This is a genomic window from Enterococcus sp. AZ104 (genome assembly GCF_050546705.1).
Classification (GTDB): Bacteria; Bacillota; Bacilli; order Lactobacillales; family Enterococcaceae; genus Enterococcus; species Enterococcus faecalis.
On record NZ_CP172952.1, the window covers coordinates 905,172 to 962,842 of the forward strand.

The 57,671-nt window shown below is 38.1% G+C and carries 54 protein-coding genes, 1 other RNA gene and 1 other annotated feature (1 of these 56 only partly in view); of the genes, 41 read left to right on the top strand and 14 right to left on the bottom strand.

Annotation, left to right across the window (positions count from 1 at the left end):
- The 5 genes from IGJ37_RS04445 to pheT all read left to right on the top strand — a co-directional run.
- Positions 1–2,733: the 3' portion of a PD-(D/E)XK nuclease family protein gene (locus tag IGJ37_RS04445; RefSeq protein ID WP_174120958.1), read on the top strand. It extends 858 nt beyond the left edge of the window; 2,733 of the gene's 3,591 nt are visible here — the last part of the coding sequence; its start codon lies off the left edge, out of view; its stop codon occupies positions 2,731–2,733.
- Entirely contained in the window at positions 2,726–6,520 is a 3,795-nt protein-coding gene (gene addA, locus IGJ37_RS04450) for a helicase-exonuclease AddAB subunit AddA (protein WP_325814719.1), read from the top strand. Before IGJ37_RS04445 ends, addA begins: the two co-directional genes overlap by 8 nt.
- Positions 6,521–6,589: 69 nt before the next feature.
- Positions 6,590–6,934: a winged helix-turn-helix transcriptional regulator gene (locus IGJ37_RS04455; RefSeq protein WP_002358035.1), complete on the top strand. Its 345-nt coding sequence runs from the start codon at positions 6,590–6,592 to the stop codon at positions 6,932–6,934.
- Between the two features lie 43 nt (positions 6,935–6,977).
- Positions 6,978–7,196 (top strand) — a binding site (T-box leader).
- A 56-nt stretch (positions 7,197–7,252) separates the two neighbouring features.
- Positions 7,253–8,299 carry a phenylalanine--tRNA ligase subunit alpha gene (gene pheS / locus IGJ37_RS04460; RefSeq protein ID WP_002360588.1) on the top strand — a complete coding sequence of 349 codons (1,047 nt, stop codon included), beginning with the start codon at positions 7,253–7,255 and terminating at the stop codon, positions 8,297–8,299.
- A gap of 7 nt (positions 8,300–8,306) precedes the next feature.
- Complete coding sequence (gene pheT / locus IGJ37_RS04465; RefSeq protein WP_325814720.1) at positions 8,307–10,730, top strand: phenylalanine--tRNA ligase subunit beta; 2,424 nt, start codon at positions 8,307–8,309, stop codon at positions 10,728–10,730.
- Positions 10,731–10,927: 197 nt separating this feature from the next.
- On the opposite strand, the gene IGJ37_RS04470 is transcribed toward pheT, so the two are convergent.
- Genes IGJ37_RS04470 through IGJ37_RS04485 form a run of 4 tightly spaced genes read right to left on the bottom strand, consistent with a single transcriptional unit; the run spans position 10,928 to position 13,957 of the window.
- A complete protein-coding gene (locus IGJ37_RS04470) occupies positions 10,928–11,593 on the bottom strand; it encodes an amino acid ABC transporter permease (RefSeq protein ID WP_002384721.1) in 666 nt (221 codons plus the stop codon).
- Positions 11,594–11,604: 11 nt separating this feature from the next.
- Positions 11,605–12,318, bottom strand: a complete 714-nt coding sequence (locus IGJ37_RS04475; RefSeq protein WP_002363695.1) for an amino acid ABC transporter permease — start codon at positions 12,316–12,318, stop codon at positions 11,605–11,607.
- 45 nt (positions 12,319–12,363) lie between these two features.
- Positions 12,364–13,191, bottom strand: a complete 828-nt coding sequence (locus tag IGJ37_RS04480; RefSeq protein WP_002360586.1) for a transporter substrate-binding domain-containing protein — start codon at positions 13,189–13,191, stop codon at positions 12,364–12,366.
- A 34-nt stretch (positions 13,192–13,225) separates the two neighbouring features.
- Positions 13,226–13,957, bottom strand: coding sequence for an amino acid ABC transporter ATP-binding protein (locus tag IGJ37_RS04485; RefSeq protein ID WP_002361604.1), 732 nt, complete (start codon positions 13,955–13,957; stop codon positions 13,226–13,228).
- Positions 13,958–14,221: 264 nt separating this feature from the next.
- Between IGJ37_RS04485 and racE the strand changes: the two genes are divergently transcribed.
- From racE to IGJ37_RS04500, 3 genes are read left to right on the top strand one after another with little or no spacing between them, the layout of a single operon-like run.
- A complete protein-coding gene (gene racE, locus IGJ37_RS04490) occupies positions 14,222–15,049 on the top strand; it encodes a glutamate racemase (RefSeq protein ID WP_002358027.1) in 828 nt (275 codons plus the stop codon).
- The gene (gene rph, locus IGJ37_RS04495) at positions 15,042–16,397 is read left to right on the top strand and encodes a ribonuclease PH (protein WP_002369622.1); all 1,356 of its coding nucleotides are present in this window, start codon (positions 15,042–15,044) and stop codon (positions 16,395–16,397) included. The genes racE and rph overlap by 8 nt, the downstream gene beginning before the upstream one ends.
- A 12-nt stretch (positions 16,398–16,409) precedes the next feature.
- Positions 16,410–16,922 (top strand): metallophosphoesterase, encoded by a 513-nt coding sequence (locus IGJ37_RS04500; protein WP_002381991.1) that lies wholly within the window; start codon positions 16,410–16,412, stop codon positions 16,920–16,922.
- 93 nt (positions 16,923–17,015) lie between these two features.
- On the opposite strand, the gene IGJ37_RS04505 is transcribed toward IGJ37_RS04500, so the two are convergent.
- Positions 17,016–17,780 (bottom strand): DeoR/GlpR family DNA-binding transcription regulator, encoded by a 765-nt coding sequence (locus tag IGJ37_RS04505; RefSeq protein WP_002382117.1) that lies wholly within the window; start codon positions 17,778–17,780, stop codon positions 17,016–17,018.
- A 193-nt stretch (positions 17,781–17,973) separates the two neighbouring features.
- Between IGJ37_RS04505 and ulaG the strand changes: the two genes are divergently transcribed.
- The 10 genes from ulaG (at position 17,974) to IGJ37_RS04555 (ending at position 26,280) form a co-directional block, all read left to right on the top strand.
- Positions 17,974–19,041: an L-ascorbate 6-phosphate lactonase gene (gene ulaG, locus IGJ37_RS04510; protein WP_325814721.1), complete on the top strand. Its 1,068-nt coding sequence runs from the start codon at positions 17,974–17,976 to the stop codon at positions 19,039–19,041.
- Between the two features lie 17 nt (positions 19,042–19,058).
- Entirely contained in the window at positions 19,059–19,517 is a 459-nt protein-coding gene (locus IGJ37_RS04515; RefSeq protein ID WP_002409871.1) for a PTS sugar transporter subunit IIA, read from the top strand.
- 12 nt (positions 19,518–19,529) lie between these two features.
- Entirely contained in the window at positions 19,530–21,017 is a 1,488-nt protein-coding gene (locus tag IGJ37_RS04520; RefSeq protein ID WP_325814723.1) for a PTS ascorbate transporter subunit IIC, read from the top strand.
- A gap of 14 nt (positions 21,018–21,031) precedes the next feature.
- Entirely contained in the window at positions 21,032–21,331 is a 300-nt protein-coding gene (locus IGJ37_RS04525; protein WP_002358018.1) for a PTS sugar transporter subunit IIB, read from the top strand.
- Between the two features lie 13 nt (positions 21,332–21,344).
- A complete protein-coding gene (locus tag IGJ37_RS04530) occupies positions 21,345–21,983 on the top strand; it encodes a 3-keto-L-gulonate-6-phosphate decarboxylase UlaD (RefSeq protein WP_002381985.1) in 639 nt (212 codons plus the stop codon).
- A 4-nt stretch (positions 21,984–21,987) separates the two neighbouring features.
- Positions 21,988–22,848: an L-ribulose-5-phosphate 3-epimerase gene (locus IGJ37_RS04535; RefSeq protein WP_325814724.1), complete on the top strand. Its 861-nt coding sequence runs from the start codon at positions 21,988–21,990 to the stop codon at positions 22,846–22,848.
- On the top strand, positions 22,838–23,548 hold the full coding sequence (locus IGJ37_RS04540; RefSeq protein ID WP_325814725.1) for an L-ribulose-5-phosphate 4-epimerase: 711 nt from the start codon (positions 22,838–22,840) through the stop codon (positions 23,546–23,548). Before IGJ37_RS04535 ends, IGJ37_RS04540 begins: the two co-directional genes overlap by 11 nt.
- 255 nt (positions 23,549–23,803) lie before the next feature.
- Positions 23,804–24,292 (top strand): cyclic-di-AMP-binding protein CbpB, encoded by a 489-nt coding sequence (gene cbpB, locus IGJ37_RS04545; protein ID WP_002358013.1) that lies wholly within the window; start codon positions 23,804–23,806, stop codon positions 24,290–24,292.
- A gap of 80 nt (positions 24,293–24,372) precedes the next feature.
- Positions 24,373–25,074 (top strand): 2,3,4,5-tetrahydropyridine-2,6-dicarboxylate N-acetyltransferase, encoded by a 702-nt coding sequence (dapD, locus tag IGJ37_RS04550; RefSeq protein ID WP_002358012.1) that lies wholly within the window; start codon positions 24,373–24,375, stop codon positions 25,072–25,074.
- A gap of 36 nt (positions 25,075–25,110) precedes the next feature.
- Positions 25,111–26,280: an N-acetyldiaminopimelate deacetylase gene (locus IGJ37_RS04555; RefSeq protein WP_002386002.1), complete on the top strand. Its 1,170-nt coding sequence runs from the start codon at positions 25,111–25,113 to the stop codon at positions 26,278–26,280.
- 44 nt (positions 26,281–26,324) lie between these two features.
- Here the strand turns inward: IGJ37_RS04555 and IGJ37_RS04560 are convergent, their stop codons facing one another.
- On the bottom strand, positions 26,325–27,245 hold the full coding sequence (locus tag IGJ37_RS04560; protein ID WP_325814726.1) for a mechanosensitive ion channel family protein: 921 nt from the start codon (positions 27,243–27,245) through the stop codon (positions 26,325–26,327).
- A gap of 169 nt (positions 27,246–27,414) precedes the next feature.
- Here IGJ37_RS04560 and IGJ37_RS04565 point away from each other — a divergent pair, with 169 nt between their 5' ends.
- Both IGJ37_RS04565 and IGJ37_RS04570 read left to right on the top strand, forming a co-directional pair.
- Entirely contained in the window at positions 27,415–27,777 is a 363-nt protein-coding gene (locus IGJ37_RS04565; RefSeq protein WP_002358008.1) for a hypothetical protein, read from the top strand.
- Positions 27,778–27,805: 28 nt separating this feature from the next.
- The gene (locus tag IGJ37_RS04570; protein WP_002382129.1) at positions 27,806–28,678 is read left to right on the top strand and encodes an aldo/keto reductase; all 873 of its coding nucleotides are present in this window, start codon (positions 27,806–27,808) and stop codon (positions 28,676–28,678) included.
- 50 nt (positions 28,679–28,728) lie between these two features.
- Here the strand turns inward: IGJ37_RS04570 and IGJ37_RS04575 are convergent, their stop codons facing one another.
- Positions 28,729–29,451 carry a gamma-glutamyl-gamma-aminobutyrate hydrolase family protein gene (locus IGJ37_RS04575; protein WP_325814727.1) on the bottom strand — a complete coding sequence of 241 codons (723 nt, stop codon included), beginning with the start codon at positions 29,449–29,451 and terminating at the stop codon, positions 28,729–28,731.
- A 142-nt stretch (positions 29,452–29,593) separates the two neighbouring features.
- The gene (gene gloA / locus IGJ37_RS04580; RefSeq protein ID WP_002358003.1) at positions 29,594–29,968 is read right to left on the bottom strand and encodes a lactoylglutathione lyase; all 375 of its coding nucleotides are present in this window, start codon (positions 29,966–29,968) and stop codon (positions 29,594–29,596) included.
- A 148-nt stretch (positions 29,969–30,116) separates the two neighbouring features.
- Here gloA and IGJ37_RS04585 point away from each other — a divergent pair, with 148 nt between their 5' ends.
- A complete protein-coding gene (locus IGJ37_RS04585) occupies positions 30,117–30,563 on the top strand; it encodes an NUDIX hydrolase (RefSeq protein WP_002363716.1) in 447 nt (148 codons plus the stop codon).
- A gap of 66 nt (positions 30,564–30,629) precedes the next feature.
- On the opposite strand, the gene yidA is transcribed toward IGJ37_RS04585, so the two are convergent.
- Genes yidA through IGJ37_RS04600 form a run of 3 tightly spaced genes read right to left on the bottom strand, consistent with a single transcriptional unit; the run spans position 30,630 to position 33,643 of the window.
- Positions 30,630–31,442: a sugar-phosphatase gene (yidA, locus tag IGJ37_RS04590; protein ID WP_002361624.1), complete on the bottom strand. Its 813-nt coding sequence runs from the start codon at positions 31,440–31,442 to the stop codon at positions 30,630–30,632.
- Between the two features lie 18 nt (positions 31,443–31,460).
- A complete protein-coding gene (locus IGJ37_RS04595) occupies positions 31,461–32,831 on the bottom strand; it encodes a dNTPase (protein ID WP_002357999.1) in 1,371 nt (456 codons plus the stop codon).
- Entirely contained in the window at positions 32,828–33,643 is an 816-nt protein-coding gene (locus IGJ37_RS04600) for a lipoate--protein ligase family protein (protein WP_016618669.1), read from the bottom strand. The genes IGJ37_RS04595 and IGJ37_RS04600 overlap by 4 nt, the downstream gene beginning before the upstream one ends.
- Positions 33,644–33,974: 331 nt before the next feature.
- Between IGJ37_RS04600 and IGJ37_RS04605 the strand changes: the two genes are divergently transcribed.
- The 3 genes from IGJ37_RS04605 (at position 33,975) to IGJ37_RS04615 (ending at position 37,024) form a co-directional block, all read left to right on the top strand.
- On the top strand, positions 33,975–34,412 hold the full coding sequence (locus IGJ37_RS04605; protein ID WP_002382132.1) for a DUF1934 domain-containing protein: 438 nt from the start codon (positions 33,975–33,977) through the stop codon (positions 34,410–34,412).
- Positions 34,413–34,488: 76 nt separating this feature from the next.
- Positions 34,489–35,106 (top strand): DNA-directed RNA polymerase subunit delta, encoded by a 618-nt coding sequence (gene rpoE / locus IGJ37_RS04610; RefSeq protein WP_002357996.1) that lies wholly within the window; start codon positions 34,489–34,491, stop codon positions 35,104–35,106.
- A gap of 307 nt (positions 35,107–35,413) precedes the next feature.
- Entirely contained in the window at positions 35,414–37,024 is a 1,611-nt protein-coding gene (locus IGJ37_RS04615; protein ID WP_002357995.1) for a CTP synthase, read from the top strand.
- Between the two features lie 83 nt (positions 37,025–37,107).
- On the opposite strand, the gene IGJ37_RS04620 is transcribed toward IGJ37_RS04615, so the two are convergent.
- Complete coding sequence (locus IGJ37_RS04620) at positions 37,108–39,444, bottom strand: PBP1A family penicillin-binding protein (protein WP_325814728.1); 2,337 nt, start codon at positions 39,442–39,444, stop codon at positions 37,108–37,110.
- 41 nt (positions 39,445–39,485) lie between these two features.
- Positions 39,486–40,103 carry a Holliday junction resolvase RecU gene (recU, locus tag IGJ37_RS04625; protein WP_002388848.1) on the bottom strand — a complete coding sequence of 206 codons (618 nt, stop codon included), beginning with the start codon at positions 40,101–40,103 and terminating at the stop codon, positions 39,486–39,488.
- A 62-nt stretch (positions 40,104–40,165) separates the two neighbouring features.
- On the opposite strand from recU, the gene IGJ37_RS04630 reads away from it, so the two are divergent.
- From IGJ37_RS04630 to IGJ37_RS04705, 16 genes are all read left to right on the top strand, one after another.
- Positions 40,166–40,708: a DUF1273 domain-containing protein gene (locus IGJ37_RS04630; protein WP_002360568.1), complete on the top strand. Its 543-nt coding sequence runs from the start codon at positions 40,166–40,168 to the stop codon at positions 40,706–40,708.
- A gap of 93 nt (positions 40,709–40,801) precedes the next feature.
- Positions 40,802–41,212: a cell division regulator GpsB gene (gene gpsB, locus IGJ37_RS04635; RefSeq protein WP_002357990.1), complete on the top strand. Its 411-nt coding sequence runs from the start codon at positions 40,802–40,804 to the stop codon at positions 41,210–41,212.
- Between the two features lie 107 nt (positions 41,213–41,319).
- Positions 41,320–41,688: RNase P RNA component class B (gene rnpB, locus IGJ37_RS04640), an RNA gene on the top strand.
- A gap of 237 nt (positions 41,689–41,925) precedes the next feature.
- Positions 41,926–43,089, top strand: coding sequence for a THUMP domain-containing class I SAM-dependent RNA methyltransferase (locus IGJ37_RS04645; protein WP_002357989.1), 1,164 nt, complete (start codon positions 41,926–41,928; stop codon positions 43,087–43,089).
- 18 nt (positions 43,090–43,107) lie between these two features.
- Entirely contained in the window at positions 43,108–44,604 is a 1,497-nt protein-coding gene (locus IGJ37_RS04650; RefSeq protein ID WP_002357988.1) for a carboxypeptidase M32, read from the top strand.
- 32 nt (positions 44,605–44,636) lie between these two features.
- Positions 44,637–45,353: a DnaD domain protein gene (locus IGJ37_RS04655; RefSeq protein WP_002357986.1), complete on the top strand. Its 717-nt coding sequence runs from the start codon at positions 44,637–44,639 to the stop codon at positions 45,351–45,353.
- 14 nt (positions 45,354–45,367) lie between these two features.
- On the top strand, positions 45,368–46,015 hold the full coding sequence (gene nth, locus IGJ37_RS04660) for an endonuclease III (protein ID WP_002357985.1): 648 nt from the start codon (positions 45,368–45,370) through the stop codon (positions 46,013–46,015).
- A gap of 173 nt (positions 46,016–46,188) precedes the next feature.
- A complete protein-coding gene (locus IGJ37_RS04665; RefSeq protein ID WP_002357984.1) occupies positions 46,189–46,953 on the top strand; it encodes a GntR family transcriptional regulator, LSA1692 subfamily in 765 nt (254 codons plus the stop codon).
- Complete coding sequence (locus tag IGJ37_RS04670) at positions 46,950–48,248, top strand: Sapep family Mn(2+)-dependent dipeptidase (protein ID WP_002386630.1); 1,299 nt, start codon at positions 46,950–46,952, stop codon at positions 48,246–48,248. Before IGJ37_RS04665 ends, IGJ37_RS04670 begins: the two co-directional genes overlap by 4 nt.
- 169 nt (positions 48,249–48,417) lie before the next feature.
- Positions 48,418–49,371, top strand: coding sequence for a N(4)-(beta-N-acetylglucosaminyl)-L-asparaginase (locus IGJ37_RS04675; RefSeq protein ID WP_002361636.1), 954 nt, complete (start codon positions 48,418–48,420; stop codon positions 49,369–49,371).
- Positions 49,372–49,390: 19 nt separating this feature from the next.
- The gene (locus IGJ37_RS04680; protein WP_002357981.1) at positions 49,391–49,720 is read left to right on the top strand and encodes a PTS sugar transporter subunit IIB; all 330 of its coding nucleotides are present in this window, start codon (positions 49,391–49,393) and stop codon (positions 49,718–49,720) included.
- A gap of 18 nt (positions 49,721–49,738) precedes the next feature.
- On the top strand, positions 49,739–51,094 hold the full coding sequence (gene celB / locus IGJ37_RS04685; RefSeq protein ID WP_002384702.1) for a PTS cellobiose transporter subunit IIC: 1,356 nt from the start codon (positions 49,739–49,741) through the stop codon (positions 51,092–51,094).
- A gap of 17 nt (positions 51,095–51,111) precedes the next feature.
- The gene (locus IGJ37_RS04690) at positions 51,112–51,630 is read left to right on the top strand and encodes a GrdB-related putative oxidoreductase (protein ID WP_002361637.1); all 519 of its coding nucleotides are present in this window, start codon (positions 51,112–51,114) and stop codon (positions 51,628–51,630) included.
- A gap of 36 nt (positions 51,631–51,666) precedes the next feature.
- On the top strand, positions 51,667–54,129 hold the full coding sequence (locus tag IGJ37_RS04695) for a helicase C-terminal domain-containing protein (protein ID WP_002386632.1): 2,463 nt from the start codon (positions 51,667–51,669) through the stop codon (positions 54,127–54,129).
- Complete coding sequence (locus tag IGJ37_RS04700) at positions 54,126–55,091, top strand: asparaginase (RefSeq protein WP_002357976.1); 966 nt, start codon at positions 54,126–54,128, stop codon at positions 55,089–55,091. The genes IGJ37_RS04695 and IGJ37_RS04700 overlap by 4 nt, the downstream gene beginning before the upstream one ends.
- A 21-nt stretch (positions 55,092–55,112) precedes the next feature.
- Positions 55,113–55,796 (top strand): HD domain-containing protein, encoded by a 684-nt coding sequence (locus IGJ37_RS04705; protein ID WP_010709340.1) that lies wholly within the window; start codon positions 55,113–55,115, stop codon positions 55,794–55,796.
- Between the two features lie 16 nt (positions 55,797–55,812).
- On the opposite strand, the gene IGJ37_RS04710 is transcribed toward IGJ37_RS04705, so the two are convergent.
- Positions 55,813–56,307: a YajQ family cyclic di-GMP-binding protein gene (locus IGJ37_RS04710; RefSeq protein ID WP_002357974.1), complete on the bottom strand. Its 495-nt coding sequence runs from the start codon at positions 56,305–56,307 to the stop codon at positions 55,813–55,815.
- Between the two features lie 234 nt (positions 56,308–56,541).
- Here IGJ37_RS04710 and IGJ37_RS04715 point away from each other — a divergent pair, with 234 nt between their 5' ends.
- Positions 56,542–57,498, top strand: coding sequence for a YitT family protein (locus IGJ37_RS04715; protein WP_002381974.1), 957 nt, complete (start codon positions 56,542–56,544; stop codon positions 57,496–57,498).
- Positions 57,499–57,671 lie beyond the last annotated feature (173 nt).

The window sequence follows — 57,671 nt, forward strand, 5'->3', positions numbered from 1 at the left end:
GTATTAATTACAAATCCAGACTTGCAAGGATTAAACGATTATTGGATTCAATCGCAAGAACACCTGCCTCCATTAAGCACATCTGACTGGAGTGGCGATGGCTTATTTCTGTGGCGTGCTGAAAACGTTAAAGAAGAATTAACACATGTTGCAACCGAAATTCGCCGTTTAGTAGTGGAAGAAGGGTATCGGTACAAAGAAATTCAGGTGTTGACTCGTGATTTAGATTGTTATGAAAATTTATTAGAACCGATTTTTGCGGAACACGAGATTCCTGTTTATGTCGACCGAGATATGGCTATGGATCGGCATCCTTTAGTCGAATGGATTGAATCTTTATTTGCTATTCATTCGTACAATTATCGTTATCGCGATGTGCTCCGTTTTTTGAGAACGGAATTATTTATGCCAATGAATCAACTCGCTACTTCTGAAGAAAGCTTGACTGATTGGTTAAACCAACGGAACGCTTGGCGCAGAAAAGTTGATATTACCGAAAATGTGGTCCTGGCATACGGCTATGAAGGTTATTATTGGTCGCAAGAAAAAGATTGGGAATTTATTCGGTATGATTTTGAAGCGGAAGAGCAAGAAGATGTCGCTACGATGGAAGAAGAGTCAAATGCGATTCGTCAATCGCTTCAACGGCTGTTACCTAGTTACTTTCAAGCAATGATAAGTGCCAAAACTGGTTTGGAAGCAGCGACCGTCTTCTATCACTTTTTACTGCAAAGTGGTGTGGCAACACAATTAAAAATGTGGCGCTTACAAGCTATCGAAGCAGGTCAACTAGAAACAGCTCGTAACCATGAACAGACTTGGGATGCATTGATGTCGTTACTAGATGAATACGTCACTGTTTACGGAGAAAGTTCGTTTGATTTTACAACGTTTCAAGAAATATTTGTTAGTGGCTTGGAAGGTTTGCACTATAGTAAAGTGCCGACAGCGATTGACCAAGTACAAGTTCGCGCAATGGATTTAACTCGACCTGGCGCTGCCAAGGTTACTTTTGCTATTGGGATGACGGAAGAAATTTTTCCACAAAAGATTGAAAATAAAACACTGTTGTCTGATGAAGAACGTCAGACAATCAATGATACGTTAACGGAAAACCAATATTTACGTGGGACAACCGGACGCAAAATTGCGCAAGAACCTTATGTTGCGTATCTCGTCTTTTCTTCTGCGCGAGAACGGTTATATTTAACCTATCCAAGTGTTAAAGACACCGCTCAAGAAGTCAAACCGTCTCCTTATTTTAAAAATATCCAAAAAGATTTAAACTTGCCCGTTTTTGAAAAAAATGAAACAACCATTTTCGATGATGAAACGACCAGTTTAGCCCATATTAGTACGTATCGGACGTTAATCGGTGAATTAACGCGTTTGAAAAGACAACGGAAAGAAACACAAGAAGCATTGTTGCCTTTCTGGTTAAATATGGAAAAAGCGCTAATGAACCAATCAATTGCGCCGCTAGCCAAGCAAGTTTTCGAAAGTTTAACGCATCAAAATATTCCTGAAAAGATTGATGAGGTCTTAGCAGAACCTTTATATGGTAAAGATATTTATACGTCCGTTTCTCGGATGGAGAGTTTTTATCGCTGTCAGTATCAATACTTTTCTCGCTATGGCTTACGTTTGAAAGAAAGAGATGTCTTTGGGCTTTCGCCAGCAGCTACAGGGGAATTTTTCCATGAAGCATTGGATCAGTTCTTTAAATTATTGATTATGAATCAACGGAACTTATCTGAATTAACCGATCAGGAAGTCAATTTATTGGCGGAGGAAGTGCTAAATAGTATTTTAGGGGATGCGCGTTTTTCTGTATTAACGACCTCTAGTCGCATGAACTATATTCGCTATCAATTGAGTCAAACAATTAAAAAAGTCAGTTGGGCGCTGAAACGTCAAAGCCAACGAAGTGGCATGACGACTGTTCAAACAGAAGTGTTATTTGGCCAAATTGCCGCTAAAAAAGGAATTTCTGGTTTGGAATTACCATTAAAAAATCAAGGGAAAATTCATGTTCGGGGGAAAATCGACCGGATTGATCAATTGGTTACACCCGAATCAACCTATTTAGGTGTGATTGATTATAAATCGAGTCACCGTAAATTTAATATGACAGAAGCGTATTACGGCTTAGCCATGCAAATGCTGACGTACTTGGATGTGGCTTTAATGGATGCTGTGCAATTAGTTGGTCAAGAAGCTAAACCTGCTGGCTCACTTTATCTGCATGTACACAATCCTACATTATCTTATGAAGGCAAAGACGACATTGAACAACAAATGCTTAAAAAATATCAGTTTGATGGTCTTTTGATGAAAGACCCAGATTTATTGGATCATTTAGATACGAGTCTGCAAGCTAAACAAAGTTCGTTGCTGTTTCCGATTGAAGAATCCGCCAAAGAACAAATTAAACCTGGTCGTCGCCAAGAAGATAAATTTGTGACAGAACCAGAATTAGGCGCGTTGCTTTCCCATAACCGAAATAAATTTATTGAAGCGGGGAATCAAATTATTGGCGGCGAAGTTCAACTTAATCCCGCTTATCAAGGCAAGGAACGGATTGCTTGTCGCTATTGTCCGTTTCGAAGTGTCTGTGATTTTGATGTGATGCTAAAAGAAAATAATTATCATCGTATTGAGAATTTATCCAAAGAGGAAATTATGGCGCGCTTGTTAAACAAAGATGAGGAAGGAGCAACCGAAGATGAGTAAAACAATTCCACTACGTCCAGCCAATGAGCAATTCACCGACAGTCAATGGCAAGCGGTGTTTGATGGCGATGAAAATATCTTAGTTTCTGCTTCGGCTGGCTCAGGAAAAACCACTGTTTTAGTCCGCCGTGTCATTGAAAAAGTCAAAAGCGGCGTCGATATCGATCGTCTCTTGATTGTGACGTACACTGAAGCCGCCGCCCGTGAGATGAAAGAACGTATCCAAGTGGCTTTACAAAAGGCAATGAATGAAGAACAAGATCCAGAAAGAAGACGGCATTTTTCTCGTCAAATTGCTCTTTTGCCAACAGCCAATATCAGCACGTTACATGCCTTTTGTTTAACTGTTATTCGTCGTTTTTATTATTTAATTGACATAGATCCAGTTTTTCGGATGTTAACAGATGAAACAGAAACATTGTTATTAAAAGAAGATGTTTGGGATGCATTACGTGAACAATTTTATGCGGAAAATCAAGAAGAATTTTACCAATTAACAGCGAATTTTTCCAATGATCGTAGTGATGACGGACTCACTAACTTAATTTTTTCTTTTTATGAATTTGCCAAAGCCAATCCTGATCCAGAGGCGTGGATTAATGGCTTAACACAAGCCTACGAAGTAGGGGATCAGCTAGGCGAATCAACGTTATTTCAGACGTATTTAAAACCGCTAGCCGTTGAGACGTTACAACGAACTCTTCAGCGTTACGAAGAAATGGTGACCTTAACAGAGGGCGAAGAGAAACTTCAAAAGATTTGGTATTTAGCTCAAAATGAAAAGGAACAAACAAAACAATTTTTACAATTTTTAGAGAGAAATGATTTAGAAAGCGCCTATAATTTGACTGAATTGTTAAGCTTTGACCGCTACCCAACGGTTCGTGCCGAAGAGTTGAAACCAACCGCGGAACAAGCCAAACAGTTACGAGAACAAAATAAAAAAGCGTTAAATGATTTGAAAAAGCAACTGTTTACACTTTCTCCAGATGCCATGAAACAAGTCTTGAAAGAGGCCACGCCCATTGTTCAAGAAATGGCTCACGTGGGGAAACAATTTATGGAGGCCTATGGCACAGAAAAACGGCTTAAAAATTTAGTGGATTTTAACGATTTAGAACATTATACGTTAGCTATTTTAGCGAAAAATCAGGCAGATGGCTGGCATGCATCAGAAGCCTCTCTTTACTATCGCGAAAAATTTGATGAAGTGTTAGTCGATGAATACCAAGATATCAATCAATTACAAGAATCTATTTTGTATTGGTTGCGCCGCCCGCTTAGCGCAGAAGGAAACCTTTTTATGGTAGGGGATGTGAAACAGTCTATTTATTCTTTCCGCTTGGCAGATCCTACGTTGTTTATTGAAAAATACAATCAGTATGGGCAAGGCAAAGAGGGCAAACGAATTATTCTAGCTGAAAATTTTCGTTCCCGCAAAGACGTTTTAGACTTTACGAATTTAGTATTTAGTCAATTAATGGATGAGCGAGTGGGCCAAATTGCTTACGATGAGTCAGCCGCTTTGCTTCATGGCTTTGATCAATTTTCGGAGGCGGCTGATTATTCAACTGAATTGCTAATTTATGAAAAAAAAGCAACAGAATCAGTTGAATTTCCAGAATTACAATCCCCTGAGTTGTTGATTGAAGATAAGACAGAAGGGGAACTTTACGTTACTGCTTTGAAAATTCGTGAATTAATTGACCAAAATTTCTTAATTTATGATAAAAAGCTGAAAACGGATCGACCGATTACTTATCAAGATATTGTCTTATTAACGCCTACAAAGAAAAATAATTTAACTATTTTAGATGTTTTTAAATCATTAGAAATTCCAGTTCAAGTCAATGATGCTCAAAATTATTTCCAAGCAACGGAAATTCGTACAATGATTGCCTTGCTTCAATTGATTGATAATCCCTATCAAGACATTCCTTTGGCAGCTGTGTTACGTTCACCAATTGTTGGATTAAAAGAAAACGAATTAGTGCTTATTCGTTTGGCTAATAAGGAAACCAGTTACTACGAAGCATTTTTAACGTTTAATCAAAAGATGGAACCAACCATGGAGGAAGCAGTTGTTCAGGAAAAAACTATACGTTTTGCTGAATCATTAGAAAAATGGCGGGAACAGGCTCGACGCAACCAGATTAGCACCTTGCTGTGGACGATTTATCGAGAAACGGCCTACCTTGATTATGTTGGCGGGTTGCCTGTTGGCAAACAACGCCAAGCCAATTTATATGCGTTGGTCGATCGGGCCGCGGCGTATGAAAAAACAACCTTCCACGGATTATTTCAATTTGTTCGCTTCATCGAAAAAATGCAAGAAAAAGACAAAGATTTAGCAGAACCAGTCGTTTTAAGTGAAGAGAATGCCGTACGCGTCATGACGATTCACGCTAGTAAAGGGTTAGAATTTCCGGTGGTATTCGTTTTAGATATGACCAAAGAATTTAATGTCAGTGATTTGAATGAACGCTATATCTTTGAAGAAAATTTAGGGGTAGGCATTCGTTATTTACAACCTGAAGAACGAGTTATGTACGATACTTTACCATTTTTGGCGATTAAACAAGTACGATTGAGAAAATTACTATCCGAAGAAATGCGGAAGTTATATGTGGCGTTGACACGTGCAGAACAAAAACTTTTTCTGGTGGGCTCCTATAAAGACCAAGCGGCAATGTGGAAAGAGTGGCTGAAAGTTGGCGATGTGGAAACACTGGTGCTACCAGCTGAAAATCGCTTGCAAAGTAAAAGTAGTTTAATGAATTGGGTTGGGATGACATTGGTACGCCATCAAAAAGCCGATGAATATCAGCAAGAAGTAGTAGTAAGTAACGTTCCGCAAGTCAAAAAGCACCCAGCTAACTTTCATATTCAGTGGTTCAACGAAGAACAACTACGAGCAGCCATTCAGCAATTACAATTGCCAGAAAGACAAGCAGAGGATTTAGCCGAAAAAGCGCAATTATCTGCTGACAAAATCAATCGTGGTCTTGCACGGTTAAGTTTCAATTATCCGTTTGAAGTGGCTACTCGGACTACCAGTTATCAGTCTGTTTCTGAAATCAAGCGAGTATTTGATGACCCCGATAACAAAGAAATTGGTAAAATTGAGGTTCGGGAAGACAATACTATTCAAGCGCAACCGTTGATTGTCAATCGAATGATTGAAGGAGATTTAAGTAAGCCTAAATTTTTAGATACGGTTCAAGCGCCCTCAGCAGCTGAAATTGGGACAGCAACCCATTATTTATTACAACTAATTGATTTAAGTAAGCAACCTTCTTACGAGGAAGTGCGAGCTGTTCAAGAACGCTTAGTGGAAAATAAATTGATTTTACCAGCAATTGCTGAAAAAATGAATCTGGAACAAATCGTGGCCTTCTTTGACACCGCCCTAGGAAAACAATTGATTCAACACCATCAAACCGTTAGAAGGGAACAACCTTTTTCTATGCTGATTGAAGCAGAAGAGCTCATTCAAAATTATCCAGAAACGTCACAAGATGATTTATTAATTCATGGGATTATTGATGGCTATATCGAATTAGACAATCAATGCATTTTGTATGACTATAAAACCGATCATGTAAAAAGCACCTCTCCCCAAGCGATTTCTGAAATTGTCGAACGGTATCGCGGACAGATGAATCTTTATCGTAGAGCACTACAAGAGGCAACGCATAAAGAGGTGTCGCACGTCTATTTAATTTTATTAAATGGAGGAGTAATTATTGACATGCAGACAGGAAATGTTGTAGATTTTATAAAGTAGAAAAAATTAGAAGCAGAAACACTTACATTTTGTAAGGAATGTGCTATACTCATTGAAGAGGTGAGGAAGATGGAAAAAGTAAAAACAGAATCGTTTGTACTTTGTCCCAAATTTGAAAAATCATTTTCAATACTTGGTAAAAAATGGAATGGTTTAATTATTGATGTTTTATTAGAACGAGGTCCTCAACGTTTTGGCGAATTAAAAGAAAAAATTCCAATGTTAAGTGATCGTGTCTTAGTAGAGCGATTGAAGGAACTAGAAGCTGAAGGAATTATCACCAAAGCTGTTCGTTGCGGTGAAGGAAATCGCTTAGAATATTTCCTAACCGAAAAAGGCGAAGACTTGCAATTAGCAATGGAACAAATTCAACATTGGGCAGAAAAATGGGTAAAAGACGAAGAATGCAGTTGACCGCAAGCAAAACTTCTTGTAAACTAAACGTAATTAAATAACTAAAAAAACAGTGATGGAAACAAGTAGTTTGAATTGACGTGTTTTAGGGAGAGTCAGCCAGAGACTGGAAGCTGATTTACACAGTCACCAAGCGAAATTCACTTCCTGAGTTTGTTTGTTTTCAAGAAGAAAGCAAACCGGTAATTGCCGTTAAATGAAATGAGTGCATGACAACAATTTGTTATGAATTAGGATGGTAACACGATAGCTCGTTCCTTTGAAAGGAATGGGTTATCGTTTTTTTTAGTTTAAATAAAAGATAGAGGGGAACGCATAATGACATTACAAGCGCAATTAGAAGCTCTTAGAGACAATACGCTCAAAGAAATCGCACAAGTTGCTACTTTAAAAGAATTAAACCAAATTCGCGTAGAAACATTAGGAAAAAAAGGACCAATCACCGAAGTATTAAGAGACATGAAAAACCTTTCACCAGAAGAACGACCAGTGGTGGGGGGCTTTGCAAATGAAATTCGTGATTTATTAACAGAAGCAATTGAAGCGCGCAAAGTTGTTTTAGAAAACGAAGCGTTAAATGCGGCACTAAAAGAAGAAAGTTTAGATGTAACTTTACCTGGAAAACAAATGCCTCAAGGCACACGTCATATTTTGACACAAGTTATGGAAGAGATTGAAGATATTTTCTTAGGCATGGGTTATCAAGTAGTGGAAGGATACGAAGTAGAATCCGATCATTATAATTTCGAACGCATGAATCTACCAAAAGATCATCCGGCACGCGACATGCAAGATACGTTTTATATTTCAGATGAGATGTTAATTCGTACGCATACTTCACCAGTTCAAGCTCGAACAATGGAAAAACACGATTTTTCAAAAGGTGCATTACGAATGATTTCTCCTGGGAAAGTATTCCGTCGTGATACAGATGATGCGACACATAGTCACCAATTCCATCAGATTGAAGGCCTTGTTGTCGATAAAAATGTCACAATGGGTGATTTAAAAGGGACGTTAGAAGTCATGATGAAAAAAATGTTTGGTGAAGATCGTAAAATTCGTTTACGTCCTAGCTATTTCCCTTTTACAGAACCTTCAGTCGAAGTAGATGTTAGCTGTTTTAAATGTGGCGGCGCAGGTTGTAACGTCTGCAAACATACAGGTTGGATTGAAATTTTAGGTGCGGGGATGGTTCATCCAGATGTGTTACAAATGTCAGGGATTGATCCAACAGAGTACTCAGGCTTTGCCTTTGGCTTAGGACCAGATCGCGTTGCTATGTTACGTTACGGTGTAAATGATATCCGTAATTTTTATCAAAATGATTTACGTTTCTTAAATCAATTCAAGGTAAAGGAGTAGTTGAAAAATGTTAGTTTCTTATAAATGGTTAAATGAATATGTTAATCTTTCAAACGTTACTCCGCAAGAATTAGCGGACAAAATGTCTGTGACAGGTATCGAAGTTGAGGGAGTTGCTGTACCTGAAGAAGGATTAAAGAAAATTGTTGTCGGTGAAGTAAAAGAATGTGTTCCTCATCCAAACTCTGACCATTTATCAATTTGCCAAGTAGACATCGGTGAAGAAGAATTGTCACAAATTGTTTGTGGAGCACCAAATGTAAAAGCAGGAATTAAAGTCATCGTAGCGTTACCTGGTTCAAGAATTGCAGGAAATCAAAAAATTAAAAAAGGTAAAATGCGTGGCGAAGTCTCTAACGGAATGATTTGTTCGTTAGAAGAGCTAGGGTATTCAGATAATGTCGTACCAAAAGCCTACGCTGAAGGGATTTATTATTTACCTCAAGAAGCAGTGAATGGGACACCTGTTTTCCCTTATTTAGACATGGATGATGCGATTATTGAATTATCAATTACACCAAACCGTGCAGATGCACTAAGTATGAGAGGGGTAGCCTATGAAGTTGGCGCAATTTATCGTCAAACGCCTCAGTTTAATGATCCCGAACTCAAAGAAGATGCTTCAGATAACGTGGGAAATTACGTAACAGTGACTGTTGAAGATTCACAAGATGCACCAGCGTATCAAATTCGTGTCATTAAAGATGTGACGATTGCAGAAAGTCCTCAGTGGTTGCAAAATCGATTGATGAATGAAGGAATCCGTCCGATTAACAATGTGGTGGACGTGACAAATTATATTTTATTATTATTTGGTCAACCATTGCATGCATTTGATTATCAAAAATTAGATAGCAAAGAAATCTTGGTTCGTCGAGCAACAGCAGCAGAAGAACTAATTACATTAGATGGTGAAACACGTCAATTAACAGAAGAAAATATCGTCATTACGAATGGAAAAACGCCTGTCGGCTTAGCCGGAGTAATGGGTGGGGCTAATTCTGAAATCAGTCAAGAAACAACAACTGTGGCTTTAGAAGCGGCATTGTTCAATCCATTGTCTATTCGCAAAACGTCTAAACAATTCAATTTACGGAGTGAATCTTCAAGTAGATTTGAAAAAGGCATCAACCAAGCGACAGTTGGGCTAGCTTGTGATGTGGCAGCCGCGATGATTGCAGAGTTAGCCAACGGAACAGTGGTCTCAGGCACTGCAGTTGGTTCTGAAGTGGCCGTTAAAGAAGCGCAGGTAGCTGTGACTTTAGAGCGAATCAACCAATATTTAGGCACTGCATTAGATGAAGCAACGGTGAATGAAATTTTTGAAGCACTCGGTTTTGCTTATGAAGTAAATCAAGGCGCATATGAAATTACGATTCCACCAAGACGTTGGGATATTGCAATTGAAGCAGATATTATTGAAGAAGTGGCGCGCATTTATGGATATGATCATTTACCTTCAACATTGCCAAGTGGAGAAACAGTTGCTGGAAGTCTAACCAAAGCACAACATGTTACGCGCCAATTAAAGAGCTTACTGGAAGGTCATGGTACGAGTGAAGCCATCAGCTATGCGTTGACAACAGAAGAAAAATCCCGTCAATTTATGATGAAAGAAAGTCAAACAACACGTTTGCAATGGCCAATGAGTGAAGAGCGTTCTGTGTTACGTATGAACTTAATTTCTGGTTTATTAGATGATGTCGCATACAATGTGGCACGTAAAAATAATAATATCGCCTTCTACGAAGTAGGACGCGTTTTCTACCAAACAGAAGATCCAACAAAAAATTTACCTACAGAAGAAAATCACTTAGCACTTGCTTTAACTGGTAATACAATGGTTAAAGATTGGCAAACAAAAGCAACAGCCGTTGATTTTTATACAGTAAAAGGCTTAGTGGAAAGTATTGTAGCTGTTTTAGGATTAACAGAAAAAATCAGTTATCAAGCGACAACGGCGATTCCAGAAATGCATCCAGGCCGGACAGCATGGATTTATTTAGAAGATGAAGTGGTTGGTTTTGTCGGACAAGTTCACCCAACGACAGCAAAAGCGTACGATATTCCTGAAACATATGTTGCTGAATTAAACTTGCAACAATTAGTAGCCACAGAAGCAGGCGGGGTTACTTATGAAGCAGTTTCTAAATTCCCAGCAGTTTCACGAGATATTGCTTTATTAGTCGATGAAACAGTTACTAATCAAGAACTAGTTAAAACTATTTCAGATAACGCAGGTAAATATTTGAAAGAGATTCATTTATTTGATGTATATCAAGGTAAAAAACTAGGCGCTGGCAAAAAATCAATGGCGTATAGTTTAACTTTCGTTAATGCAGAAGCGACATTAGTGGATGAAGAAATTAACCGTTCAATGGAAAAAGTTGAAAAAGCGCTAATTGAAAAACATCAAGTAGAAGTAAGATAAAATAAAAACAGGAAAGTGGGGCATAAGTCGAAATGACTTATGCCCCACTTTCTAAATCTTAAGATAATCAGCTGAACAAAAGCAGCTCCTTCGGAAATAAGCCGAAATTCTCCAAAAATTAAAGAACAATTTTCGGAAATTCCTTCTTATTTCTTGGAGCTAAACACTTTTGTCTCAGCCTCCTGTTTTTAACTACATTAATAACTTTTCGCCCAATTTCGTGAAAGCCAACGTGAAAATTGTGAGATACTAAAGTTAATAATGAAATAAATTAGGGCGACGATTCCGTAAATAGTGAATACTTGTCCTGTTTGTGCGTAGCGCCCCATTAAGATATAAGATTTGCCAAAGAGTTCTTGTAAAGCAATTACGGAATACAAGAAACTTGTATCCTTGATGACAGTAACAAACTGAGAAACGATCGCTGGTAAAACATTGCGAATGGCTTGAGGCAAAACAATATGATAAAGAATTTGCCAATTTGAAAACCCTTGAGAACGCGCCGCTTCAATTTGTCCTTTATCAACACCATTTAAACCACCACGAATAATTTCCGCTAAAGCAGCGGTAGTAAACACAGTAAAACTCACAATTCCAGCAGGTGTGGATTTGATTTTGAAAATCAAAAAAATAACATAAATCCACAATAAGTTTGGAATATTACGCACTACTTCTACATAAATACTGGCAAGTAACTTCAGTGGTCCATTGGTTTGATTTCGCAAAACGGCTAGAATGGTGCCAAAAATCGTACTCAAAATAATTGAGACGAAGGAAATATAGAGCGTCAATTTTAAGCCGTTAAATAGAAATTGAAAATTATTTGCTGTCAGTAATTGACGCATTTCTTCTGAAAAAGGCATCTGTTTTCCTCCTATCTGCTATATGCTTTCTTATTTTTTTCTTCCATTTTTCTAGCCAAATTCGCTAATGGGAAGCAAAGAATGAAATATAAGAAACCAGCGAGCGCAAAGGCGGGAATATAGTTCAAGTTGACAGACGACCAACTATTGGCAGCAAACATTACGTCTGCGCCAGAAATAATGGCAACTGTTGACGTATTTTTAATTAGGTTCACTACTTGATTGGTTAAAGGCGGTAACATAATCCGCCATGCTTGTGGTAAAATCACATACCGCATCGTTTGACCATACGTTAATCCTTGGGAGTAAGCCGCTTCAAATTGCCCTCTTGGAACAGCTCCGATTCCTGAGCGAACCACTTCAGAAATGTAGGCGCCATGATAGAGGCCTACACACAGAATGGCAATCGTAGTAATAGAAAATGAAAGCAGCGGGCTTAGCAGAGGAAAGCCATAATAGACTACGATAAATTGAATCAACAAAGGTGTGTTTTGAAAAAATTCTACATAGACACGACTAATTGCGTGTAAAAGTTTACTTTTGGTCGCTGATAAACTGCCAAAGAAAATGCCTAAAGCAAAGGCAACTAAGATCGCTCCTAAAGAAAGCAGAATAGTATAGAGAAATGCCTGACCAAAAATTCGCCAATCTTGAAATAAAGCTTCCCAACGATATAAGGCAAATGGCCCTTCTTCAAGCCAGGAAATATTGGCTAACAAAAACATAAAAATCCCTCCTAAAATTTTTGATTCTTCAAGTCTTAGGAATGATTAATTTTTTAAGCCCCAGTCTTGATAAATTTTTTCTAGTGTGCCGTCTTTTTCCCATTTTTCAATTAAACCATTTAGATAATCATTTAATTCAGTATTTGCTTTCTTTGTGGTAATTCCATATTCTTGTGGCGAAAAACCATCTTTTAAAATTTCTGTCTTGCCATCCACATAGCCAGATAGGATTGATTTATCCACTGAAAATGCATCAATTCGTTTAGAAGTTAACGCTGTTTTTAATTCTGGATAGGAACCTAATTCTTGATAAGTAAATTTGATTCCTTCCTCTTGCGCTTTTTTCTCTAAGTTTTCTTTTGTCGTAGCAGATTGTGCAACGCCGATTGTTTTTCCGTCTAAATCTTTCATGCTGGAGAAGTTATCCTCTTTGCGCACAAGGAAACCAATCTCATCTGTATAATAAGGAGTTGTAAAATTATAAGTCTTTTTACGTTCATCAGTAATTGTAAATGTAGCAATTACCATATCTAGTTCACCATTGTCTAAAAGGGGACCGCGCGTTTTTGCTGTCACGCCCACAAATTCCACATTCTCTTCGCTGCCGGTAATTTCTTTCGCAATCAAGCGTGCAATATCTGGTTCCATTCCTTCATTTTTGTTTGTATCAGGATTCATATAGCCAAAATTAGGAATGTCTTCTTTGACACCTACTTTAATTTTCCCCGCTTTTTTTAATTGTTCTACTGTGACCGTTTTGTTTGATGAAGCACTTTTTGAAGTTGAGTCATTGTTGCCGCTACCACAGCCCACAATGATGCCTGCTAATACAAGTAAGGAGAGTCCAGCCAGCCATTTATTTTGTTTTTTCATTCCTTCATTCCTCCAATTTTTTGTTTTTTATTCATTACCCGTTATGAATAATTTTGCTTAGAAATTCTTTTGCACGAGGGTTTTCAGTGCTTGTAAAGAAATGTTCAGGCGTTCCTTGTTCAATAATCTGTCCTTGGTCCATGAAGATTACACGGTCAGCCACTTGACGAGCAAAGCCCATCTCATGTGTGACACAAACCATGGTAATATTTTGTTTGGAAAGATCGACCATTACATCTAAAACTTCTTGAATCATTTCTGGATCAAGTGCCGAAGTCGGTTCATCAAAAAGGATAATCTCAGGATGCATATTTAAGGCACGAGCAATAGCGACCCGTTGTTGCTGCCCGCCAGAAAGCTGCGAAGGATAAGCAGAAGCTTTATCAGCCAAACCGACTCGTTCTAAATACTCCATGCCAGTACGAACCGCTTCTTCTTTGGAAACGCCCATCACTTTAATCGGTGCTAACGTTAAATTATCAATAATCGTTTTGTGAGCATATAAGTTAAAATTTTGAAAGACCATGGCAACTTTCTGGCGAACCTTTTGAATCGGTGCTTTCGGTTTGGTGATGTCAATGTTATCAATTACGACGGAACCATCATTGACTTTTTCCAATTGGTTCATACACCGTATTAATGTACTTTTGCCAGATCCAGAGGGTCCGATAATGACAATTTTTTCTCCTTGCTCTACATTCAAAGTAATATCTTTTAAAACGTGATGCTCCCCAAAATACTTATTTACATGTTCTAAAGAAATCATAGGCAGTCTCCTTTGCAATCATTTGGCAGAAAAGATAACAGAGGATTCGGTGAGAAACGTGTTATTTAAATTAAATTAACCAAATGTATTTCTAATTGTATTCTCAATGTCAGGAATTATAACATACAAAAAAATGAATTACTAGTTTTTTAATCGAAAAAGATTTCCTTCAAAAAAAGAAATAAATGAGAGCAAAACAGGAAAAATTGACAATAGTCCTTAAAAAGTAGAAAATAAAGGCAGTGAATAAAAGGCAAAGGTAGGATGAGAATGAGCAATCAAGAAGCCATTGGATTAATTGATTCTGGCGTTGGTGGATTAACTGTTTTAAAGGAAGCGCTAAAACAATTACCAAATGAACGATTAATTTATTTAGGAGATACAGCCCGTTGCCCATATGGTCCACGACCAGCCGAACAAGTCGTTCAGTTTACTTGGGAAATGGCCGATTTTTTATTGAAAAAACGAATAAAAATGCTAGTAATCGCATGTAATACCGCGACGGCTGTCGCATTAGAAGAAATTAAAGCTGCCTTGCCAATTCCAGTTGTCGGTGTTATTTTACCTGGCGCACGAGCAGCCGTTAAAGTCACAAAAAATAACAAAATTGGTGTCATAGGTACCTTAGGGACAATCAAAAGTGCTTCCTATGAAATCGCCATTAAAAGTAAGGCACCAGCAATTGAGGTGACTAGTTTAGCTTGCCCTAAATTTGTCCCCATTGTTGAAAGTAATCAATATCGTTCTTCCGTAGCAAAAAAAATTGTGGCAGAAACACTTCAAGCACTACAATTAAAAGGACTTGATACGTTGATTTTAGGTTGTACCCATTACCCGTTGTTACGTCCGGTGATTCAAAATGTGATGGGGAGTCATGTGACATTAATTGACTCAGGAGCCGAAACAGTTGGCGAAGTCAGCATGCTTCTCGATTATTTTGACATTGCCCACACGCCTGAAGCGCCTACACAGCCCCATGAATTTTATACAACTGGTTCTGCAAAAATGTTTGAAGAGATTGCAAGCAGTTGGCTTGGTATAGAGAACTTAAAAGCACAACAGATTCACTTAGGAGGAAACGAAAATGATTAGACATGATAGTCGTGCACCAAAAGAATTGCGAAAGATCACTATTGAAACCAATGTTTTTAAACATCCAGAAGGTTCGGTGGTTATTTCGTTTGGCGATACAAAAGTAATTTGCTCAGCCACTGTCGAAGAAAAGGTTCCCCCATTTTTACGAGGCGGGGGAACAGGTTGGGTAGCAGCTGAATATAGCATGCTCCCTCGCGCGACGAACACAAGAAATATTCGGGAAAGTGCGAAAGGAAAATTAACAGGGCGAACAATGGAGATTCAACGTTTGATTGGGCGGTCATTGCGAGCTGTTGTTGACTTAGAAAAGTTAGGGGAACGGAGCATTGTTGTCGATTGTGATGTGATTCAAGCAGATGGGGGAACCCGTACAGCTAGTATTACAGGCGCTTTTGTTGCTCTACGCTTAGCAGTCAATCATTTATTGATGACTGGTGCGCTAGCGGAAGACCCAATTAAAGAGCATTTAGCTGCTGTCAGCGTGGGTATTTTACCCGATGGTTATTGTGTGCTGGACTTAGATTACGCAGAGGACTCGAATGCTGCAGTGGATATGAACATCGTGATGACCGAGTCTGGTGAATTTGTGGAAATTCAAGGAACGGGTGAAGAAGCTACCTTCTCAGGAGATGAGTTAAATGCCATGCTCTTTTATGGAAAAACAGGGATCGAGGAATTAATTGCGTATCAGAAAGAAGCGCTTTATGCTTTAGCCTCTGAAGAAGTCCCTTCGCAAGATTCAGAAGAGAAAGTGATTGTCATTGCAACTAGAAATCCTGGTAAAGCGAAAGAGTTTAGTTCAATTTTTGGTGAAAAAGGATATACAGTTAAGACGTTATTAGATTATCCGAATTTGCCAGATGTAGAAGAAACTGGTCGAACATTTGAAGAAAATGCTCGTCTAAAAGCTGAAACAATTGCAGAAATTTTACAGAAACCAGTATTAGCAGATGATTCAGGATTAATTGTTGATGCGTTAGGGGGAATGCCGGGAATCTATTCTGCTCGTTTTGCTGGTGAACCAACTAACGATGCTTCAAATAATGCGAAACTATTGCACGAGTTAACGGGCGTGCCAAAAGAAAAAAGACAAGCGCGTTTCCATTGTACATTGGTTTTTGCTGAACCAAAGAAAGAAAGTCTGGTGGTCGAAGCTGAATGGCCAGGAGAAGTCGGCACGATTCCTCGTGGTGAAGGAGGCTTTGGGTACGATTCACTTTTCTATGTTCCAGAGCTTGGTAAGACAGCAGCTGAATTGTCTGGAGAAGAGAAAAATAAAGTTAGTCATCGTGGACAAGCAGTGGCAAAATTAAAAGAACAATGGGAAGAATGGCTAAAAAAATAGGAGTTGAAACGTATGAAAATCTTGGTAGTAAGCGATAACCATGGCGATCGCGACTGTTTAGTTGACTTAGTGAATCATTATGAAGGACAAGTCGATGCACTCTTTCACTGTGGTGATTCTGAATTAGAACCGACAGATGAACTTTGGCAGAAATTAATTGTAGTCCAAGGAAATTGTGATTTTTATGATGAATTTCCCAAAACTGTGACTAAAAAAGTGGGGGATCAAGTTATTTATATGACACATGGTCATTTAGCCAATGTTAGAATGGGACTCACGACACTTGCTTTACAAGCGGAAGAAGCAGGAGCGACAATTGCCTTATTTGGTCACACTCATGTACTCGGCGCAGAGCGACACAATAACATTCTCTTTGTTAATCCGGGAAGTATTCGTTTACCTCGTGGACCAGTTCAAGAGAAAACATATGCCATAATTGAAAGTACACCTGAACAATATCTCGTTCAGTACTATAACAAAGAGCACCAACCATTGGAACGATTAAAGGCAACGTTTACGAAGTAAGTGAATGTTAAGAAATAAGTGCTACTTTTTTATTTATCAGATTTTGAGCGTAGGACAAAAATCCAAAAGAGATTTTTGTCCTACGCTCTTTTTTTAGTCGACTTGGATAACCTTTAAGCCGGTCTTACGAAGTTCTGTAATTAAAGTTGATGAGCAATGTTTGTCTGTAATCAAACAATCAAAAGCGGTAATATCAGCAATTTTAAATTTAGATGTCAAGCCGATTTTTCGATGGTCCGCGACCAGAATTTTTACTTTTGTTGTTTGTTTTATCATAAGCTCATTAATTTTTGCTTCATTGAAAATTTTTGTAGTGACGCCATGTTCTAAACTGACCCCGCTACAGCCAATTACGCAAACATCGGCATGCGTTGCGGTGATTGTGTTAATGGCAATATCTCCTACCAGAACTTCTTTGGGAAAACGTAATTCGCCTCCGGTCAAAATATAATTGTATTGAGAAACATGAGGCTTGGTGGCAATTTTTAAATTATTCGTTACGATGGTCAGATGGTCGGCCTTTAAATAATGGAGAATATTCAAAGCAGTGGAACTTGAATTAATGAAAACGGTATCATAATCACTTAGATAGCTACAAGCAACACGAGCAATGGCTTGTTTTAATAACTCCGGTCCTGATTGATCAAAGTCTTTCTGATTTTGGTCGTTGTAAATACAATACCCATATTTTCGAATGATGTCATTCTTAGTTTCTAAGACATTTAAATCACGACGAATTGTGCTTAAGGAAACATTTAAAGCATCTGCTAATTTATAGGTAGTCATTTGTTTGTTTTTTTGCAGCAGCGCGAGAATGTTTTGTTGCCTTTTTTCAATGGTTTCTAATGAACTTTTCAAGTAATACAACCTCCTTTAGTTATTTTTTTGGACACGGTCCCCCATGAAATAGTATAACTCATAGGAAAACAAAACACGTAAAAGAATCATTAAAAGTGCAAACAATCATATAAAAGGGTTTTCATTGTGATTTTTTGCGGCTATGATTTTCTTATAAAGCATAACACAATCATTTGAGAAGAGGAGTGGTAGCATGAACAAATCGATTCATGAAATTACAAAAGAAAGTTGGTTGAAGGCGACATTTCCAGAATGGGGCACTTATTTAAACGAAGAAATTAATCAGACAAATGTGCTTCAAGGAACGGTTGCACTTTGGTGGCTTGGTTGTACAGGCATTTGGCTGAAAACGCATGAGAACACGAATATTTTATGTGATTTATGGTGTGGAACAGGAAAACAAACGCACGGGAACGGCTTAATGAAAAATGGCCATCAAATGATGCGCATGAGTGGTTGCCAAAAAATGCAACCTAATTTAAGAACACAACCTTTTGTGATTGATCCTTTTGAAATAAAAGAGGTAGATGCTTTAGTTGTCACACATATTCATTCAGACCATTTGGATATTCACACAGCTGCTGCTGTTCATCAAAATTGTCCTAAGGCTCTATTTATTGGTCCAAAAGAAGTAGTGAAAACATGGCAGCGTTGGGGTGTTCCGGCAGAAAAAACACGGGTTATAGAACCTGGTCAAGAAATCAAAGTGAATGATGTGAATGTAGTGGCCTTGGAAGCTTTTGATCGAACCGCGCTAATTACTTCTGATGATCCTAAAAATACATTTAAAGGTAAAATGCCTCAGGACATGAATGAACTAGCTGTCAATTATCTATTTGAAACCTCAGGTGGTACGGTATATCACGCCGGAGACTCTCATTATTCTAACTTGTTTGCGAAACATGGTAATCAATATGCAATTGATGTTTGCTTAGGAGCATATGGCGAAAATCCTCGCGGTATCACAGATAAAATAACTTCTGTTGATATGTTGAGAATGGCAGAATCTTTAAATGCGAAAGTAGTCATTCCTGTTCATTATGATATTTGGTCTAATTTTATGGCGGATCCAAAAGAAATCATGGAAATTTGGAAATTTAAAAAAGATCGTTTACATTATCAATTTAAACCATATATTTGGCAAGTGGGTGGCAAATTTGTTTATCCAAATGACAAAGACAACTTAGAATTTAACTTTGATCGTGGCTTTGATGATGTTTTTGTTAAAGAAAATGATACACCATTTCCTTCATTCTTGTAAGAAAGGCTGGATGTACAATGTTAACTTATTTTTGGGAGCAAGAGCTTATTCATTACCCTGATAAAGAACCGGTTAGTTGGCAAGAGGCGATTCAGGAAAGTTGTTTGATTTTACTCCAAAAACACATCATCGATCAGAGTTATGTCGATGAGATTATTCAGTGTGTCGAAACGTTTGGACCTTATATCATCATTGCTCCTGAAGTAGCCATGCCACATTCATCAGAGGAAAGCGCAGGCGTTTTTGGAACGGCCATTTCTTTTACAAAATTTAAGCAATCTGTCACTTTTACTGGCGATCAAGAAGCAAAAACAGCAACATTATTTTTTACATTGGCAGCCCAAAATCCCGCCGAACATCTTGAAAATATTCAGCAATTGATGGATTTATTGATGACGGATGGCGTGATTGCTGACTTGTTAGAAACAAATACGCCAATGGATTTTAAAGAAGTTATGGAGAAATATCAATTATAGGGGGAAAAATCAATGGGGGAGTACTTGTTAAATAGTTGGACTTATTTTGCTACGAACGTTTTAACACAGCCAGCATATTTGATTGGTTTCATCGTGTTATTAGGTTATCTCTTGTTACGGAGGCCCTTTTATGAATGTTTAGCAGGTTTTCTGAAAGCGACAGTTGGTTATTTTATTTTGAGTGTTGGTTCTGGTGGTTTGGTTAATAATTTTCGCCCTATTCTAGTAGGCTTGAAAGAGCGATTTAATTTACAGGCAATGGTTACCGATCCATATTTCGGGCAAAATGCAGTCGATGCTGGATTGATGAAAACCTTTGGACGAACCTTTGGTGATGTGATGATTTTGTTATTGATCGCATTTATTATGAATATTTTGTTGGTTCGTTTTCAAAAATATACAAAATTGAGAGCCGTTTTTACAACAGGGAATGTTCAGATTCAACAAGCAGCTACCGCTTTCTGGATTTTACTCTTTTGTTTTCCTAACTTAGGTAGAATCGAAGTACTAATTTTTATGGGCTTAATTCTTGGGTGTTATTGGGCAGTTGCTTCAAATTTAACGGTAGGGATTACGCAGGAATTAACAGAAGGTGCTGGTTTTGCGGTAGCCCATCAACAAATGTTTGGCATATTTATTTTTGCAAAATTAGCAGAATGGTTGAAAAAACGTGATCAAAAGAAACATCGTTCAGAGAAGGTCGATAAAAAATTGGAAGATATCGAATTACCAGGATTTCTATCCATTTTTAATGAAAATATGGTTGCTACGTCCATTTTGATGCTCTTTTTCTTTGGCATTATCTTGCTTGTTTTGGGACAAGATTATTTAATTCAAGCTAAATTTATGCAAGAAGGGCAGAGTTTCTTCTTTTATATCATGACCACTTCATTAAATTTTGCTGTCTATTTAGCTATCTTACAATTGGGTGTTAGAACTTTTGTCGACGAGTTGACGCAGTCATTCCAAGGGATTTCAAATACCATTTTACCAGGCGCTGTTCCTGGGATTGACGTAGCAGCGACTTTCGGATTTGGCTCGCCCAACGCAGTAACAATTGGGTTTCTCTTTGGCGCATTAGGCCAGTTTTTAATGATTGGCTTACTGATTCTATTAAAGTCTCCGACAATCGTTATTGCGGGTTTTATCCCATTGTTTTTTGATAACGCTGTCATAGCTGTTTATGCAAATAATCGTGGCGGAGTAAAAGCTGCTTGTTTATTCCCATTCCTTTCAGGTTTAATCCAAGTAGGTGGCTCAGCTTTATTTGCTACATGGATTGGATTATCTCAATATGGCGGTTATTTGGGCATGTTCGATTGGGCAACAGCTTGGCCGTTATTTACAATCATTATGAAAGTTCTAGGCTATGTTGGCGTAGCAGTGGTGGTGATTGGGTTACTAATAATTCCGCAACTTCAGTATCGGAAAAATCCAGAAGGCTACTTTATGATTGTCAATGATTATGAACAATATGCTAAAAAATTTCAAGAGAATTAAAGGAGGAATTTAAAATGAGAATACTTGTTTCCTGTGCCAATGGTTCTGGCACGAGTCTAATGATGATGCGGAGTGTTGAAAAAGCAATGAAAGAACTAGGTGTACCGATTACAAAAATTCATCATTGCGCCATTTCAGAAGGAAAAAGCTCTGCTAGCCAATACGACGTTGTTTTTACTCCAGTCAATTTTTTACAAATGTTTCAGCAAGCAGAAAAACGTGGAGTCACAGTGATTGGCATTAAAAATGTAATGTCTGCAAAAGAAATTCAAGAAAAATATATGGCTTCAGATCGTTATCAAAAATCTGAATAAAAGGATGGGAAAGATGAAAAGACCAAACTTACAAATCGCTTTAGATCATAATAGCTTAGAAGACGCTTTAGCAGATTGTATGAAAGTCGGAGAAATTGTCGATATTATCGAAGTTGGCACTATTTTGTGTTTACAAGAAGGCCAAAAAGCAATTCGTTGTTTAAAACGCATGTTTCCTAATAAAACGATTGTTGCTGATACAAAATGTGCTGATGCGGGCGGTACAGTTGCTCGTAATGTCGCACAAGCAGGCGCTGATTTCATGACGGTCATTTGTTGCGCCACCTTACCAACGATGGCTGCAGCTCAAAAAGAAGTCCGAGAATTACAAGTAGAACTATATGGAAATTGGACAATGCAACAAGCTCGACAATGGCGAGAATTAGGGATTAATCAGGTGATTTATCATCAAAGTAGAGATGCTCTTTTAGCTGGCGGCAGTTGGGGAGAGAAAGATTTGAATAAAGTTCAAGAACTAATTGACTTAGGCTTTGAAGTGTCCGTCACAGGTGGTTTAACTGTCGAAACGCTTGAATTGTTTCAAACAATGGCAGTTGCAACATTTATTGCGGGCCGTGGGATTACTGAATCAAAAAATCCTGAACAAGCAGCCAAAGATTTTCAAAAAAAAATCGATCAGATTTGGAAGTGATAAAATGGCACGAATTGGACTGTATGAAAAAGCACTCCCGCAAAATTTAACTTGGGCAGAACGATTAACATGGGCCAAAAAGTTAGGGTTTGATTTTTTAGAAATGTCAATTGATGAATCCGATGAACGTTTAGCACGATTGGCTTGGACACCAAGCCAGTTACAAGAAATTTCTCAATTAATGGTGAAAGAAGATTTTTTTATCCATTCTTTGTGTTTAAGTGGTCATCGGCGGTTTCCTTTAGGCTCTTTAAATAAAGAAACACGTGAAAAAGGGCGGAAAATTTTATCTCAAGCGATTCGTTTGGCTCATCAATTAAACATACGGGTAATTCAAATAGCTGGCTATGACGTCTTTTACGAAGAAAAAACTGCTGAAACAAGGGAATTTTTTCTTCAAGGTCTGAAAAAGGGCGTTGAGGAAGCTGCACAATACGGTGTCATTCTGGCTGTTGAGATTATGGATGATCCTTTTATGAATAGCATACAAAAATTTCTAGAGATTAAGGAACAAATTCCGTCCCCTTTTTTGCATGTCTATCCTGATTTAGGTAATTTGTCTGCTTGGCCGGAAAATAATCCGGCGGTTGAGCTTGAAAAGGGAATTGCTGAAATCGCTGCTATTCACTTAAAAGATACCTTCGCTGTAACAGACACATTTGAAGGGAAGTTTCGGGAAGTTACTTTTGGAGAAGGCTGTGTTGATTTTACAGGCTTATTGAAAACACTCAAGCGGTTAAACTATAGTGGTCCTTTTTTAATTGAAATGTGGAATGAAACGGATTTGAATTTTCAAGAAAAAATTCAAGCCGCGCAGCAGTATCTCTATCCCAAATTAGCAGAGGTGGATTATTATGAACAATAAAGCGATCATCCAAGCAATGAAACAACGTGTTTATGAAGCGAATCTGGCTTTGCCAAAACTGGGCTTAGTCAAATTAACGTGGGGCAATGTTAGTGAAATCAATCGGTCATTAGGGATTATCGTAATTAAACCAAGCGGCGTCAAGTATCAAGAAATGTCCAAGGAACAGATGGTAGTGACTGATTTAAACGGACAACTATTGGAAACCAATGCATTAAAGCCGTCTTCTGATTTACCCACGCATCTTTATCTCTATCAAAAAATGCCAGAAATTGGAGCGATTGCGCACACGCACTCCCTGAATAGTGTTACGTGGGCTCAAGCAGGGCGAGCCTTACCTCCTTACGGTACCACCCATGCGGATGCTTTTTATGGCGCTGTACCTTGCACAAGAGCGCTCTCTGAAAATGAAATTAAAGAAAACTATGAAGAAGAGACTGGCAAAGTCATTGTTGAAACATTTCATGAACAAGAACTAGATCCTTTAGCAATTCCAGGAGTGCTAGTTTATGGACATGGCCCATTTACTTGGGGAATGACTCCGGAAAAAGCAGTTGAAAACAGCTTGATTTTAGATGAAATCTGTTCAATGGCACGTTTGACGGAAATAATTAATCCAGCTGTTGAACCAATTGATCATTTTTTATTGGATAAACACTATCTTAGAAAACATGGGATTTCCGCTTATTATGGTCAGTGATGGCTGTGATGAAACGTGTGAAAAAGAAGGATAATTGACTGATTAATTGGTCTTTTATAAAAACTTAGTTGTCTGTTATGGGACAACTAAGTTTTTATTTTTTAAGAAAGCGTTCTCTTTTTTGGGGGAGAATAGAACAAAACGTTAATTTTCGTTTGTTAAGTTATGAAGAATTTGCGAATTCCAAGACTTTTTCCGCAGAATTAGGTACAATAAGTTACGTGTTAAAGAATTAGAAATGGAGGCAACCCAATCATGATAGGGACTGCTGTAAAAGAATTATTATTAGAAAAACAAGAAACATTTTTAGTACCCGCCGAAAATGTCGCCAATGTAATGTGTTTAAATCCGTTAAGTCACGCGGCATTAGTCTTATCGCAAGTTCGCTATTCCAAGATTCCTGTGTTAGATAAGGGAGATCGCTTTGTTGGCTTAATCGGCTTGACAGACGTTGTAGATAAAATGTTTGATTTGACTTCAGTGGATTTTGAAAAATTGAATGAATTTACTGTGGCCGATGTAATGGAAGTCAATGTTCCTGTAATTGGTGAATCGTGGGATTTAGAAGAAGTGTTACATTTATTAGTAGATGCTTCTTTTTTACCAGTGGTTGATGATAATCAACGCTTTAAGGGCATCATTACACGCAAAGAAATTTTAAAAGCGGTCAATCATATGGCGCATGAATTAGAAAAACATCATCTTGTTCTGCCTAAATCAGAAGAAGAAATGAAAGTAATTTAAATAAAACGCAAGAAACTCTTTACTTTTTTCTCATAAATGCGTTATTCTGTATGATAACACGAAGTAAAGGAGTGCTGTGAGTGGACGCATATGAGATTATTCAATATATTGGCGATGCCAAAAAGCAAACGCCTGTTAAAGTAACACTGAAAGGGCAATTAAAAGAAGTTACGTTTCCGGAAACAATTAAGGTCTTCAATAATTGTAAAACTGGGACATTGTTTGGCGATTGGGCTGACGTAAAACCTTTTTTAGAAGCAAACAAAGAAAAAATTGAGGATTATGTTGTAGAAAACGATGCACGTAACTCAGCAATTCCTTTTCTTGATCTGAAAGACATTAATGCTCGGATTGAACCAGGTGCTTTGATTCGCGAAAAAGTTGAAATTGGCGATCAAGCGGTGATTATGATGGGGGCTATTCTAAATATTGGCGCCGTCGTTGGTGCAGGGACTATGATTGATATGGGCGCTGTTTTAGGCGGTCGTGCAACTGTAGGGAAGCATTGTCATATTGGCGCAGGAACGGTTTTAGCTGGTGTCATTGAACCACCAAGTGCCGCACCTGTGGTTATTGAAAACGAGGTTGTCATTGGAGCGAATGCGGTCGTACTAGAAGGGGTTCGTGTTGGTGAAGGTGCCGTTGTGGCTGCTGGGGCAGTAGTTGTGGAAGACGTTCCAGCGCATACCGTTGTTGCAGGCGTGCCAGCAAAAGTAATTAAACAAATTGATGATAAAACCAAGAGTAAAACAGAGATTTTAGAAGAATTACGTAAACTCTAAAAATAAATTAGTCAGTCGCGATGAAGGAACTTCTTCATGGCGGCTTTCGATTACCCAAAAAATGAAGGAGTGGCTTTTGTGGAGCAAGAAGAATTAATTGCGATTAGACGGCAACTACATCAAATACCTGAAATCGGTTTAGAAGAAAAGGAAACACAAGCCTTTTTACTTAATGAAATTGATAAAATGAAGCAACCTTATCTGCAAGTTCGAACATGGCAAACTGGGATTTTAGTCTTCATAGAAGGCAAAAATCCTCAGAAAACCATCGGCTGGCGTGCTGATATTGATGGTTTGCCTATTCAAGAGGAAGTGGTTTCTGCTTTTCAATCAAAACGACCAGGGTTTATGCATGCCTGTGGGCACGATTTTCACATGACAATCGGTTTAGGGGTTTTGAAAGAATTAAGTCAACAGCAACCAGACAATAACTTTTTATTTTTATTTCAACCTGCTGAAGAAAATGAAGCAGGGGGGATGTTGATGTATGAAGACCATGCGTTTGGTGAGTGGTTACCTGATGAATTTTATGCGCTTCATGTTAATCCTGATTTGCCAGTCGGAACTATTAGTACCAGAGTAGGGACATTGTTTGCTGCCACTTGTGAAGTGAACATTACCTTAAAAGGAAAAGGTGGACATGCGGCTTTTCCGCATCAAGCGAATGATATGGTCTTAGCGGCCACCAATTTAATTCAGCAAGCGCAAACGATCGTTAGTCGAAATGTTGATCCTGTGGTCGGGGCAGTCGTTACTTTTGGGACTTTTCATGCAGGGACTGCCTGCAATGTGATTGCCGAAGAAGCAACTTTATCTGGTACAATTCGCACATTGACAGCAGAAACGAATGAACAAACGCAGCGAAGAATTCGCGAAATTAGTGAAGGTATTGCGCAATCTTTTCAATGTGAAGTAACTGTTCATCTTGATCAGAAAGGGTATTTACCTGTAGTGAATGAACCAGCATGTACCACGAATTTTATTGAATACATGAGCAAACAAGCAACAGTTCAATTTCAACAAGCACCGGTTGCAATGACAGGTGAAGATTTTGGCTATCTATTGTCTAAAGTCCCAGGCACGATGTTTTGGTTAGGCGTGGCAAGTCCTTATAGCCTTCATTCTGCCAAGTTTGAACCGAACGAAGAGGCGTTATTGTTTGGAGTGGAGGCAGTTAGTGGGTTTTTAAAATCATTGGACAATTAGAAAAACAGCCACCAGATAACTAATAAGTATCTTGTGGCTGTTTTTTATTTTGCAATAATGGGCGTATTGGGAATCGTAAAGCCGGCCTCTGTTAATGCTTTGATATATTGAGCTAGAAATTCTTCTTTGACCGCAAATTGTTTGCCGTTTAGTACATACATGGTCGTTCGTACCGCAAAGTTGCCATTGCCTAAATCGACCATACCAAAAATATCTGGCCCAGTTTGAATACTTTCGATATACGTTTCTTTTAACGTTTCATTGACTTCTGTAATCACTTCACAAATTTTTTCATAACCTTCTTCAGGATTGATGCGGACATCAATTAACACTTGCATATTGGCACGAGACAGGTTACTGATTGTGGTGATGTTTCGGTTTGGAATAAAATGAACAGTTCCATCAACCGCTTTAATTTGAGTGGTTCGTAATCCGACAGAAGTAACAGTTCCTTCAATATTTAACGCCAATAAGCGAATATAATCGCCTACATCCATTTGTTGTTCTAAAATAATGAAAAATCCGGTAATTAAGTCATTCATGAATCCTTGAGCCCCTAAACCAATGGCAACACCGGCAATTCCCGCTCCGGCTAATAATGAGCCAACAGGCACACCGACAATGGTCAAAAGAGAATAGATGAAGAAAAAGAACAGCGTATATTGAAATGCATTAATAATTAAAGTGTGTAACGTTTTTAAACGGCTTTCACTAAAATGTTGCTTTTTACTATAATTTGCATAGGTGCGATCAATTAAATATTTCCCGATTCGCTGAATAATAAAAAATAGAAAAATTAAAAATAAAATTGATAAACTTTTTTCAATTAAGGTAGCGACAATGGCATCCCAATTAATATTGTTCCAAAAGCGTTGTAGCGCGCTCACTTTTTTTACGGTCGCTTCTGCTAAATCAGGAGCAGAAGAATCGACTGTTTCAGTACTGGCTAAACCAAGTATCAACATAAAAATCCAACTTTCTCTAAAATTTCTTCTTTTAGTATACTAAATCTCTCGGCGAAAGGGGAAGAAAATAGAAAGTTTTTTTAAAGACTTAACATGTTTTTTTAGGAATGTTATAATTTTGTAAATAAATAATATATTTTTTAATTTTGTTAAAGGTTGTGAGTGCTGCGTGAAAGTTTCAATTGAATGGGCAAAAAATGATTTACTTTCTAAATTACCTGTAACAATTTTTATTGATGAACGATGTGCCACTCGCTTGACGGCTGACAAGCGACGAACATTCATCTTCCATAATCCAGTCGCTTTACGATTAGGGAGCCGTTTTTTTAGTAGTCAGATAATCGAAATTGCGGAATCATGTACATTGAAAGTTTCCTTTAATTGGTCCTGTGTTTATCTCTTTTGTATCTGGTTACTTGCAGTTAAACTGTGGATTGGAAGCGTTAGCGGTCGAACAATTGTAGTTGTGGCACTAATCGGAGTGCTGACTTATTGGCGTCGTTATTTATTAAAAATAAAGAAAATGACCTGACAAGTCGTGATTGTTTCGTGAAAGAAGAATGCGTAGTATACTAAAAGTAATGAAAATGAAGGGACTGAAGAAACACATGACTTTGGATAAAACAAAAAAATTAGCAAACGGCAATGAAATGCCACGCCTAGGTTTAGGCGTTTGGCGTGTAGAAGATGGCTCAGAAGCAACAAATTCAGTAAAATGGGCTTTAGAAGCGGGTTATCGCTTGATTGATACGGCAGCCGTTTATAAAAACGAAGCAGGGGTGGGCGAAGGCATTCGTCAATCGGGTATTCCCCGCGAAGAAATTTTCGTGACGACGAAATTATGGAATGAAGATCAAGGCTATGAAAATGCGATTAAAGCATTTGATAAAAGCTTAGAAAAATTAGGGCTAGACTATGTTGATTTATATTTAATTCACTGGCCTGTTGCTGGTAAATATAAAGAATCATGGAAAGCATTAGAAGAAATTTACGCAAGTGGTCGTGCCAAAGCAATTGGCGTTTCCAATTTTCATCAACATCATTTGGAAGATTTATTAACAGAAGCAAATGTTGTGCCAATGGTGGATCAAATTGAATTACATCCTACGTTAACACAAGAACCGCTACGAAAATATTTAGCCGAAAATAAGATTGCCGTGGAGGCTTGGTCTCCTCTAGGACAAGGTAATTTATTATCTGAGCCAGTACTAGTGAAAATTGGTGAAAAATATGGCAAATCAGCGGCCCAAGTGATTATTCGTTGGCACTTACAAAATGATATTATCGTGATTCCTAAATCTGTTCACGAAAAAAGAATTCAGGAAAATTTTGCTGTCTTTGATTTTGAATTAACGCCAGAAGAAATAACCGCAATCAATCAGTTAAATAAGGATCATCGTTTTGGTGCAGATCCAGATAATTTTGATTTTTAAGTATGATAGCAAGTAAAAACGGAGGGGCGAAAGACGTCCCTCCGTTTTTACTATAATTTTTGAACAAAGTAGTTAAAGAGTGCTTGGGATTTGGCATCACGTGCGTACATTAGTTCAGGATGCCATTGAACAGCTAATAAAGGCTGCTGTTCATTTGTTGATTCCACTGCTTCTGCAAGGCCATCAGAGGACCAAGCAGTAACGCGTAAATCTTTTCCTAAAGTATGTAGTGCTTGGTGATGGTACGAGTTGACTTTACCAGTTGTACCATATATGTTTGATAATTGACTGTCTGGTTCAACATCAATACGATGCGTCGCAAAGATTGGTTGAGTGGGTTGTTGTCCGTGCTTAACTGACCATTGAGGATACATCGATAAATCTTGATATAATGTGCCACCTAAAGCAACATTGACTAATTGCATTCCACGGCAAACCGCAAAAATAGGTTTGTTTTGTTTTAAGGCTTCTTCAATTAGGGCTAACTCAAACTCGTCACGATCACGATTCGTTTCTTCTAATTTTATATGGGGGTCTTGTCCGTAAAATTCAGGGGCAACATCTTGACCGCCTGCTAAAAGTAGTTTATCAATTTGTTGTATATACGTAGCGGCTAATTCTTTGGGGCCAATTGGCAAAACGAGAGGAACGCCACCTGCGGCTTGAACAGCGCTAACAAAACCTTGCGGGGTGTAAGTCACTTGGTTACCGTGAAACACTTCAGCTGCCTGCAAAAGTTGATTGCCAGCGATTCCAATAATTTTTTTTGTCATAATAACATCACATCCTCAACAAATTCATACGTTCTATTGTAGCACTTTTTTTGAAAAAAGTGTTTGAGAAGAAGTCGAGACAAGTTTTGTCTCGGACAGCTCTCAAACACAAAAAGCTCAGTAAGTGAACAAGTGAAACTTTTTAACGTTCACGAATGACTTCGATTTTATAACCATCTGGGTCGACAACAAAGTAATAAGATGGTGCAGTTCCAGGTAAGCCTTTTAAGTCAGTGACAGTTAAGCCAGCCGCTTGATGTTTTTCGTGTAATCCTTCTAAATCATCTGTACTGATGGCGATATGACCATAACCGTTTCCTAAATCGTATGCTTCATGATCATAATTATAAGTTAGTTCTAGTTCGTAGTCGTCTCCTGGTAAAGTTAGATAAACCAAAGTAAATTTATTTTCTGGAAAATCACGACGGCGACTTTCTTCAAAATTGAAGGCTTTTTGATAGAAATCTAATGATGCCTCTAAATCTTTTACACGCACACATGTATGAGCCATTTTCATAGTTAAAAACTCCCTTTCAAACTTAATTATATTTCCAACGTTAATAGTAGCATAGATAAACGTGAAATGTAGAGAAAAACGCTTGGTTTCTGACTTGTTCTAAAGGAATTTCTCAGGTAAAATAGATGAAAAGAGAAGAGGTGCGCCAATGAAAACGCCAACGTTTGGAAAAAGAGAAGAGACATTGACCTATCAAACAAGATATGCTGCATACATTATTGTTTCAAAGCCAGAAAATAACACAATGGTTCTGGTACAAGCGCCAAATGGAGCTTATTTTTTACCAGGAGGCGAAATTGAAGGCACCGAAACGAAAGAAGAAGCGATCCATCGAGAAGTGCTAGAAGAATTGGGAATTAGTGTAGAAATTGGCCGTTATTTAGGGGAAGCTGATGAATATTTTTATTCGAACCATCGCCAAACTGCCTATTATAATCCTGGCTATTTTTATGTAGCGAATACTTGGCGGCAACTTAGCGAACCCTTAGAAAGGACCAATACTTTACACTGGGTTGCACCAGAAGAAGCAGTCCGTTTATTAAAAAGAGGAAGCCACCGTTGGGCCGTTGAAAAATGGCTAGCGGCAGCATCATAAAATAACAACGAATAACCCTCAATCTATGTTGATTAGATTGAGGGTTATTGTTATTGAAAAGAATGTTTAAATTAAAACCATTTTTTCAATAATTTGAGCGACACCATCTTCGTCATTACTAGTGGTATGCACATCGGCAATTGTTTTAACATTTTCTGTCGCATTGCCCATCGCAACACCAATCCCAGCGTAATCAATCATGGATAAGTCATTTTCATTGTCACCAATGGCCATCACTTCGTCTTTATTTAAGCCTAAATGGTCTGCCAATTTTGCTAGAGCATTGCCTTTACTAGCATTTTTATTCATGATTTCATAGTAAAAAGGCGTACTTTTAACAGTCGTATATTTTTCGGTAAAATGTAATGGTAATTTTGCAATGGCAGGATCTAAAACTTCCGGCTCATCAATCATCATCATTTTAATAATGTTCATCTCTGGTGTCATTTCATCCACCGTACGATATTTCAAAGGCATGTTCACTAAAGATGCTTCGTGAATCGTATATTTACCAATATTGCGATTGGCAGTGTAAATAGCGGAATCATCAATTGTGTGCAAGTGAGCGCCGACTTTACGAGAATACATTTCAATTTCTAAAAAATCCTCATAACTCAAGGTATAGCGTGAAATAATCGTATTATCTTTGGTTGCTTGGACAAGCGAACCGTTGTAGGTAATCACGAAATCATTTTCACCATATAAGGCTAATTCATCCAATTGTTCTTTCACGCCTGGCAAAGGACGGCCTGTACATAAAACAATACGAACGCCTTGATCATTTGCTTTTTGGAGCGCTTCTTTGACCCGTGGGGTAATCTTGTGTTGTGAATTTAGCAATGTTCCGTCGATATCAATAGCAACTAACTTAATTGACATAGAATCCTCCTAGAAAACCTATTTTTTTAAAACTAACGCACCATTATGAATGTAACTTGAAAACTCACGATACGTCTCATCAAATAAATCGTAATGTTTTTTATTTCCTTGGTCAAGCATTTCTTTAGGGAAATAGAAACGTTCATCTCCTTGACTTTGACCAGCAAGTGCTGCAACTAGGGGACTGACCGTTGCCAATTCCACTAATGAGCCATCTTTTTGCATCAATTCAATTTGTGTACGATGACGGTCTTTATTTGGACGATAAAAATCGTAAGGTAAATCATAGCTTGAATTAATGGCAGTATAATATTTAGGGTTGAAACCAACTTTTTCAATCAATTCCCTTAAATAAGCAATCGTTGCTGCGCTCTCTTTTTCGTTCGTAAAGGTGGCTGACTTCAGAGGCTTACGCATAAGGAAACGTTTGGCTAAATCACCTAGAATTGAATCAGGCACATCCATCCATTGTGTAAAGTACGTAGAGAGGACGCCATCATCCAATTTTAAATATTCTTGTAAGGTGAAGTCCCCTTTAAAGAATGGTACAAGCAGAGAGGCTTGTAAATCATAGTCAAATTCAGGGTTTTCAAATAATTCTTTCGCTCGATGCAATAAATGATCAAGAATCACTTCCATCCCACGAGAAACAGGGTGGAAATAGACTTGGACATACATTTGGTAACGACTAACGATATAGTCTTCCACCGCATGCATCCCATTCATAGCAAAGGCAATGCCTCCTTTGTAGGGTCGAATCACACGTAAAATTCTAGTTAAATCGAAAGTTCCGTATTCCGTCCCTGTAAAGTATGCATCACGTAACAGATAGTCCATGCGATCGGCATCAATTTGACTAGAAATCATTTGCACCACTTGAGGATTTGGGTATTGTTTAGTAATAACGCTGGCGACTTTTTCAGGAAAATCTGCCGAAACACGGTTTAAAATTTGATAGACTTCCGTTTCTGGTGAGGTGATGATTTGGACCGTGATTGCTTCATGGTTTGTATCAAAAATATGCTCGAATGTATGTGAATAAGGACCATGACCGACATCATGTAATAAAGCTGCGCAAAGTGTAATCAGGCGCTCGTCGTCATTCCAGCCGTTTTCACCTAATCGTTCCACAGAGTAGTTACGTTGGAAAATCTCACAAATCCGACGTGTAATTTCGTAAACACCCAAAGAATGGGAAAAACGACTATGTTCGGCACCGTGAAACGTAAAAGAAGAAGTACCTAGTTGCTTAATGCGACGTAATCGTTGCACTTCAGCAGAATTAATAAGATCTAAAATCACTTGATGTTGGACATGAATATAATTATGGACGGGATCACGAAAAACTTTTTCGATTGGTAATCGTTGCTCTTTATACGGAATCGTCATACGATCTCTCCTTTAATTAAGGCGTTTCGTTGCGCCATTTTTTCCAGCTGGACAGTTAAATTTGTTTGGAACCATTCTGAGGTTATAATTGGTTCGGTTAAGTTTGGATCAATAGATTTTTCAAATTGTTGAGGTAATGCTTCGATTAAACGGGTTTTTACGGCGTCTATTGTTAATGGAGTCTCAATCAGGGTTTCTAAATTTGCCATCACTGCTGGATCAACGGGTGGATAGCCATTTTCACCAAATTGTTCTTGTAAGCCAGCAAGGTAAAAGTCTCGAACCACTTCTCCACGAGCAAGTTGATTGCCGTTAACGCTGATGTAAATCATGACAGCAATACCGTCTTTGACGCGTCGTTGGGCAATCCCAGCAAACTTTTGACCGCCAATACTTAAATCATAAGTACCGGGACAATAGGATGTAGTAATTTCAAAGGCGTCAATCTCTTTCTCCGGAAAACTCTGACGGAGCCAAGCCCACATTAATTCATAAGCCGCATCGATACTTAATTTGTGTTCAGAATTATTTGGTAAAATAAGTGAAACATTTAAAATACCCGAATCGGCAATCACCCCTAAACCGCCGGCATTGCGAACGACTACAGAATAATCGTTTTCTTGCAGAGAAGTGATGCCTTCTTTTAGATGTGGTACACGGGTATCTTTCATGCCAAGAATCATTGCTTGATCCAATTGCCAGAAATGAATGATTGGTTGGTGATGCATTCCTGAAAAAGTAGTTAAAACATCGGTCAAGGCAAAAGGTAAAAAATAGTCACTGTTTGTTAAACAACCTGAATCAAGGAGCATAAATGATTCGGTGTGAAGGGGAAAAGTTGTGCTCATAAAAAACGTCCTGTCTATTTATAATTACGTCATTTAATACGTTTATTTTCTTACTCTCTCTTATATTATATACAAAAAACGCAAAAAAGCATGTTATATAAACGAATTCTGAAGGAATTCTCTAAAATAGTAAACGGTTTTCTTATTAAATGGATGAAACAAATGCTTGCAACCCGTGAAAAGAGCTTATACAATAAGAAAAGGTACATAAACAAGGAAAAATTGACTTTAGTTGACAAATATATTGAAAAAGTCAACAATAAGAAAGTTATATTTTGGAAAAGGAGTGACCATTATGGATTTATCAACAGGCGTTCCTGTATCGATTCAACTAAAAACGATTGTCCAACAAGGCAACGAACAAAAAGATTTTTTCTTTGACCTAGAAGGTCAATTAGTAAAAATGGGTGATACATTATACATTCGTTACAAAGAAGAATTATTAGAGGATACAGAACCAACCCCCGTAACCATTAAAATTGAACCAGACGGGCATGTTCAGCTGATTCGTGCCGGCGAATTACGGATGCGTTTAAGATTTGGCTATCAGGAAAAATTAGATACAAGTTATCGAACCCCTTATGGCTTGCTACAGATTAGTACGTTTACACATAATTTGCGTGTTAGTTTAAAAGATCAACCAATGTCTGGTAAGATTTTAGTTGATTATGATTTATACTCTCAAACAGAGCGAATCGGAGAATATCATTTAGAATTAGAATTTACTGCATAAATATTGCAGAATAGAATTGATTTTTTTTCAATGTTTTTGTATGATAAGGAGTAGACTGTGAAAGGACGTGTACCTCTTGGAAATTAATGTATTTGAAGGGTTAAACAAAAAAGAATTATCCATGATTGAAGTAGCACACGCTATTTTAGAACAACATGCAGATGTAATGGATTTTTCTGATTTAGTTAACCAAATCCAAAATTATCTTGGCAAGTCTGATAGTGAAATTCGTGACCAATTAGCACAATTTTATACAGATTTAAACATCGACGGTAGCTTTATCTCATTGGGAGACAATCGTTGGGGCTTACGTTCATGGTATCCAATCGATTCAATCGATGAAGAAGTTACACATGGCTTGGAAGAAGACGAAGAAGATGCACCACGTCGTAGAAAACGTAAAAAAGTAAATGCCTTCATCACTAATCCAAACGATGAAGATGTAATTGACTATAACGATGACGATCCAGAAGATGCTGAATTAACAAATGATGATGAAGAAGACATCTTGTACGATGATGAAGAAGATGAAGATGAAGAAATCAAAGCATACAACTCTGACTTACAAGAGATTGGTGCAGATTCAGACGATGATGAAGAAGACATTCCGCAAATCGAAGAAGATTTAACAATCATTGATGACGATGATGTTGAAGATGAAGACGATTTTGATGACGAATATTCTGAAGAGTAAGAAACCAAAAAGCTTGATTCCTAAGAAGGAGTCAAGCTTTTTAGTTGAATGCCCAAGAAAAATGAGAAAATAGAAAAAATTATTTTCTTGAATAGAAGTACTTGACCTGATGTCCGTTTGCTTGTATTATACTACTTGGGCACCTTTAAGAAGGTCAGAAGTTTGAACGAACTTACAAGCTCCCTATTCGTAATGGATAGGGAGCTTTTCTATTTTTGTTTCTTTTTTATTTGGAGAAACGTAAGAGTCTCAAAGTTGTTTTACTTCTCTCTACAAAATATTATCAAAGAAAGGGTTTTTAACTATTATGACAAAATACATCTTTGTTACAGGTGGCGTGGTTTCTTCTATCGGAAAAGGGATTGTCGCAGCATCTTTAGGACGATTATTAAAAAATCGTGGATTAAAAGTAACGATTCAAAAATTCGATCCATATATTAATGTGGATCCGGGGACAATGAGTCCTTACCAACATGGAGAGGTTTTTGTCACAGATGATGGTGCCGAAACAGATTTGGACTTAGGTCACTATGAACGTTTTATTGATATTAACTTAAATAAATACTCAAACGTAACCACTGGGAAAATTTATTCAGAAGTCTTACGTAAAGAACGTAAAGGGGAATACTTAGGTGCAACAGTGCAAGTTATTCCACACATTACCAATGAAATCAAAGAAAAAATTATGCGTGCAGCGAAAATGACGGATGCCGATGTGATTATCACAGAAGTAGGTGGTACTGTCGGCGACATCGAATCATTACCTTTCCTAGAAGCATTGCGTCAAATGAAAGCTGATATGGGTAGTGACAATGTAATGTACATCCATACAACCTTGATTCCTTACTTAAAAGCGGCTGGCGAAATGAAAACTAAACCAACACAACATAGTGTCAAAGAATTAAGAAGTTTAGGGATTCAACCAAATATTTTAGTGGTCCGTACGGAATTACCTGTTTCTCAAAACACTAAAAACAAATTAGCACAATTCTGTGATGTTAATCCGGAAGCGGTAATTGAATCTCGTGATGTTGAAACGTTATACTCCATTCCATTAGCACTTCAAGCACAAAACATGGATCAAATTGTTTGTGATCATTTAAAATTGGATGCACCGGCTGCAGACATGACTGAGTGGCGTGCATTAGAAGAAAAAGTTCTTAACTTGAAAAAGAAAACAAAAATTGCGCTGGTTGGTAAATATGTTGAATTACCAGATGCCTATATTTCTGTTGTAGAAGCATTAAAACATGCTGGGTTTGATTTTGATTCAGATATCGAAATTGATTGGGTTGATTCACAAGAATTAACTGCTGAAAATGTCGCTGAAAGAATTGGTTCAGCAGATGGTATTTTGGTTCCTGGTGGTTTTGGTGATCGTGGAATTGAAGGAAAAATTGAAGCGATTCGTTTTGCTCGCGAAAATGACGTACCATTCCTTGGCATTTGCTTAGGTATGCAAATGGCCTGTGTAGAATTTGGTCGTAACGTTGTGGGCTTAGAAGATGCTGGTTCTGCAGAAACTAATCCTGACGTGACAAATAACATTATTGATTTAATGGCAGATCAAGAAAACATCGAGAATTTAGGTGGCACACTACGTTTAGGTTTATATCCATGTAAATTGAAAAAAGGAACGAAAACTGCGGCAGCATACGGAAATGAAGATGTTGTCCAAGAACGTCACCGTCATCGTTATGAATTTAACAACAAATATCGTCAATTATTTGAAGAAAATGGCTTAGTTTTCTCTGGAGTTTCACCAGATAATCGTTTAGTTGAGATTGTTGAAATTCCTGAAAAACAATTCTTTGTGGCTTGTCAATTCCACCCAGAATTAATTTCTCGTCCAAATCGCCCACAACGCTTAATCAAAGGATTTGTTGGTGCAGCTTTGGCAAATAAAGAAAGTAAATAAGCAAAAATGGACGAAGTGATTCAGTTCACTTCGTCCATTTTTAATCTAAAAAAGTACGGGGCTCATCATGAGCCCCGTACTTTTTATGCTGCTTTATTTTCATCTGGTTTAGAACTACTTTCAGGTGGTTGCGGCGGTTCTTGTGAACTAGAACTTGATGGTTCAGGTGGTTGTTCCGATGTTGCCGGTTGCTCTGCTGAGGAAGAGCTTGCCGGTTGTTCGGTTGAGGGTGGCGCTTCAGAGGAAGAAGGCGCACTTTCTGAACTAGAACTTGATGAACTTTCCGCTTCTTTTGTGGAAGAGGATTCCACCGTACTGCTAGATTCTGGCTGTGGTGCTGAAGAGGTAGTACTTGGTAAAACTTGTACATTTGGTACCTCATAGGCATCTTTCACGTATAATTCATTACCTACCCGCACAACACTGTCTGGCTGCACCCAGTCATCGTTTGAAACATTTTGAGACAAGTAACTCATTATTTCACGATAAACATCCGAGGCAATTCCATAGTATTCTTGATAGATTGGTGTATTTCGATCATTGTATCCAGTCCAAACAGAAACGGCATAGTGTGTTGTATAACCAACAAAGGTACTATCCGGGGCAATTCCTTTTTCTGTTGTGCCCATTCGCGCTAAATCTTCATCAGTATAGTTAGAAGTCCCTGTTTTGGCCGCTTGGATTAAGCCTGGAATGGCGCCGTTAAATCCTGTTCCGCCGTTTAAAACATCTTTTAACATATCCGTCATCATATAGGCGGTAGAGTCTTTCATCGCACGTTTACCATCAGGTTGATAATCAACGCTAGTTCCATCATTGAAAACGACTTTGTTTACGTAATACGGTTTGTTATAAATCCCGTTATTGGCGAAAGCCGCATAAGCTGCTGCTAACTTCAATGAGGAAATTCCATATTTATCGCCATCTACATCGCTTGTGTTACTTGAAATGGCATTCGACGCTTCTAAGTTTTTATAGTCAATTCCTAGTCCTTTAATGAAAGGCATGATGTTTTCTTTACCAACTTCATCAAACGTCTGGACCGCGGTGGTGTTACGAGAACCCATAATCGCACGGCGCATAGTAATGACGCCTTGATATGTTAAATCAGAGTTGAAGACATCAATGTCGGTACCAGGATATTTCGTTGGTTTATCCACCATGAGGCGACCTGTCGAATAATTTAAATTCTCAATTGCGGGACCATAATCCATGATTGGTTTCACGGTTGAACCAACATCACGTTGGGTGTTAACAGCTAAATTGTTTCCTAATTGTACATCATCAGGAATGTGACGACCACCAATCTGTGCTCGGACTTGTCCAGAGGCAACATCAATAACGGTTGAAGCCACTTGCATTTTATCATCTGGAAACGCAACGTATTGATCACTGTTGACAATATCGTAAAGTTGTTTTTGGGCATTCATATCTAAGTTTGTGTAGATATCTAGTCCGTCTGTGTAAACATTTTTACCAGTTTTTGCTTTCACTTCATTGATTACTTCTTTGACATAATTATCTACGACTTTTCGATTGTCATCACTGGCTTTTAATGGCACTAAGCCTTCATCGATTGGGGTAGCTTTAGATTTTTCGTACTCTGCTTTCGAGATTTTTTTATTGTCGTACATTGTGTAGAGTACAACATCCCGGCGTTCTTTAGCAGTATCTGGCTTTGTATAGGGATCGTATGAGTTTGGCGCTTGTGGCATTCCTGCCAGTAGGGCCGTTTGTGGTAAATCAAGTTCAGATAAATGTTTACCATAATAATTTTCAGCCGCTGTTTCCATTCCATAAAAACCATTCGCCATGTAGACTTTGTTAATGTAGTAAGTTAAAATTTCTTCTTTTGATTTTTCACGTTCTAAACGAACAGCCATCCATGCTTCTTGTGCTTTCCGTTTCAAGGTTTGGTCAGATTCTTTTGTAGAGAAGTAGGACAATTTAATTAATTGTTGGGTTAAGGTACTTCCGCCTTGTAATCCACCATTTTTGACATTTGAAAGGGCAGAACCGATAATCCGAATCGGATCCACACCAATGTGTTTATAGAAACGACGGTCCTCGACAGAAACAATGGCATCTTTTAATAATTGAGGCACATCATTTGGTTGAATTAATTCACGCTTTTCTGCGCCTAAATCCTCAAAAATTTCATTATTAATATCGTAAAGCTTCGATGAAACTGTCGCATTCAGTTTGTCATCTTCTAATTTTGGGGCTTGTCGTGCATAGAACCAAAAAAGACCAACGCCTGCTAAAAAAGCGACCATCCCAGCGATAAGTAAGCCAAGAAAGATTTTTAAAACAAGCCGTTTTTTCTTTTTCGGCGGTTGTGTCTTTTTCTTGTAACTCGACTTCGATGAGGTGTTGGATGCATGTCTAGCAGTTCGCGAGCCTGAATTTGCGGTTGGCATAAATAGCAACTCCTTTGTTATACTTTCAAAACTTTATGAATCTAGTGTGTCTGAATATATTGTTCCACTGCGTCGAGATAAGGGATTCGCGGTGCGATTCCAAAAGATAATTCAATTCCTTCTTTCTCGATGAGTGCAAGCGGCATAGATTTTTTCCCAGTAACTGCTTGGTTTTTCCAATGCGTTATTAGATTTTCACCACTAAAAAAGAAGCAGCGTTTTAAGCTTGAAAACCATAATAGCACAAAACAAATCCCTTGTTGTGCTATACATTGTTCCATATGATCAATTTGATGTTGATGAAAATTTTTAAAGGGAAAGGACGTGGTATTTTTCGTTTCTTTCGCTTCAAAATCTATGTAACGGCCTTGATATACACCGTTATAATCAGTCGTTGAAGCTTGTCTAAAGTAGGCCTCCTTAATAACAGCCGCACTTCGTTTGGGATAATCTACTTTAACAATTTGAACAGGAGTGGGTTTCTTATGAACGACTGCTTGCTTATTCAATAGATAATATTGATTGCTTTGATTGATCGCTTCTTCGAAATCCATCCCACGATTACCAAATTCAACGGGGCGTTTCTTTTTTACTTGTTTTTTTGGTGATTGTGCTTCATGATGATTATAAGGTATTCCGTTAGGATAATGGAACGTCACGTTTATCACACTCCTAGCCTGTATTATACCAAAAAAAAGACCTGAAAGAAAAGGGATGACTTATGGAAATGATAAAAACCCTCTATGTCACCGGTTATCGCAGCTTTGAATTGGGGATATTTCAAGGAAAAGACCCGAAAATCACAGTTATTAAAAATGTCTTAAAAAAAGAGTTAGCCAGTTATATTGAAGCGGGAGTAGAATGGATTTTGATTTCTGGCAATTTAGGTGTTGAACTTTGGACAGCTGAAGTAGTTGGGGAATTAAAAACGGAATATCCAGAAGTCCAGCTAGGTTTGCTTTATCCATTTAAAGACTTTGGCAATAATTGGAATGAACAAAATCGAGAACTGTTAACGAAAGCGGAAAGTTTGGCTGATTATATCAACTCAGTAAGTCACCAGCCCTATCAATCGCCAGCACAATTAAAAATGCATACAAAATTTCTTTTGGAACATTCTGGGGGCAGCTTACTTATTTATGACAAAGAGTACCCTGGCAAAACGGAGTATTTTTTAAAGGATGCACAACATTTTTCGGAACGAGAACCCTATGATATTCGCTTAATTACAATGGATGATTTACAAAACTCGGTGATTGATTAGAGAATCTGTTTGATTTTCTAGCTATTTTTCGTTACAATAGTATTTGTGGAACTATGAAATTTTCTATCGTAAATAAACAAATGAGGTGTAAACATGGCAAATTTAGTATATAGTCCTAAAGACATTTTACAAAAAGAATTTAAAACGAAAATGATGAACGGGTATGACCCAATTGAAGTAGACGAATTTTTAGACAATGTCATTAAAGACTACGAAGCTTATAATAAAGAATTATTAAGCTTGCAAGAAGAAAACAGCCGCTTAATGGCAAAATTAGACCAATTATCAAAAGCCCAACCAACGCCTCGTGTTGCTCAAGAAGTACCAAAAAGTGCAGCAGTGACCAACTTTGATATTTTAAAACGTTTATCAAACTTAGAGCGTGAAGTTTTTGGTAAAAAGTTAGATGAAACACCTTCAACACCTGTAACGCCTTCCGCACCGTCAATGACTGCAGAACCAGCGAACCATGATGTTGATAATGCACAAACTCGTCAATTTTAGCAAGACAATTTAAGTCAAGTTTTCACGAGGAACAAAAAGCATTTGTTAGAATAGCGGACACTTGTTTTAGTGTATAAATTTTTGCTGTTCGTTTAAACAGATTTGTAATTTTCGGGTGATCGCGGTTTGCTTTTGCAAGCTGAGGAAAGTCCATGCTCGCACAAGCTGAGATGCTTGTAGTGTTCGTGCTTAGCGAAATCATAAGCTAAGGTACTCTTTTAGAGTAACGGCAGGAAAAATGACTAAGGTTTCGACTATGTCAAAGTATCCTTGAAAGTGCCACAGTGACGAAGCGATGTGGGAAACTCCATCGGTGGAACGCGGTAAACCCCTCGAGCGAGCAACCCAAACAATGGTAGGGGCGCTCTTCTAAAGGAAATGAACGAGTAGAAGAGGCAGAGTTTACTCTGCAGATAGATGATGACCGTCACCAATTTTTCCTGAAGAATTGGTGATACAGAACATGGCTTATAGAAAATTACAAGTAATTCAGGAAGACCTTCCAACGTAGTTGTGAAGGCTTTTTTTACGAAAAGAATAAAAAAATGTTAAAATAAAGAAACTGAGATAAAAGTAGTAAGCTGTCTGTTCTAAAGAGGCCGGGACAGGACCGTTTAGTTCAGAGAAAGCGGACAATTATAAAAAACAAGCGGAGCAGTAGTCGGCAGGACTGTTAGCTCCAGACAATAAAAAAGAGTCAAGAAGGAGTTTTTATGACGAAAGAAAAAACATTCAAACTTGTTGCAACGGCTGCTAGTGGCTTAGAAGCATTAGTTGGAAAAGAATTGCGTGATTTAGGGATTCCCTGTGAAGTAGAAAATGGCCGGGCCGTCTTTGAAGGCACTGTTGAAACAATTGCTACTGCCAATTTATGGCTACGGACAGCAGATCGGATTAAAATCGTCGTTGGCGAATTTAACGCCTATAGTTTTGATGAATTATTTGAAAAAGTTAAAGCACTTCCTTGGGAAGATTATTTGCCTTTAGATGCAGAATTTCCAGTTGCAGGTAAATCAATTAAGTCAAAATTGTATAGTGTTCCTGATTGCCAAGCCATCACCAAAAAAGCCATTGTTAACCGTTTAAGAGAAGTTTACCATCGTCCAGCGACGGTGCCTTTAACCGAAACAGGAGCTTTGTTTAAATTAGAAGTGGCTCTTCTAAAAGATAAAGTGACGTTGACGTTGGACACGACTGGACCAAGTTTATTTAAACGAGGCTATCGCATTGAAAAGGGGGGCGCACCTCTTAAGGAAAACATGGCAGCTGCTTTAGTGATGTTGACCAATTGGCGCAAAGATCGTCCTTTTTATGATCCAGTTTGTGGTTCTGGAACAATTTGTATTGAAGCAGCATTAATTGGCCATAACATTGCCCCTGGCTTTAATCGTAGTTTCACTTGTGAAACATGGGATTGGGTTGATCCAGCGATTTTTGAAAAAGTACGTAACGAAGCCGAGGCAAAGGCAGACTACGATGTTGAATTAGATATCTGTGGTTCAGATGTTGATGGGCGAATGATTGAAGTCGCAAGAGCGAATGCTGAGGAAGTTGGTTTAGGTGATTCAATTACTTTTAAACAATTGGCATTAAAAGATTTTACAACCGAGAAGGAATATGGTGTAATGGTAGCTAACCCGCCTTATGGTGAGCGTTTAGGAGAAGAGGAAAGTGTTCGTCGTTTGTATAAAGAAATGGGCCATGTTTTCCGTCCGTTAACTACTTGGAGCAAGTATATACTGACGAGTGATCTTGCTTTTGAAGAATATTATGGTGCCAAAGCTACTAAAAAACGGAAGCTTTACAACGGAGCCTTACGAACAGATTTATTCCAATACTGGGGAACACGTCCACCAAGAAAACCACGGGAAGACTAAGAAAGCTGGTGTAAAAAAATGAAGGAAGCTGTATTTTTACAAGAAGTGAAAGAAATTCAATTACTAAAAAATGCCTTGACATTATTAGACTGGGATTCATCAACTGGAATGCCAGAAAAAAGTAGTCCTTTTCGAGGAGAAGTAGAAGGGTATTTAACCGGATTATATTTTGAACGAAGTATTGGCCCAGTTATTCAAGAAGCATTGGCCTATTTTGAGACACGCCCTGAAGAATTATCTGAATTAGGGAAACTGGTTTTTGAAAAAGTAAAAGAAGAATATGCTTTGAATAAAAATGTTCCAGCTGAACGTATGCAAGAGTATGTTAAAGTATTAAACCAAGCACATACAGATTGGCTAAAAGCACGCGCTGCACAAGATTTCGGCTTGTTAGAAGAAACCTTAACGAAGGTCGTTGCGTTCCAAAAAGAGTTCATTCCTTATTGGCAAAAAGAAGAAAAAACACCGTACGATGTGTTATTAAATCAATTTGAACCGGGGATGACGGTTGAGAAGCTAGACCAAGTATTCGACCAAGTAAAACAAGGGATTCAAGAAATTCGGACCGTTTTGGCAGAAAAAGGTACGCCGCCTAGAACTGACTTTTTATCTAGAAAAATGACCAAAGAACAACAACGCCGTTTTGTGATTGGTGTGGTTGAGCAATTAGGCTATGATTTTTCAAAAGGCCGATTAGATGATACAGTTCATCCATTTATGACAGCTCTAAATCGAAATGATGCGCGGATTACTACGCGCTGGGAAGAAAATAATTTCTCAATGGCAACATTTGGTGTGATTCATGAAGCGGGTCATGGGATGTATGAACAAAATTTTGATCCTAAATTTGACTTTACGCCGCTAAGCGAAGGTGCCTCTATGGGGATTCACGAATCACAATCGCTCTTTAATGAAATTATCATTGGTAGCAACCGGGCTTTTTGGCAAAAACAATACCCGTTTTTCCAAGACTGCGCAGAAGGTACTTTTGATGATATTGCTTTTGAAGATTTCTATGCTTCTTTAAAAGAAACGAAAGCAAGTTTGATTCGGATTGATTCCGATAGTCTCACCTATCCTTTGCATATCATTATTCGTTATGAAATTGAAAAAATGTTATTTAATGGTTCTTTGGAAGTCGCTGATTTGCCAAAAGTGTGGAACGAAAAATACCAAGAGTACTTAGGCGTATCACCTGAAAATGATTTAGAAGGTGTCCTTCAAGATGTTCATTGGTCTGGAGGTAGCTTTGGTTATTTCCCATCTTATGCCTTGGGTTATATGTACGCCGCGCAACTATTTCACGCAATGAAACAAGAATTATCTGTTGATGAAATTTTAGCTTCGGAGGATTATTCTGATATCCGTAAATGGTTAACACAACATATTCATCAGTACGGCGCTTCACGTAAACCAAATCAATTAATTTATGATGCAACGGGAGAAGAATTGAATCCTAGTTATTTAATTGATTATATGAAAGCTATTTATTTTGATGTTTATCAAGTGCAATAAGTGAAACAAGCAAGGGGAAGTGGACAACAACAATGTTATCAATTCGTGAATATTTAGAAGCTGGTGAAACAACAATCTCAAACTTACTATTTGATCATTACCAAAAAATTGGTTTGAAAGATGATGAATTTCTCTTTTTACTGCAACTTTTTCGTTCGCAAAATGCAGGCGATTTATTTCCAGACTTAATGGCGATTGCAGAGACGATGGGTAAAACGCCAGATACGATTTATAAGTTGTTAAATCAATTGGTTTCTCGCGGATTTATTCGAATTGAAACACAACAAAACCAAAAAGGTCAAATGATGGATACGTATGATTTACTGCCTGTTTTTCAAAAGATTCAATTATTTTTACAAACGAGCAAAGAAAAACAAGTTGTCGCAAACCACGAAGATGAAATTAAACAGCTTTACCAAGGCTTTGAAAAAGAATTCGGACGTCCACTTTCACCAATTGAATTAGAAATGATTGGTCAGTGGTTGAACACGGACCATTATTCCCCTGAATTAATCCGGTTAGCGTTGCGAGAAGCTGTTTTAAATCAGGCGTATAGTTTGAAATATATTGATCGTATTTTACTTGCGTGGGAGCGTAAAAATATTACCACCAAAGAACAAGTTGCTGCTGATCAGAAAAAACGAAAAGATTCTATGATTCAAAATGAGATTGAACAACAAGGTCAGACACAAGAATCGTTGCCAAAGGTTACATTACACAATTGGTTAAATCCAGAAGACAGTGAATAAAAAGGAGGTGGGCCATGCTATCAAAAGAGAAAACAATGGAAGCTATTGAAATTATGTATGAGATGTTTCCAAATGCAGAATGTGAATTAAAACATAAGAATCCTTTTGAATTATTAATTGCTGTGATTTTAAGTGCGCAAGCAACCGATGTATCGGTAAATAAAGCGACTCCTGGTTTATTCGCAGCTTTTCCAACACCAGAAGCTTTAGCAGCTGCGCCGGTGGAGGAGATTATTGCTAAAATAAAAACCATTGGCTTATATCGCAATAAAGCAAAAAATATTAAAGCGTGCGCACAACAACTTTTAGAACGTTTCAATGGAGAAGTTCCGCAAACCAGAGATGAACTGGTCAGTTTACCTGGCGTGGGGAGAAAAACAGCCAATGTAGTAATGGGAGATGCTTTCGGCGAACCGGCTTTTGCAGTAGATACACATGTGGAACGAGTGTCCAAGCGCCTTAGAATTTGTAAGCTAAATGCGAATGTTACTGAAGTTGAGCAAACCTTAATGCGTAAAGTTCCGAAAGAACTCTGGGTGAAAACGCACCATACCATGATTTTCTTTGGGCGTTATCACTGCCTAGCAAGAGCGCCTAAATGTGAAGCCTGTCCGCTACTCTATATGTGTCAAGAAGGCAAAGAACGGATGAAAGGGAAATAACACATTTTTTCCTAAAAAAGCGAGCCACAAGTCCAACCGACTTGTGGCTCGCTTTCTTTTTTTGATTTTTAAGAAACGCAACAAATGATTGCGGTTTCTTAAAAATTGATTTAGTATAGACAGTGTGGTATATACTAGAAAATTTATTTTTTTGAAGAAAGATAGGCGATGAAATGACAGAAAATGCACCCAAATTTAAGCAAATTTCTGCAGAAATTGAAAAGAAGATTCGAGACGGTCTGTATGTAAGTGCACAAAAATTACCTTCAGAATATGATTTAGCTAAAGAATATAACTGCAGTCGCTTGACCATCCGTAAAGCGATTGATGATTTGATCCGCAAAAATATTTTGGTAAAACGACATGGTAAAGGTAGTTATGTGATGTCGCAAGCGAAAATTCAAAGTGGTCGCGCTGGCTTACAAGGTTTTACTGAGGCAGCCAAAGCTTACGGGAAAAAAAGCCAGACAGAAGTCATTTCCTTTGAAGAAGTAGTACATCCCGCTGAGAAAATTCGGGAGGCGCTCCAAGTAGGCAAAAATGAGGCAATTTATGAACTGATTCGCCGCCGAATGTTAGACGGCGAACCAATGACAGTTGAAAAAATTTATTTGCCACAGGCATACGTACAAGGCCATACGAAGCAAGACTTCGAGGGCTCTCTTTTCTGCTTAATCGAGAAGAACGTCGAGATTGCTTATTCGCATCAAGAAATTGAAGCAATCTTAGTTGAAGCGGAAATTTCAGAATTATTGAATGTTCCTGTGGGCCAACCACTTTTACAAGTCCACTCTATCACCTATGCGCTTGATGCAACTCCTATTTTATATGATGTCTCTTTATATCGAGCAGATCGGTACACGTTTAAAAACACACTGACCCGCTATAGCCCGTCTGAAAACAACCAAGTGGAGCTAGGAGGTTCTTGGAACGAATGAAGATCAAAGAAGAAATAGCCGCTCAAAAAGATTTATTTTATGAAGACTTAAACAAAATTATCGCGATTCGAAGTGTGAAAGGGTCGCCTAAAAAAGAGGCACCTTTTGGCGAAGGACCGAAAAGAGCCTTGGAAGAAACGCTGAAACTTGCAGAGCGTTATGGTTTTCAAACTGGGATTGTCAATGACGCAGTTGGCTATGCGCAATGGGGAACAGCGGAAGAATATCTGGGAATTATTGGTCATTTAGATGTAGTACCAGAAGGTTCTGGTTGGTCAGTGCCGCCCTTTCAATTAACGAAAAAAAATCAACGTTTGTATGGTAGAGGAATTCTAGATAATAAAGGTCCTATCTTGGCTTGCCTGTATGGAATGAAATTACTGAAAGAACTTGGTTACCAACCAAAGAAAACCATTCGCTTAATGTTTGGCACGGATGAAGAAAGTGGGAGTGGAGATATCCCCTTATATTTAGAGAAGGAAAACGCACCCGTTTTTGGATTTACTCCAGATTGTAAATATCCAGTAGTTTATGGGGAGCGAGGGATTGTTAATTATGAGATCACAACGACCATCCCAGATGATTCAAGTGAACAAATTGGTCAGATTATAGGTGATCAAGCAAAAGACCACGTACCTGATCAATTAAGTGTGGTGATTGCGGGAAAAACAACAGCAATCACGGGAAAACGTGCTCCTTCCAATGCGCCAGAACTAGGCAAGAACGCGATTACTTTATTGGCACAGAAAATTAGCGAGGAACAGTTAGTCAAAGGAAATTTATTACAGTATTTCGACTGGTTAACCGCTAGTTTTCACGAAAAGCACTATGGCGAAGGAGTAGCTCTGGACTTTAAGGATCAGGATAGTGGGCAATTGATTTTAACGCCCTATGCGTTGGAAAAAAGAGGACAGCAATTGGTGTTATCATTGGCCGTGCGTTATCCTGTTTCTATTACAGAAAACGAAGTAACCACGCAGCTAACGAAGGCACTATTTCCAGAAAGTGAAGTGACCGTCATCCGCCGCCTCCCTAGTACGCTGTTTCCAAAAGATGAGCGCAATGTTCAAAAATTAACCAAGGTTTATGAACAAATTACTGGCTTAGATGGGACGCCAGTCACAACTACAGGTGCTACGTATGCTCGCTTTATGCCGAATATCGTTGCTTTCGGTCCATCATTTCCTGGTCAAAAAGGCATTGCACATAACCAAGATGAATATATGGATGAAAAAGATTTACTGCTTAATCTGGAAATCTATATGCAAGCGATGATTGCATTAACAGAAGCATAAAACCAATAGAAGATACACGTATGAGAAGAAGCCAATGTTTTTCGTAGAGGTCGCATACGTGTATCTTCTATTTTTCTGTATAAAATTTCATTTTCAGTATATACAAAACAGTATATACTAGTTTATAATGGTGGAGAAATGTAAGCGTTAACGAAAGGGCGGATGGAAAATGACTTGGGGTGCAATTGCGACATGGCGGATGGCACATGATGGGTTACTAAAAGCTACAGAAGAATTACAACAAGGAGGTGCTGCAGGCACGGCCGTGGAACAATTAATTAAAGAAGTAGAAGACTATCCTTTTTATAAGTCAGTGGGCTACGGCGGTTTACCTAATGAGGAAGGGATTTTAGAAATGGATGCTGCCTATATGGATGGAGACACATTTGCAATTGGTGCTGTGGCGGGAATTACAGATGTTAAAAATCCGATTTCAGTGGCTAAAGCATTAAGTAAAGAGAAGTTTAATAGTTTTCGTGTTGGCGCAGGTGCAACGAAATATTCAATGTTGCACGGTTTTGAAAGAAAGAATATGTTGACAGAACGCGCTAATCAATGGTGGCAAAAGCGTTTAAAAGAAATTCAGGAAAATCAGTTGAACCCCTATGATGGGCATGATACTGTCGGCGCTATTACGTTAGACCAAACAGGATCAATGGCAGCTGGCACTTCCAGTTCGGGACTCTTCATGAAAAAAGCAGGACGTGTTGGCGATTCACCACTGTCAGGTTCTGGTTTTTATGTTGATAGCGAAATTGGTGGTGCTGCGGCTACAGGCTTAGGTGAAGATTTAATGAAAGGCTGTCTTTCTTATGAAATCGTTCGTTTAATGGGGGAAGGGCGCTCGCCACAACAAGCATGTGATCAAGCCGTCTATGCTTTTCATGAAAAATTGACCCAACGTTATGGGAAAGCAGGAGCTTTTTCACTAGTGGCCATGAACAAACAGGGAGACTGGGGCGTAGCTACGAATGTGGAATTTACTTTTACGGTTGGTACTGATATGCAGCAACCAGAAATCTATATTGCAAATCCAGGCAAGAATCATACCACAGAGATTCAGCCGATTTCACAAGAATGGTTAGCGGCCTATGAAAAAAGAATCAAAGCACCAATTGAATAAATGAGGAGAGTGAAGGAACATGAGTAAAAAACAAATTTATCTTTTTTGTGATGCAGGGATGTCTACAAGTATTATGGTGAATAAAATGATGGAAGTGGTGGAAAAACATCAAATGCCTTTAATGATTACTGCTTTTCCTATTGCAAGAGCACAAGAAGTGGTTGAAGCAGAGAAGCCTGTTGCTATTTTATTAGGACCACAAGTCCGTTTTTTATTAGAAAAAACAAAAGAACAATTTGCTCCTCAAGGGATTCCTGTCGCTGCAATTGCGCCAGAAATTTATGGCATGATGGATGGCGAAAAAGCATTGAAAGAAGCGCTGCGGTTAATTAAGCAAAATAAAAAATAATAGATAGGAGTGACGACCGTGCAAAAATTTTTGGATTGGTTAGAGCGCGTATTGACCCCTTTGGCAAAAGTGATAGGAGAAAATAAGTATTTAGTAGCGATTCGTGATGGCTTCCTTTTATCAACGCCCTTGTTGATTGTTGGTTCGGTCTTCTTATTAATTGCTAATTTTCCTTTGCCACAATGGGATACTTGGATGTCTCATTTGCTTGGTAAAGACTGGGCGACAATGATGTCTGTTCCAGCTAGTGCTAGTTTTGATGTAATGACTATTCTGGCCGTTGTCGGTATTGCCTATAGTTTAGGAAAACAATTCAATGTGGATGCAATGCAAGCAGGAATTATCGCATTGGTTTCATTTTTTATTGTAACGCCTTATCAAACATTATTTACACCGGAAAATAGTTCAAAGGTTTATGAAGTTACTAGTTTACCTTTAAAATGGATGGGTTCCAGTGGCTTGTTTTTAGGAATGATTGTCGCATTAATTGCGACTCGTTTATTTGTGGCCATTGTTCGTAAAGGGTGGACAATAAAAATGCCAGAAGGAGTGCCACCAACAGTGGTTAAGTCTTTTGAGGCCCTGATTCCGAGTTTTTTAGTTGTTACTCTCATGTTTTTAGTCAATTGGCTGGCTGCTTTAACTCCTTATGGTAATTTACAAGATGTTATTTTTGAATTTCTACAAACGCCCTTATTGAGTCTTGGTAATACCTTAGGTGCAATGAGCATTGCTTATTTATTTTTACACTTCTTTTGGTTCTTTGGCATTAACGGAGGTAGTGTGGTTGGCGCAGTCTTTAATCCTGTTTTGCGGGCATTGTCTGTTGAAAATTTACAAGCATTTAAAGACGGTCATGAAATTCCCAACATCATCACTGGACAATTTCAAGATATGTTTGCAACATTTGGTGGCGCCGGTTCCACACTCTCATTAATCATTGTGATGGTCTTATTCTGTAAAAGTCAACGAATTAAAAAGCTTTCGCAACTTTCACTAATTCCTGGTGTTTTTGGGATTAACGAACCAATCATTTTTGGGTTACCAATTGTTTTAAATCCAATCCTTTTAATTCCATTTGTCTTAGTACCCGCAATTAATATTATTATTGCCTATTTTGCTATGGATTGGGGCTTAGTTCCATTGACGAATGGTATTCAATTGCCGTGGACGACCCCGCCAATTATCTCAGGATTTTTAGTCAGCGGTTGGCAAGGATCAATTCTGCAAGCTCTCTTATTGGTACTAGGAATGTTCATTTATTATCCTTTTATTCGAGTTATGGATGACCAATATTTACGTGAAGAATGGAAAGCACAAGAAGAAGAGAGTGAAGAAATTGATTTTGATTCCTTTGACTTCGATGATTTATAAATAAGGAGGAAATAGGCATGAAAAAAATCCTTTTAGTCTTAAACCACAGTTTAGCAGGATTTGGCAGTGATGAACAAGCTCAGCTGAAACCAAGTGGTAAAAAAGCTCCCTTAGGTCCAGGGGTAACATTGCTACCATTTTTACAGAAGCAAGGAGCGGAAATTGTTGCGACACTTTATTGTGGTGACCAATATTATTTGGAAAACGAGGAAGAGGTAGCAAAGAAATTTATTGGCTTTGCAAAAAAGTTTCATGCCGATGCGGTTCTTTGCGGACCAGCCATGCATTATCCTAATTTTGGAGAAATGGCTGCTCGTCTAGCTTGTAAGTTTAATGCTGCAGGCATTCCTGCAATTGCAGCGATGGCAGAAGAAAATCCAGCAGTTAGTCACTATTATCAGCAAGTACCGATTGTGAAGATGCCCAAAAAGGGCGGCATTGGTTTAAATAATTCGTTTAAACAAATGGCGCAATTGGTCGTGGCAAAAGCAAATGGAAAAGAAACCAAACAGTTAGAAGAAACAAGTTGTTTTTAATTGTTGATAATCTAAAGAGAAATCCAGAATGAACGCATGATTGTGTTCGTTTTGGATTTTTTGCTTTTGTTTAGCGAATGTATGTTCTATAATAGGGAGGCAGATAGGTGGGATTACGTGAAATCAACGAGAAAAATTGCGGTGCGTCAAGTGGTCGAATTTATTTTAAGGCGGGGAAGTATCGATTCTCGCCATGTGAGTGAACATACACCACAAGAAGGTAGTCGCCTTCATCGAATGTTGCAAAAGGAAGCGGGGAGCCTTTATCAAAAGGAAGTATCTTTAAAAATTGAGGTGCCTTTAAATGGCCATAATTATTGTGTAGAAGGTCGTGCAGACGGCATTTTTGTGAAAGAAACTGGGCAAGTGGTCATTGATGAAATTAAAACATCCGAACCAGCGTTTGAAGAATTGCCGCCAGAAAAGGTCGAATTGTTTTGGTATCAAGCGATGTGTTATGGTCACATGTATTGCCAACAAGAACAACTTTCTGAAATAACGCTTCAACTCACTTATTATCAGACCACCACAAAACAAATCACACGACAAGAACGCCATTTTACAGAAGCTGCATTAGCGGAGTTTTTTACTGATTTGATGAAGCGCTATGAACAGTGGGTAATTTTTAAAGAAGAGTGGCGTATTTTGAGAAATAAATCATTAAAAAATCTTAGTTTTCCTTACGGGGAGTATCGCAAAGGGCAACGAGAATTGGCGGTAGCCGTCTATAAAACAATTCTTAGTAAACAGCGGCTCTTCGTGGAAGCACCAACTGGAACAGGCAAGACAATGTCCACTCTTTTTCCAGCAATGAAAGCAATTGGTGAAGAAGAAGGTGAACGGATTTTTTATTTAACAGCTAAGACCATCACGCGGCAAGTGGCTGAAGATGCCGTCAAAGCGCTGTCCGAAAAACAAGCGCAAACTAAGAGTATTACGTTAACAGCAAAAGATAAAATTTGTTTTTTAACTGAACGAAATTGTACACCAGAACATTGCCCGTTTGCTGATGGCTATTATGATCGTTTAAATGAGGGACTGTGGGATTTATTGCAACATGAAAATCATTTAACGAGAGAGGTTATTGAACGGTATGCACAAAAGCACCAATTGTGTCCATTCGAGTTGTCGCTAGATGCAAGTCTTTGGTGTGATTTAATTATTGGCGATTACAATTATCTATTTGATCCAACGGTTTATTTACGGCGCTTCTTTGAAGAACCCCAAAGTGCAGAAGAGAATATTTTTTTAGTGGATGAAACCCATAATTTGGTTAATCGTTCACGGGAGATGTATTCGGCCGCTATTTCTAGGAATGCGGTTTTGCAAATTCAAAAAAGATTGCAAAAAGAATCTGTTCAATTGAAAAGAGCTTGTCAAAAAGTCTTAACTACGTTTGATGATATTGAAGCAATCTGTGAAGAAAAAGACACGGATTTTTTTGCCCAACGCGCGCCAATTGATTCATTAGTTAAACAGATACATCGATTAACAGAAGTAATTGCAGAATGGTTGCCAGAAAATCAACACATTGAGGAATTGGCGTCGATTCTCAGTTTTTATTTTGATTGTTTAAGTTATCTTCGAATCAGCGAGTATTACGACAACGGCTTTTATACGTCTATTTCTTTGCGAAACTATGACTGCGTTGTGAAACAATTTTGTGTCGATCCGGCTTATTTATTGTCACAACGATTAGATAAAGGGAAAGCGAGTATCTTATTTTCGGCAAGTTTAACACCTCTGAATTATTATCAAGAAGTGCTTGGTGGAGGTGAAGAAAGCCTACGTTATCGGATTCCGTATCCTTTTCCGGAAGAAAATCAATTGTTGATGATTGGTAGTCATCTTCAAACAACCTATAAAAACCGTGAAAAAAGTTATCCACAGATTAGTGAACTTTTAGGGAAGTTAAGTGAAACAAAAACAGGTAATTATTTAATTTTCTTTCCTTCCTACGCCTATATGGATGATGTCTATCAAGTATTTAGCCAACGTTACCCGCAAGTAAAAACTCAAATTCAGGGAACGGACTTAAACGAAAAAGAGCGAGAAGCATTTTTAGCTGAATTTAAAGAGAATCCTCAAGAAACTTTCATCGGTTTTTGTGTTTTAGGTGGTATATTTTCAGAAGGAATTGACTTGAAAGGTACCCGATTGATTGGTACGATAATTGTTAGTGTCGGGCTACCACAAATGAACCCAGAGCAAGAACTGATTCGCACTTTTTATCAAGAAGAGCGAGGGCAAGGGTTTCAATTTGCGTATCAAATTCCTGGCATGAATAAAGTCTTGCAAGCGGCTGGACGTGTCATTCGAGATGCGCAAGATAAAGGCTTTGTGTTGTTATTAGACGAACGATTTGAATTACCAAGTGTCCAGCGTTTCTTTCCGCCGCATTGGTTGGCGCATCGAAAGGCAAACACCAATGAACAACTCATTCAACAAGTGAAACAATTTTGGTTAAAAAATAAAGAAAACAAAGGAGGAAACAAATGAAGACCATTTTAGTCCTTCATACAGGTGGGACCATTTCCATGTCGAAAGTAGCAGGAGGAAGTGTTGCCCCGAATGAAAAAAATCCGTTGATGGAACAAGAAGCATTATTTTCTGGCAAGGTTCATTTAGTTGTTGAAGATATTTTTAATATTCCCTCACCACACATGACCTTAGAACGGATGTTTCAATTAAAAGAACGGATTCAAAAAGCTTATTCTGAACCAATTGATGGCGTGGTTATTACGCATGGAACAGATACATTAGAAGAAACTGCTTATTTTTTAGATATAACCTTAGAGAAAAAAATCCCCATTGTTTTAACAGGAGCAATGCGGTCAAGTAACGAAATCGGTAGTGATGGCTTGTATAATTTCATCAGTGCTATTTGGACTGCTTGTTCAGACGAATCGTACGATAAAGGTGTTTTAGTCGTGATGAATGATGAAATTCATACGGCGCGTTATGTGACAAAAACACATACAACGAACGTAGCGACGTTTCGGACGCCAACTTTTGGACCAATAGGAACCATTGCGAAAGAACGTGCTTTTTTTGCGAAAGAGGTCTTACCGCAAGAAGTTTGCGATGTTTCTTCTGTGAAAGGAAATGTTCACGTAGTGAAGGCCTATGCGGGGATGGGTGAACGGATGTTTGAATTATTAAACACCCCAGAAACGGATGGGTTAGTAATTGAAGCGCTAGGCGCGGGTAATTTACCGCCAGAAACGCTCCCAGCATTACAAAAAATGCTAGACAACGGGATTCCAGTCGTTTTAGTTTCTCGTTGTTCCAATGGCATTGCTGAAGATATCTATGATTATGCTGGTGGTGGCGTTGGCTTGAAAAAAATGGGGGTCGTTTTTGCCCGTGGTTTAAACGGACCGAAAGCGCGGATTCGTTTAATTGTTGGTTTAAACAGCGAAAAAAATCCTGCAGAGTTAAAAGAATTTTTGGAACAGTAACTAATTTTAAGGAGAAAATAAATGAAGCTGTTTGAACGCATTCATCAAGATACTGAAATTCGACAAATTTATGATGCAATTGGTCAAATGGAAGATGAAGAAGCTGGGTGGGCATACCATAATTGGTTTCATGTAACCAATGTCGTAGCCATGACGGAAATGATTTTGAAACAACTTGCTGTTTCAGAGGAGTATTTAGAGGCGGCAAAAATTGCGGCACTGCTCCATGATGTGGGTGCGCTACAAGGAAAAGCAGGACATGCACTTCGTGGGAAACAATTTGCAGAAGCATATTTTCGTAAGCAAAAGATTTGTTTGCCTTATCAAGAAGAAATTTTATCTTCTATAGAAAATCATAGTAACGGCTTTGATTCGGAAGAGTTAATGACACTAGCGCTAATCATTAGTGATAAGTTAGATATTACAGCCTCTCGTGTTGCAAAGGCTGGTTATTTCGTACCGGGAATGCGGCAATTTCAATTTTTAAAGAAAATTGAAATTATGCTTTCAGAACAAGAAGTTTGTGTCTCGTTTACGGCAGAAGAAGAACTGGATTTAGAAGAATTAAATGCGTTTTATTTTATGCCAAAGGTTTTAAAAGCAATTGCCGCTTTTTCAGAAAAAATCCAACGCCGACCAATCGTTTTATTGAATAAACAAGAATGGCCGGTACCAAAACAAAAAAATCCTTCAACTGTTCATTAACAGTTGAAGGATTTTTTTAGCGATAATTATTAAACTCAAGAGCCATTGGTAAATCTAATTCTCGTAAAAGAGCCATGACTTTTTGTAAATCATCCCGACTTTTTCCAGTTACCCGAATTTTGTCTTCTTGGATTTGTGACTTAACTTTAATCCCAGAGTTTTTGATAGCTGTGTTGATTTTTTTCGCATTTTCTTTATCAATACCACTGATTAAATCACCATATTGGCGAGCGGTACCCCCTAAGGCTTTTTCACTTTCTGAGAAATGAATATTTTTAATCGGAACATTGCGTTTGACTAATTTTCCAAATAAAATATCCTTCACTTGCTCGACTTTATAATCATCTTCAGCTACGACTACTAGTTTATCGTTTTCCAATTTAATATCAGCAATTGACCCTTTAAAGTCAAAACGATTTTTCAATTCTTTCAAGGCAATTTGAATTGCGTTTTTGACTTCCTCCATATTGACCTCTGAAACTACATCAAAACTTGCTTCTTTTGCAGCCATGTAAAAACCTCCTAAAATATTCTTTGCTTCATCATATCATGAAATAGTAAAAAAGGTTAGGCTAGAATCATTTTGAATAGAGAAATAAGAAGATCAATTTTTAGGGATATCTTCCCGCATTCTTTCATGAAAACGTTGCAAAAAAAATTTTTTCAATGTTCGTTTTTAGCCCCTTTTCTTTTAGGATAGAACCTGTTATTCTAAGTCAGAAGAATAGCGAAGGAGCGAAGAAAAATGAGTCGATTGGTTAGTACTTACCAAAGAAATGAATCGATAAAAAAAATAGCAGTGATGGCGATAACCGCCTTGACTTCTGCGGTCGGTTTGAATTTCTTTTTGATTCCGGCAAAAGTTTTTTCGGCAGGGATGAACGGAATTGCGCAAATCATTGCTACATTATTATATACAAATTTAGGAATCCATATTAATACAGGGATTTTCATTTTATTTTTAAACATTCCCGTCTTCATTCTAGGGTTTGTAAAATTAGGGAAACAATCAACGATTCTTAGTTTCATCAATGTTATTGGCATTTCCGTTGTCACTATGTTTGTGCCAATCGTAACAGTCACAACGAATCCTTTGATGAACGCAATTATGGGTGGTGTCTTAGTCGGCGTTGGCGCAGGGCTTTCATTGAAAATGGGCTTTAACACTGGCGGCATGGACATTATTTCACTGATTCTTTCAAAAACAACAGGGAAAACCGTTGGTAATTTTATGTTCTTATTAAATGGTATTATTGTGCTGTTGGCTGGTTTTGTATTTAACTGGGAAAGTGCGTTGTATACTATTATTTCTATTTACTGTTTGAGTCAGGTGGTCGACATGATTCATACCAGTCACCAAAAAGTCACAGCAATGATTGTCACCACGAGACCAGAAGCCGTTGCCTTAGAAGTTTCTCAACAAATCGCTCGTGGCATGACCTTGTTGCCTTCAATCGGCGGCTATTCAGGTGCAGAAGGTCGGATGATTATGATGGTCATTACTCGCTACGAACTCTATGATTTAGAACAAGCAGTTTACAGTATCGATGAGAATGCCTTTGTAAATATTTTACCAACACAATCGGTTTTAGGGCGTTTTGCCAATGAAGATGAACAACGGATTTTTCATAGTACAGGAACATTTCCTGAGCTTCAATCTTACAAGGTGAAACGTTATCCACCAAAGAAAAAATTAAAATAGCAAGTCGGCCTTCAGGTCCCAAAGTCTTAACGGGAAAACTGGAGGTTTTTTTATAAAAATGAAGGTTATGTGAAAGAATAGACAAAAATTTTCTGAAAAAGGGAATTTTACTAGAAAAGTGTCAGGAATTCTGCTAAAATAGAACCGTTGGTTAGGGAACACCTAACAAATAA

What these genes read in the sequence shown, in the direction of transcription:
- IGJ37_RS04575 (WP_325814727.1), bottom strand. Translation starts at nt 29,451, where the DNA reads ATGACAAAAAAAATTATTGGAATCGCTGGCAATCAACTTTTGCAGGCA.
- IGJ37_RS04675 (WP_002361636.1), top strand. Translation starts at nt 48,418, where the DNA reads ATGACTTGGGGTGCAATTGCGACATGGCGGATGGCACATGATGGGTTA.
- IGJ37_RS04525 (WP_002358018.1), top strand. Translation starts at nt 21,032, where the DNA reads ATGAGAATACTTGTTTCCTGTGCCAATGGTTCTGGCACGAGTCTAATG.
- IGJ37_RS04655 (WP_002357986.1), top strand. Translation starts at nt 44,637, where the DNA reads ATGTTATCAATTCGTGAATATTTAGAAGCTGGTGAAACAACAATCTCA.
- addA (WP_325814719.1), top strand. Translation starts at nt 2,726, where the DNA reads ATGAGTAAAACAATTCCACTACGTCCAGCCAATGAGCAATTCACCGAC.
- IGJ37_RS04605 (WP_002382132.1), top strand. Translation starts at nt 33,975, where the DNA reads ATGGATTTATCAACAGGCGTTCCTGTATCGATTCAACTAAAAACGATT.
- IGJ37_RS04485 (WP_002361604.1), bottom strand. Translation starts at nt 13,957, where the DNA reads ATGATTTCTTTAGAACATGTAAATAAGTATTTTGGGGAGCATCACGTT.
- IGJ37_RS04615 (WP_002357995.1), top strand. Translation starts at nt 35,414, where the DNA reads ATGACAAAATACATCTTTGTTACAGGTGGCGTGGTTTCTTCTATCGGA.
- IGJ37_RS04535 (WP_325814724.1), top strand. Translation starts at nt 21,988, where the DNA reads ATGGCACGAATTGGACTGTATGAAAAAGCACTCCCGCAAAATTTAACT.
- IGJ37_RS04715 (WP_002381974.1), top strand. Translation starts at nt 56,542, where the DNA reads ATGAGTCGATTGGTTAGTACTTACCAAAGAAATGAATCGATAAAAAAA.
- IGJ37_RS04650 (WP_002357988.1), top strand. Translation starts at nt 43,108, where the DNA reads ATGAAGGAAGCTGTATTTTTACAAGAAGTGAAAGAAATTCAATTACTA.
- IGJ37_RS04690 (WP_002361637.1), top strand. Translation starts at nt 51,112, where the DNA reads ATGAAAAAAATCCTTTTAGTCTTAAACCACAGTTTAGCAGGATTTGGC.
- pheT (WP_325814720.1), top strand. Translation starts at nt 8,307, where the DNA reads ATGTTAGTTTCTTATAAATGGTTAAATGAATATGTTAATCTTTCAAAC.
- IGJ37_RS04600 (WP_016618669.1), bottom strand. Translation starts at nt 33,643, where the DNA reads ATGCTCCTTGATTCAGGTTGTTTAACAAACAGTGACTATTTTTTACCT.
- IGJ37_RS04705 (WP_010709340.1), top strand. Translation starts at nt 55,113, where the DNA reads ATGAAGCTGTTTGAACGCATTCATCAAGATACTGAAATTCGACAAATT.
- rph (WP_002369622.1), top strand. Translation starts at nt 15,042, where the DNA reads ATGATTAGACATGATAGTCGTGCACCAAAAGAATTGCGAAAGATCACT.
- IGJ37_RS04520 (WP_325814723.1), top strand. Translation starts at nt 19,530, where the DNA reads ATGGGGGAGTACTTGTTAAATAGTTGGACTTATTTTGCTACGAACGTT.
- gloA (WP_002358003.1), bottom strand. Translation starts at nt 29,968, where the DNA reads ATGAAAATGGCTCATACATGTGTGCGTGTAAAAGATTTAGAGGCATCA.
- cbpB (WP_002358013.1), top strand. Translation starts at nt 23,804, where the DNA reads ATGATAGGGACTGCTGTAAAAGAATTATTATTAGAAAAACAAGAAACA.
- IGJ37_RS04530 (WP_002381985.1), top strand. Translation starts at nt 21,345, where the DNA reads ATGAAAAGACCAAACTTACAAATCGCTTTAGATCATAATAGCTTAGAA.
- IGJ37_RS04595 (WP_002357999.1), bottom strand. Translation starts at nt 32,831, where the DNA reads ATGACGATTCCGTATAAAGAGCAACGATTACCAATCGAAAAAGTTTTT.
- IGJ37_RS04700 (WP_002357976.1), top strand. Translation starts at nt 54,126, where the DNA reads ATGAAGACCATTTTAGTCCTTCATACAGGTGGGACCATTTCCATGTCG.
- racE (WP_002358027.1), top strand. Translation starts at nt 14,222, where the DNA reads ATGAGAATGAGCAATCAAGAAGCCATTGGATTAATTGATTCTGGCGTT.
- IGJ37_RS04695 (WP_002386632.1), top strand. Translation starts at nt 51,667, where the DNA reads ATGATTGTGTTCGTTTTGGATTTTTTGCTTTTGTTTAGCGAATGTATG.
- ulaG (WP_325814721.1), top strand. Translation starts at nt 17,974, where the DNA reads ATGAACAAATCGATTCATGAAATTACAAAAGAAAGTTGGTTGAAGGCG.
- IGJ37_RS04645 (WP_002357989.1), top strand. Translation starts at nt 41,926, where the DNA reads ATGACGAAAGAAAAAACATTCAAACTTGTTGCAACGGCTGCTAGTGGC.
- IGJ37_RS04515 (WP_002409871.1), top strand. Translation starts at nt 19,059, where the DNA reads ATGTTAACTTATTTTTGGGAGCAAGAGCTTATTCATTACCCTGATAAA.
- IGJ37_RS04540 (WP_325814725.1), top strand. Translation starts at nt 22,838, where the DNA reads ATGAACAATAAAGCGATCATCCAAGCAATGAAACAACGTGTTTATGAA.
- IGJ37_RS04455 (WP_002358035.1), top strand. Translation starts at nt 6,590, where the DNA reads ATGGAAAAAGTAAAAACAGAATCGTTTGTACTTTGTCCCAAATTTGAA.
- IGJ37_RS04500 (WP_002381991.1), top strand. Translation starts at nt 16,410, where the DNA reads ATGAAAATCTTGGTAGTAAGCGATAACCATGGCGATCGCGACTGTTTA.
- IGJ37_RS04480 (WP_002360586.1), bottom strand. Translation starts at nt 13,191, where the DNA reads ATGAAAAAACAAAATAAATGGCTGGCTGGACTCTCCTTACTTGTATTA.
- IGJ37_RS04475 (WP_002363695.1), bottom strand. Translation starts at nt 12,318, where the DNA reads ATGTTTTTGTTAGCCAATATTTCCTGGCTTGAAGAAGGGCCATTTGCC.
- IGJ37_RS04620 (WP_325814728.1), bottom strand. Translation starts at nt 39,444, where the DNA reads ATGCCAACCGCAAATTCAGGCTCGCGAACTGCTAGACATGCATCCAAC.
- IGJ37_RS04630 (WP_002360568.1), top strand. Translation starts at nt 40,166, where the DNA reads ATGGAAATGATAAAAACCCTCTATGTCACCGGTTATCGCAGCTTTGAA.
- pheS (WP_002360588.1), top strand. Translation starts at nt 7,253, where the DNA reads ATGACATTACAAGCGCAATTAGAAGCTCTTAGAGACAATACGCTCAAA.
- gpsB (WP_002357990.1), top strand. Translation starts at nt 40,802, where the DNA reads ATGGCAAATTTAGTATATAGTCCTAAAGACATTTTACAAAAAGAATTT.
- IGJ37_RS04680 (WP_002357981.1), top strand. Translation starts at nt 49,391, where the DNA reads ATGAGTAAAAAACAAATTTATCTTTTTTGTGATGCAGGGATGTCTACA.
- yidA (WP_002361624.1), bottom strand. Translation starts at nt 31,442, where the DNA reads ATGTCAATTAAGTTAGTTGCTATTGATATCGACGGAACATTGCTAAAT.
- IGJ37_RS04555 (WP_002386002.1), top strand. Translation starts at nt 25,111, where the DNA reads ATGGCGGCTTTCGATTACCCAAAAAATGAAGGAGTGGCTTTTGTGGAG.
- IGJ37_RS04570 (WP_002382129.1), top strand. Translation starts at nt 27,806, where the DNA reads ATGCGTAGTATACTAAAAGTAATGAAAATGAAGGGACTGAAGAAACAC.
- IGJ37_RS04665 (WP_002357984.1), top strand. Translation starts at nt 46,189, where the DNA reads ATGACAGAAAATGCACCCAAATTTAAGCAAATTTCTGCAGAAATTGAA.
- IGJ37_RS04670 (WP_002386630.1), top strand. Translation starts at nt 46,950, where the DNA reads ATGAAGATCAAAGAAGAAATAGCCGCTCAAAAAGATTTATTTTATGAA.
- nth (WP_002357985.1), top strand. Translation starts at nt 45,368, where the DNA reads ATGCTATCAAAAGAGAAAACAATGGAAGCTATTGAAATTATGTATGAG.
- IGJ37_RS04470 (WP_002384721.1), bottom strand. Translation starts at nt 11,593, where the DNA reads ATGCCTTTTTCAGAAGAAATGCGTCAATTACTGACAGCAAATAATTTT.
- IGJ37_RS04585 (WP_002363716.1), top strand. Translation starts at nt 30,117, where the DNA reads ATGAAAACGCCAACGTTTGGAAAAAGAGAAGAGACATTGACCTATCAA.
- IGJ37_RS04560 (WP_325814726.1), bottom strand. Translation starts at nt 27,245, where the DNA reads ATGTTGATACTTGGTTTAGCCAGTACTGAAACAGTCGATTCTTCTGCT.
- IGJ37_RS04710 (WP_002357974.1), bottom strand. Translation starts at nt 56,307, where the DNA reads ATGGCTGCAAAAGAAGCAAGTTTTGATGTAGTTTCAGAGGTCAATATG.